The organism is Vibrio sp. 1S139 (genome assembly GCF_041439475.1).
GTDB lineage: Bacteria > Pseudomonadota > Gammaproteobacteria > Enterobacterales > Vibrionaceae > Vibrio > Vibrio crassostreae_C.
Genome location: NZ_JBGOOD010000002.1, coordinates 57,672 through 115,342 on the forward strand (window position 1 = coordinate 57,672; position 57,671 = coordinate 115,342).

At 45.1% G+C, this 57,671-nt stretch carries 48 protein-coding genes and 2 pseudogenes (2 of these 50 cut by a window edge); 19 read left to right on the forward strand and 31 right to left on the reverse strand.

Annotated elements, in window-relative coordinates:
* From ACED46_RS01105 to ACED46_RS01120, 4 genes and pseudogenes are all read right to left on the reverse strand, one after another.
* Nucleotides 1-829, reverse strand: partial view of an NAD(P)-dependent oxidoreductase gene (locus ACED46_RS01105; RefSeq protein ID WP_371720755.1) — the 5' portion only. The gene continues 47 nt to the left of window position 1, outside the view; 829 of the gene's 876 nt are visible here — the first part of the coding sequence; the start codon lies at nt 827-829; the stop codon falls past the left edge of the window.
* 12 nt (nt 830-841) lie between these two features.
* Nucleotides 842-1,006, reverse strand: a pseudogene (locus ACED46_RS01110) (LysR family transcriptional regulator); the annotation flags it as partial.
* Between the two features lie 187 nt (nt 1,007-1,193).
* A complete protein-coding gene (locus ACED46_RS01115; protein WP_017057670.1) occupies nt 1,194-1,910 on the reverse strand; it encodes a YebC/PmpR family DNA-binding transcriptional regulator in 717 nt (238 codons plus the stop codon).
* A gap of 96 nt (nt 1,911-2,006) precedes the next feature.
* Nucleotides 2,007-2,216, reverse strand: coding sequence for a DUF3283 family protein (locus tag ACED46_RS01120; protein WP_004732615.1), 210 nt, complete (start codon nt 2,214-2,216; stop codon nt 2,007-2,009).
* Nucleotides 2,217-2,663: 447 nt separating this feature from the next.
* Between ACED46_RS01120 and ACED46_RS01125 the strand changes: the two genes are divergently transcribed.
* The 3 genes from ACED46_RS01125 to ACED46_RS01135 are packed head-to-tail and all read left to right on the forward strand — an operon-like array spanning nt 2,664 to nt 4,877.
* Nucleotides 2,664-3,131, forward strand: coding sequence for an AAA family ATPase (locus tag ACED46_RS01125; protein ID WP_371720756.1), 468 nt, complete (start codon nt 2,664-2,666; stop codon nt 3,129-3,131).
* A gap of 38 nt (nt 3,132-3,169) precedes the next feature.
* Nucleotides 3,170-4,009: an AAA family ATPase gene (locus tag ACED46_RS01130; RefSeq protein ID WP_371720757.1), complete on the forward strand. Its 840-nt coding sequence runs from the start codon at nt 3,170-3,172 to the stop codon at nt 4,007-4,009.
* Nucleotides 4,010-4,013: 4 nt separating this feature from the next.
* Nucleotides 4,014-4,877 carry a DUF4435 domain-containing protein gene (locus ACED46_RS01135; RefSeq protein WP_371720758.1) on the forward strand — a complete coding sequence of 288 codons (864 nt, stop codon included), beginning with the start codon at nt 4,014-4,016 and terminating at the stop codon, nt 4,875-4,877.
* Between the two features lie 164 nt (nt 4,878-5,041).
* Here ACED46_RS01135 and ACED46_RS01140 read toward each other — a convergent pair whose 3' ends face one another.
* Nucleotides 5,042-5,380, reverse strand: a complete 339-nt coding sequence (locus ACED46_RS01140) for a 4a-hydroxytetrahydrobiopterin dehydratase (RefSeq protein ID WP_048610196.1) — start codon at nt 5,378-5,380, stop codon at nt 5,042-5,044.
* Nucleotides 5,370-6,164, reverse strand: a complete 795-nt coding sequence (gene phhA, locus ACED46_RS01145; protein ID WP_086969075.1) for a phenylalanine 4-monooxygenase — start codon at nt 6,162-6,164, stop codon at nt 5,370-5,372. Before phhA ends, ACED46_RS01140 begins: the two co-directional genes overlap by 11 nt.
* Before the next feature lie 199 nt (nt 6,165-6,363).
* Here phhA and ACED46_RS01150 point away from each other — a divergent pair, with 199 nt between their 5' ends.
* Complete coding sequence (locus ACED46_RS01150) at nt 6,364-8,403, forward strand: acetoacetate--CoA ligase (protein WP_371720759.1); 2,040 nt, start codon at nt 6,364-6,366, stop codon at nt 8,401-8,403.
* A gap of 47 nt (nt 8,404-8,450) precedes the next feature.
* Here ACED46_RS01150 and ACED46_RS01155 read toward each other — a convergent pair whose 3' ends face one another.
* The gene (locus ACED46_RS01155) at nt 8,451-9,305 is read right to left on the reverse strand and encodes an SIS domain-containing protein (protein ID WP_017065115.1); all 855 of its coding nucleotides are present in this window, start codon (nt 9,303-9,305) and stop codon (nt 8,451-8,453) included.
* Nucleotides 9,306-9,532: 227 nt separating this feature from the next.
* Between ACED46_RS01155 and murQ the strand changes: the two genes are divergently transcribed.
* The 4 genes from murQ to ACED46_RS01175 are packed head-to-tail and all read left to right on the forward strand — an operon-like array spanning nt 9,533 to nt 14,837.
* Complete coding sequence (gene murQ / locus ACED46_RS01160) at nt 9,533-10,435, forward strand: N-acetylmuramic acid 6-phosphate etherase (RefSeq protein WP_371720760.1); 903 nt, start codon at nt 9,533-9,535, stop codon at nt 10,433-10,435.
* Between the two features lie 28 nt (nt 10,436-10,463).
* Nucleotides 10,464-11,915 carry a PTS N-acetylmuramic acid transporter subunit IIBC gene (murP, locus tag ACED46_RS01165; RefSeq protein WP_017065117.1) on the forward strand — a complete coding sequence of 484 codons (1,452 nt, stop codon included), beginning with the start codon at nt 10,464-10,466 and terminating at the stop codon, nt 11,913-11,915.
* Between the two features lie 12 nt (nt 11,916-11,927).
* A complete protein-coding gene (locus tag ACED46_RS01170) occupies nt 11,928-13,823 on the forward strand; it encodes a glycoside hydrolase family 3 protein (RefSeq protein WP_108192344.1) in 1,896 nt (631 codons plus the stop codon).
* Between the two features lie 21 nt (nt 13,824-13,844).
* The gene (locus ACED46_RS01175; RefSeq protein WP_017065119.1) at nt 13,845-14,837 is read left to right on the forward strand and encodes an OmpG family monomeric porin; all 993 of its coding nucleotides are present in this window, start codon (nt 13,845-13,847) and stop codon (nt 14,835-14,837) included.
* A 253-nt stretch (nt 14,838-15,090) separates the two neighbouring features.
* Here ACED46_RS01175 and maiA read toward each other — a convergent pair whose 3' ends face one another.
* From maiA to ACED46_RS01225, 10 genes are all read right to left on the reverse strand, one after another.
* Nucleotides 15,091-15,780, reverse strand: a complete 690-nt coding sequence (maiA, locus tag ACED46_RS01180) for a maleylacetoacetate isomerase (protein WP_371720761.1) — start codon at nt 15,778-15,780, stop codon at nt 15,091-15,093.
* A 38-nt stretch (nt 15,781-15,818) separates the two neighbouring features.
* The gene (locus ACED46_RS01185; RefSeq protein WP_371720762.1) at nt 15,819-16,856 is read right to left on the reverse strand and encodes a fumarylacetoacetate hydrolase family protein; all 1,038 of its coding nucleotides are present in this window, start codon (nt 16,854-16,856) and stop codon (nt 15,819-15,821) included.
* 9 nt (nt 16,857-16,865) lie between these two features.
* The gene (locus ACED46_RS01190; protein ID WP_102454002.1) at nt 16,866-18,041 is read right to left on the reverse strand and encodes a homogentisate 1,2-dioxygenase; all 1,176 of its coding nucleotides are present in this window, start codon (nt 18,039-18,041) and stop codon (nt 16,866-16,868) included.
* Entirely contained in the window at nt 18,034-19,107 is a 1,074-nt protein-coding gene (gene hppD, locus ACED46_RS01195; protein WP_102393374.1) for a 4-hydroxyphenylpyruvate dioxygenase, read from the reverse strand. Before hppD ends, ACED46_RS01190 begins: the two co-directional genes overlap by 8 nt.
* A gap of 391 nt (nt 19,108-19,498) precedes the next feature.
* On the reverse strand, nt 19,499-20,158 hold the full coding sequence (locus ACED46_RS01200) for an HAD family hydrolase (RefSeq protein WP_371720763.1): 660 nt from the start codon (nt 20,156-20,158) through the stop codon (nt 19,499-19,501).
* A 1-nt stretch (nt 20,159) separates the two neighbouring features.
* Nucleotides 20,160-21,179, reverse strand: a complete 1,020-nt coding sequence (locus ACED46_RS01205; protein WP_017071260.1) for an ABC transporter ATP-binding protein — start codon at nt 21,177-21,179, stop codon at nt 20,160-20,162.
* Nucleotides 21,179-21,964: an ABC transporter permease gene (locus tag ACED46_RS01210; RefSeq protein ID WP_102332327.1), complete on the reverse strand. Its 786-nt coding sequence runs from the start codon at nt 21,962-21,964 to the stop codon at nt 21,179-21,181. The genes ACED46_RS01205 and ACED46_RS01210 overlap by 1 nt, the downstream gene beginning before the upstream one ends.
* The gene (locus ACED46_RS01215; RefSeq protein ID WP_017061233.1) at nt 21,964-22,857 is read right to left on the reverse strand and encodes an ABC transporter permease subunit; all 894 of its coding nucleotides are present in this window, start codon (nt 22,855-22,857) and stop codon (nt 21,964-21,966) included. The genes ACED46_RS01210 and ACED46_RS01215 overlap by 1 nt, the downstream gene beginning before the upstream one ends.
* Complete coding sequence (locus ACED46_RS01220; protein ID WP_136974562.1) at nt 22,854-23,753, reverse strand: alkaline phosphatase family protein; 900 nt, start codon at nt 23,751-23,753, stop codon at nt 22,854-22,856. The genes ACED46_RS01215 and ACED46_RS01220 overlap by 4 nt, the downstream gene beginning before the upstream one ends.
* 61 nt (nt 23,754-23,814) lie before the next feature.
* A complete protein-coding gene (locus ACED46_RS01225) occupies nt 23,815-24,918 on the reverse strand; it encodes an ABC transporter substrate-binding protein (RefSeq protein ID WP_371720764.1) in 1,104 nt (367 codons plus the stop codon).
* A 211-nt stretch (nt 24,919-25,129) separates the two neighbouring features.
* Between ACED46_RS01225 and ACED46_RS01230 the strand changes: the two genes are divergently transcribed.
* Nucleotides 25,130-25,858 (forward strand): UTRA domain-containing protein, encoded by a 729-nt coding sequence (locus ACED46_RS01230; RefSeq protein WP_371720765.1) that lies wholly within the window; start codon nt 25,130-25,132, stop codon nt 25,856-25,858.
* Between the two features lie 103 nt (nt 25,859-25,961).
* On the opposite strand, the gene ACED46_RS01235 is transcribed toward ACED46_RS01230, so the two are convergent.
* From ACED46_RS01235 to ACED46_RS01250, 4 genes are all read right to left on the reverse strand, one after another.
* The gene (locus ACED46_RS01235) at nt 25,962-26,816 is read right to left on the reverse strand and encodes an amino acid ABC transporter ATP-binding protein (protein ID WP_371720766.1); all 855 of its coding nucleotides are present in this window, start codon (nt 26,814-26,816) and stop codon (nt 25,962-25,964) included.
* Nucleotides 26,809-27,474, reverse strand: coding sequence for an amino acid ABC transporter permease (locus ACED46_RS01240; RefSeq protein WP_371720767.1), 666 nt, complete (start codon nt 27,472-27,474; stop codon nt 26,809-26,811). The genes ACED46_RS01235 and ACED46_RS01240 overlap by 8 nt, the downstream gene beginning before the upstream one ends.
* 137 nt (nt 27,475-27,611) lie before the next feature.
* Nucleotides 27,612-28,250 (reverse strand): amino acid ABC transporter permease, encoded by a 639-nt coding sequence (locus ACED46_RS01245; RefSeq protein ID WP_017061227.1) that lies wholly within the window; start codon nt 28,248-28,250, stop codon nt 27,612-27,614.
* A 131-nt stretch (nt 28,251-28,381) separates the two neighbouring features.
* Nucleotides 28,382-29,248 carry a transporter substrate-binding domain-containing protein gene (locus ACED46_RS01250; RefSeq protein WP_065584482.1) on the reverse strand — a complete coding sequence of 289 codons (867 nt, stop codon included), beginning with the start codon at nt 29,246-29,248 and terminating at the stop codon, nt 28,382-28,384.
* Nucleotides 29,249-29,487: 239 nt separating this feature from the next.
* Between ACED46_RS01250 and ACED46_RS01255 the strand changes: the two genes are divergently transcribed.
* Entirely contained in the window at nt 29,488-31,002 is a 1,515-nt protein-coding gene (locus ACED46_RS01255) for a PLP-dependent aminotransferase family protein (protein ID WP_017061225.1), read from the forward strand.
* A gap of 205 nt (nt 31,003-31,207) precedes the next feature.
* Here ACED46_RS01255 and ACED46_RS01260 read toward each other — a convergent pair whose 3' ends face one another.
* On the reverse strand, nt 31,208-32,524 hold the full coding sequence (locus tag ACED46_RS01260) for an aspartate aminotransferase family protein (RefSeq protein ID WP_017065135.1): 1,317 nt from the start codon (nt 32,522-32,524) through the stop codon (nt 31,208-31,210).
* Nucleotides 32,525-32,886: 362 nt separating this feature from the next.
* Between ACED46_RS01260 and ACED46_RS01265 the strand changes: the two genes are divergently transcribed.
* Nucleotides 32,887-33,582: a sulfite exporter TauE/SafE family protein gene (locus tag ACED46_RS01265; protein WP_371720790.1), complete on the forward strand. Its 696-nt coding sequence runs from the start codon at nt 32,887-32,889 to the stop codon at nt 33,580-33,582.
* Between the two features lie 12 nt (nt 33,583-33,594).
* A complete protein-coding gene (locus ACED46_RS01270) occupies nt 33,595-34,347 on the forward strand; it encodes an SDR family NAD(P)-dependent oxidoreductase (protein WP_017071252.1) in 753 nt (250 codons plus the stop codon).
* Between the two features lie 151 nt (nt 34,348-34,498).
* Here the strand turns inward: ACED46_RS01270 and ACED46_RS01275 are convergent, their stop codons facing one another.
* A complete protein-coding gene (locus ACED46_RS01275) occupies nt 34,499-36,931 on the reverse strand; it encodes a response regulator (RefSeq protein WP_371720768.1) in 2,433 nt (810 codons plus the stop codon).
* A gap of 88 nt (nt 36,932-37,019) precedes the next feature.
* Between ACED46_RS01275 and ACED46_RS01280 the strand changes: the two genes are divergently transcribed.
* Complete coding sequence (locus tag ACED46_RS01280; RefSeq protein ID WP_017071250.1) at nt 37,020-37,778, forward strand: ABC transporter substrate-binding protein; 759 nt, start codon at nt 37,020-37,022, stop codon at nt 37,776-37,778.
* A 143-nt stretch (nt 37,779-37,921) separates the two neighbouring features.
* On the opposite strand, the gene ACED46_RS01285 is transcribed toward ACED46_RS01280, so the two are convergent.
* Nucleotides 37,922-38,410, reverse strand: a complete 489-nt coding sequence (locus ACED46_RS01285) for an NADAR family protein (protein ID WP_371720769.1) — start codon at nt 38,408-38,410, stop codon at nt 37,922-37,924.
* A 264-nt stretch (nt 38,411-38,674) separates the two neighbouring features.
* Nucleotides 38,675-38,869: a hypothetical protein gene (locus tag ACED46_RS01290; protein WP_017061218.1), complete on the reverse strand. Its 195-nt coding sequence runs from the start codon at nt 38,867-38,869 to the stop codon at nt 38,675-38,677.
* Nucleotides 38,870-39,054: 185 nt separating this feature from the next.
* Between ACED46_RS01290 and ACED46_RS01295 the strand changes: the two are divergent.
* Nucleotides 39,055-39,942: pseudogene (locus tag ACED46_RS01295) on the forward strand (ABC transporter ATP-binding protein).
* A complete protein-coding gene (locus ACED46_RS01300; protein ID WP_371720770.1) occupies nt 39,939-40,457 on the forward strand; it encodes a transcriptional regulator in 519 nt (172 codons plus the stop codon). The pseudogene ACED46_RS01295 and the gene ACED46_RS01300 overlap by 4 nt, the downstream one beginning before the upstream one ends.
* Before the next feature lie 380 nt (nt 40,458-40,837).
* Here the strand turns inward: ACED46_RS01300 and ACED46_RS01305 are convergent, their stop codons facing one another.
* Nucleotides 40,838-42,817 (reverse strand): replication initiator protein RctB domain-containing protein, encoded by a 1,980-nt coding sequence (locus tag ACED46_RS01305; protein WP_017071247.1) that lies wholly within the window; start codon nt 42,815-42,817, stop codon nt 40,838-40,840.
* 1,261 nt (nt 42,818-44,078) lie between these two features.
* On the opposite strand from ACED46_RS01305, the gene ACED46_RS01310 reads away from it, so the two are divergent.
* From ACED46_RS01310 to ACED46_RS01325, 4 genes are all read left to right on the forward strand, one after another.
* Nucleotides 44,079-45,296 (forward strand): ParA family protein, encoded by a 1,218-nt coding sequence (locus tag ACED46_RS01310; protein ID WP_017061213.1) that lies wholly within the window; start codon nt 44,079-44,081, stop codon nt 45,294-45,296.
* 5 nt (nt 45,297-45,301) lie between these two features.
* Nucleotides 45,302-46,276, forward strand: coding sequence for a ParB/RepB/Spo0J family partition protein (locus ACED46_RS01315; RefSeq protein WP_371720771.1), 975 nt, complete (start codon nt 45,302-45,304; stop codon nt 46,274-46,276).
* A 93-nt stretch (nt 46,277-46,369) separates the two neighbouring features.
* Complete coding sequence (locus ACED46_RS01320) at nt 46,370-48,463, forward strand: GNAT family N-acetyltransferase (RefSeq protein WP_371720772.1); 2,094 nt, start codon at nt 46,370-46,372, stop codon at nt 48,461-48,463.
* Nucleotides 48,464-48,882: 419 nt separating this feature from the next.
* On the forward strand, nt 48,883-50,553 hold the full coding sequence (locus ACED46_RS01325; protein WP_371720773.1) for a DUF342 domain-containing protein: 1,671 nt from the start codon (nt 48,883-48,885) through the stop codon (nt 50,551-50,553).
* Between the two features lie 124 nt (nt 50,554-50,677).
* On the opposite strand, the gene ACED46_RS01330 is transcribed toward ACED46_RS01325, so the two are convergent.
* The 5 genes from ACED46_RS01330 to ACED46_RS01350 form a co-directional block, all read right to left on the reverse strand.
* On the reverse strand, nt 50,678-52,792 hold the full coding sequence (locus ACED46_RS01330) for a type I secretion system permease/ATPase (RefSeq protein WP_017061209.1): 2,115 nt from the start codon (nt 52,790-52,792) through the stop codon (nt 50,678-50,680).
* An 18-nt stretch (nt 52,793-52,810) separates the two neighbouring features.
* Nucleotides 52,811-54,721 (reverse strand): LapD/MoxY N-terminal periplasmic domain-containing protein, encoded by a 1,911-nt coding sequence (locus tag ACED46_RS01335; protein WP_017061208.1) that lies wholly within the window; start codon nt 54,719-54,721, stop codon nt 52,811-52,813.
* Between the two features lie 5 nt (nt 54,722-54,726).
* Nucleotides 54,727-55,395 (reverse strand): transglutaminase-like cysteine peptidase, encoded by a 669-nt coding sequence (locus ACED46_RS01340; protein ID WP_019823329.1) that lies wholly within the window; start codon nt 55,393-55,395, stop codon nt 54,727-54,729.
* 59 nt (nt 55,396-55,454) lie between these two features.
* Nucleotides 55,455-56,846, reverse strand: coding sequence for an HlyD family type I secretion periplasmic adaptor subunit (locus tag ACED46_RS01345; protein WP_017061206.1), 1,392 nt, complete (start codon nt 56,844-56,846; stop codon nt 55,455-55,457).
* Between the two features lie 112 nt (nt 56,847-56,958).
* Nucleotides 56,959-57,671, reverse strand: partial view of a sigma-54-dependent transcriptional regulator gene (locus ACED46_RS01350; RefSeq protein WP_371720791.1) — the 3' portion only. Its footprint extends 574 nt past the window's final position; the window shows 713 of its 1,287 coding nt (coding positions 575-1,287); the start codon falls outside the window, past its right edge; its stop codon occupies nt 56,959-56,961.

Below are 57,671 nucleotides of genomic sequence, written 5' to 3' on the forward strand. Positions count from 1 at the left end.
CCATGCGGCCTTGTCCTTCGGCAGACAGTGCCTTGTAGGCGTTGTTGGTCTTTTCAGTCAGTGGAAGCTGGATGCCTTGGCGCTCAGCTTCATCTAGACAGAAACCTAAGTCTTTGATCATCCAATCAATGGCAAAGCCAAAATCGAACTTATCTTGCGCCATTGTGGTCGCGCGGTTTTCCATCTGCCATGAACCTGCTGCGCCGTTTTTAAGGCAATCAACTAGCGTTTGGATATCCAAACCTGATTTTTCAGCAAGCACTAAGCCTTCAGATAAGCCGTTCAATACACCTGCAATGCAGATCTGGTTAACCATTTTCGCACGTTGGCCTTGGCCGACGTTACCCATAAGAACTGACGACTTACCGTAAGCTTCGAACACAGGTTGAAGGTCATTAAATAACGCTTGTTCACCACCACACATGATGGTTAGCACGCCATTTTCTGCGCCCGCTTGACCACCAGACACAGGTGCATCCATAAAGCGAATACCTGCTTGCTTCGCAGCCACTTCAAGCTCTTCAGACAGGACTGCAGATGTTGTAGTGTGATCGACAAGAATCGCGTTTGGCTTCATCGCTGCCAATGCGCCTGTTTCGCTGGTTGTCATGCTGCGTACGTCGTCATCGTTACCCACACAAACCAATACCACGTCAGCTTCCGCTACACATTCAGCCACAGATTCTGCCGCTTTACCTTGGTGTTTATCAGCCCAGTCTAGCGCTTTACTGTGAGTGCGGTTAAATACCGTTACTTCAAAACCGGCTTTGACTAGATGGCCTGCCATTGGGAAACCCATAACGCCTAGCCCGATAAAACTTACTTTCATTTCTTTCTCCTTTTATTTGACCAAACCATCGCTATGAAAAGATCGAACACTCTCAATCAGTGCATCAATAAGCAGGGTCAAAGCCTTTGGCTGATATTTTCTTTCTTTGTACACTAAATACGCTTGGCGATCACCCCGATGATACTCAGGGAGTACTTAAATCAGATTCATGTCGGGATAAGACGAACAATATAATGAAGTTCAGCGATAAATCGCGACCAGAGAACGCTTTGTCAGCCGTACATTATGGAACGATGATCAAGGAAAATCAGGTATAACGTTCATAAAAAAACCGAGCACTAGGCTCGGTTTTTTGTATTCTACATTTACTCACAAGAGCAAAGCTATCAATTATAGATTGATATTACAGCTCAGCGTTGTGGTAAACCTGCTGAACGTCATCACAGTCGTCAAGCATGTCTAAGAACTTCTGGAATTTCTCAGAATCTTCTTCAGCTACTGGCGTAGTTGTTTGAGGAACGAAAGTGATTTCCTCAACGTCTAGCGTTAGCTCTGGGAACGCAGTGTTTAGTGCAGTCTTCGTTTTGAAGAACTCAGTCGTTGGAGCGAATACAGTGATTACACCGTCTTCTAGCTCAACGTCAGTCACGTCTACGTCTTCCATCATAAGCGTTTCTAGGATGATCTCGTCATCTTCGCCTTTGAACTGGAATACAGCTTGGTGAGCGAACATGTGAGAAACAGTACCTTCAACACCGATTTTCGCGCCAGTTTTAACGAAACATTGGCGAACGTCTTGGAAAGTACGGTTGCCGTTGTCAGTTAGACAGTCAACGATTACGCTTGTGCCACCTGGGCCAAAACCTTCGTAACGAGCTGGTTGGAAGTCTTCACCGCCGCCGCCGTTCGCTTTATCGATCGCTTTGTCGATAACGTGAGCTGGTACTTGGTCTTTCTTCGCTTTAGCAATCAGGTGCTTAAGAGGTAGGTTCATGTCTGGGTCAGAGCTGCCGTTCTTAGCCAGTACGTAAATCTCTTTACCGTATTTAGAATAAACTTTAATTTTTGCGCCTGCAGTTTTCGCCATTGAGGCCTTGCGCACTTCAAAACTTCTTCCCATCGGGATCTTCTCTCTGATTCAATTAACGGTGCAAATTCTAGCAAATTACTGTGTCATTTCAATTCTACAGCACTGCTGGGCAAGGTTTGTCTGCGTTTATGCGACACCCATTACCCGTTTGTATTTTTCTACAGACTGATCAAACCAAGCCTTTTCTTCTGGGTCACCTAGCTTCATTGCTTCTTCAACAATGGCTTCAGGGCCACATTTCGCTTGCTTCAGTTTCCATACAAGAAACGATGCTTGCTTATCCAGTTCGATTTTATTTTTCTCACTGGGTGGAAGGAGTGAAAGGTTGATAGACATTATTAGCCTTCGTCTGTAATACGCTTGGCCGAGAAATATATCATAGAGCAGCCTCATAAAACCAATACTATGAGCAATAGTGGGGGTTGTCGGACGAGAAAGCAGCAAGTCGCTGATGCAGGTCAAGCTAGTTTGGGAAAGTGTGTTTGGCTGAAGTAGTTAAACAACAAAAGATATGGCTGATATTTCAATATGGAAGTTAAGGCTTAATACTACTTTGATGGGCCGTACGCTTGCCACTTTGAAACACAACCAACATTACAGCTAGTAAATTTGTTTAAAAGTAAAACAGATTCCTCAATTCCGAGGTACGTAAAAATCTAACTCATCGCTTCAGTTCTCTTTTTAAAGACGGAATGAGTGACTATTTACATTGATGTATATAAATTAGTGGCATAACATAATCGCAATACGGGCAACCATACCTTAAATTAGGAGTTTGATTTAATGTTAGTAAAGGGCTTTAGAGGTAGTAAGATTTTTGGCTACTTGGATTTTGAAATCGATTTTTATAAAGATGTCAGTTTTCTAGTCGGGATGAATGGCTCTGGTAAAACGACAGCGCTAAAGTTAATGAACGCACTTGTTACACCAAACTTTAAAGAATTGCTAAAAGTACAATTTGAAAGTATTAGCTTAATTCTAGAAGACAAAGGCAGAGAAGTTAAAATCTATTGTAATGACATGGGAAATGAAAAGTGTTTAGGAATCAGCTGTGAGAAAGATCTAGCTATTTTCTCCTCACTGTCAGGGATTGAATCAAATTACTATTCACACCAAGAAGGAAAGATTGATGAATTAGTTGATGATTTGAACCGCCAATTCATGAATCACCCTGTCATCAACACGATATCCAAAATCAAGTCACCTATATTCTTAGGTCTTGATCGCAGAAGTAATGAAGTAATGAAGTAAACAATCACTCTGATTACTATTACGAACGACAACTTTGGATGAAAAAAAAGCACGCAGTTTCAAATCCAAAAAGGCTAATCACCGGCTCTTTAGGTACTAGTTTAATGGAAACTGAACTTCTTGTTCAAAGTACATATCGAAGAGTTCGTGAGTTAGAACAAAACCAGTCAAATCGTTTGAGAGACAGTATTCTATTGTCTGTATTCCAATTTCATGATTTCGAATCTTTCACTAATGATGGAACAACTCAAATAAATAACTGGAGAGAAAAGCAAGGTCTAATAAAGAGGCAAAATGAAATAAGAGATGCTCTTTCCAATATCGGTCTTGAAAACTCAAGCCTAAGTCAGGAAGTTGACAAATTTTTTAACAAGGTAACTGACTTGTTTGAACAACTGTCCACAATGGATAAAGGGCTCTCAGTTGATTGGCTGTTAAACAAAGCTCAAATAGAAAGAATGTCGAGAATAGTAGAGATTATTGACGAGCATAACACCAAAATTGAAAAGCTTTTCAACCCAATTAATAACTTTATAGATACTATTAACTCGTTTTATACAGACTCAAATAAACGACTGGTAGTCAATGCAGTTGGTCAACTAAATGTGATAAGGCCAGATGGTCAAGAATGTACTATCGAAAGCCTATCCTCTGGCGAACGACAATTATTAATTATATTTGCTCACGCGTATTTTAATAGAAGAAGCGGGAAGTCTGTATTCATAGTTGATGAGCCAGAACTATCATTACATCTTGGCTGGCAAGACAAGTTTACAGAGACAATATTTAATATAAATCAAAAATCTCAGTTTATACTTGCTACTCACTCCCCAGAGATTGTAGCGTCTCATAAAAATAAAGTGGTAACGTGTAGATAAATTTATGGCATTAGAAAGAAGTATTGCAGCACGTTCTGCTCGGAGTAAGTTTTTCGAAGAAGTGAATGATATTGATATATTTGTTGAAGACACAGCTTTGGGTTACGAGAAACTCCTATCCACTATATTCTCACGTAAATTTACGGGGCAATTCAGAGTCGATAAAGTTTTTCCTTTGGGATCTCGAAAGGAAGTTATTAAAAATTTTCAAGAAAATATTGAATCGATAACGAGACCTACACTTTATGTAGTTGATGGTGATTTATTTATCTTAACGGGTGACACCATAGAAAATAAAAATGGTTTCTATAAGTTCCCTTTTTATTGCTTTGAGAACTTGCTCTGTGAGAAAAATGCAATTATTGACATTCTTGATGAAGAGGAAATTATTCTATTTAAAGATGAGTTAATAGAAAAATTTGATTTTGACAACTGGGAACGCAACAACTTAAATCTACTCTTTGACTTATTCATTGTTTATGCTGTCTCAATGAAACTAAAACCAACCGTTCAAACAGTTGCTTATGAAGTCAAGAATTTGGTTCAAGATGGGTTTGGAAACCTTTCGAAAGAAAAAGTTGAAGCTAGAATAGAGAGTATAAACCACGATTTGAAGACTGAATTTGGAACGGAAGTATTTAACTCTACTCGAGATATTATACTGACTCGTTTTGCTGAATCTGGCTGCTCTAAGTTAGATGTTGTGTCAGGAAAAGACTATATTTTCCCTTTGTTAAAAGTTAAATCAAGATCTACGGTCAAAACATCGATGAGTGACCTTAATTTCAAAATGAGACTAGCGATGAAAACGCCACTCGATAGAATAGCCGAATGTCGAAATTCAGTTGCAATCCCAAGCAATGTATAAAACAAACCCGCTATAAGCGGGTTTTTAATATTTAAAATGGAAAATATCGAAGTCGTCACACTCATACTATGAGCCGTTCAAGCCATTATTCAACTCACCTAATGAGCCGAATAATGAGTTAATCGCATCACAGAGGTTGCAAGAGTAACTTCTAACCTACAAAACTATTCACTCACCGCGAACACATCGCAGCGTGAGGCGCAGATGAAATCATTCTTATGCAAGCCTTTGATTGAGTGGCTCCACCAAGTGACGGTGACTTTGCCCCACTCCAATAAGATCGAAGGATGATGGAACTCTTCTTCTGCCAATTCTGACACTTTATTGCTGAATGCCCATGCTTGTTTGTAGTTCTTAAACTTGAACACCTTCTCAAGCTGCGGGATGCCGTCTCTTTCGATGATCTGCCAATCAGACAACTCCAACAGTAAAGATTGTTGTTCATCTTTATTGAGAGCAATCGCGTCGATACTGCAGGCTTCGCATTTTTGTTCATTCAACATGTGTTGGTTCCTTGGGTTCAAAAAGTGGTGGTAGTAACCCCGCGTCGATGGCGAGATCAGCTTGCTGTAATAGGTTTTTCTGACTGATTTTAAAGAGCTCAGATAGCTCGTCGATCACGTAATATTTCGGCTGCATGATGTCGATACGATAAGGCGTTCTTAAAACCGTTTGCAGATCGAACCGCTCGCGAACGGCCAAATCCCCTCCCAACGCATACATAGTTTCCGCTGGAGACGAAAGAATGCCACCGCCATAGATTTTCAGTTGTTGGCCTTCTTTTACTAAACCGAACTCAACCGTAAACCAATACAAACGGGCAAGATAAGCGCGCTGTTTAGATGTGGCGGCTTGGCCTAGTTTTCCATAATGCTCAGTGAAAGCCGCGAAATCGGCATTAGTGAGCATGGCACAATGGCCGAAAATTTCATGAAAGAAATCAGGTTCTTGTAAGTAATCGAACTCGTCTCGCGTTCTCAGAAATGTCGCAACTGGGAATTTCTTATTGGCGAGCAAATCAAAGAATCGGTCGAAATCGATCAATGCAGGCACAGGCTGAACTTGCCAACCGGTTGTTTCCATTAGCACTTTATTTATCTCTGGCAGCTGGGGAACTCTGTCTAATGGTAGATCCAGCAAGGTCAAACCGTGCAAATAAGCATCGCATGCGCGGTCATTAATCACGTCCAGTTGCCTTTTCACTAAGTCGTGCCAAATAGCGTCTTCTTCGAGGCTCCACTCAACCCATCCCTCTTGGCTCACGGGCTTAGAATGATATTGAGTCATTACACTCCTCCTTTCGAATGTCTCACTTTAAGCCTATCTCCACTCCTTATAAGCGCCAATTTGCGCGATTTTTCGAAACAAGCGATCGTGTAACATTTTATTTACACAATTCCACCAAGCGCTTATTTTGCTGAACTTTTGACTTTGTAAAACCTAAATACCAGACTGAAAACGTTAACTTTTTGTTAAAGGTAAAGGAATGCACGAAAGCAATAAGCCCATTTGGCAGCCAAGCGAGCAGCGTATCGCCAATGCCAACTTAACCCGATTCATCGATAGCCTTGAACAGTCTTGGTTAAACCTAGATAGGGACGTAAAAAACTATGCCGAACTCCACCAATGGTCTGTAGTTCAGCCGGAATCGTTTTGGCAAAACGTGTGGCAGTTTTGTGGAGTAGTCGGCTCACAAGACTCTATTAACAAGGCAGAAAGCGAGACCATCAAAGCTCAAGGTGGGAGCCGCTGGCAGCAGCCTAAATCGAACCGTGATGCGGTTTGGTTTCCCAATGCACAAGTAAACTACGCCGAGAACTTGCTGCGTTTGGCACACACCATGCCTGATGAGCTTGCGATTTGGTTTGAGAATGAACGTGGCGAACAACAGAGTTATACATGGGAAACCCTGTGTGAAGCTGTCTCTAGTGTTCAGCAATGGCTTGTCGATAGCGGAGTGAAACAAGGTGATATAGTTGCTGCGTATACTCCCTATCTGCCACAAACCGTGATAGCCATGCTAGCCGCCACCAGCTTAGGCGCGATTTGGACATCGACCTCGCCTGATTTTGGAGTAGAGAGTGTGATTGAGCGATTCGGACAGGTGAAACCTAAGGTGCTGTTCACCTGTGACGGTTACACCTTCAATGGCAAAACGTTCGATATGGCGGGCAAGAACCGTGAAATCATCGAACACTTAAACGAATTAAAACAGGTGTGTGAGATCGGTTATTTGAAACCGAGTAATGACTTAGAGAAGAGCGATTTAGAGAAGAAAAAAGTTGAACATGATGTGTCGATTCTAAGCTGGCACAGCATCATTAATCACTATCAGACAAAACCTCTTCGATTTACTCGTGTCGGCTTCAATGAACCGTTGTTTGTACTCTACTCTTCCGGCACCACAGGCAAACCCAAATGTATAGTGCATTCTGTCGGTGGCACTACCATCAACCACCTAAAAGAGCATCAGCTTCATTGCGATATTAAACCAAGAGATCGCGTGTTCTACTACACCACTTGTGGTTGGATGATGTGGAACTGGCACGTATCTGCGCTCGCCAGCGGTGCTTGTTTGGTTATCTTTGATGGTAGCCCGGTTTACCCGCAACCTAACGTTCTATGGGATTTAGCGCAGCGTGCTGACGTATCGACATTTGGCACCTCAGCCAAGTACATAGAAGCGATTGAGAAAGCCGAACTCTCGCCAATAGACAGTCACTCGCTTCCTCATTTGAGAACACTGTGCTCGACGGGTTCTGTGCTTTACCCAGAGCAGTTCGATTACGTTTACAAGCACATCAAGCAAGACCTGCATTTAGCGTCGATTTCTGGCGGCACGGATATTTGTGGCTGCTTTGTTTTGGGTAACCCAATCTCGCCTGTGTATCGCGGTGAGTGCCAACAGGCCGGGCTCGGCGTCGACATCAAGGTGTTCAATTCGTCTGGTCAAAAGGTCGATCACGAACGTGGCGAATTAGTATGCACCAACTCCCTACCCAACTTCCCCGCTGGCTTTTGGAATGACACCGGAGAGCGCTATCACAGCACCTATTGGGATAGGTTCGACAATGTGTGGCATCACGGTGATGAAGTCGCACAGAGCGAACATGGCGGCTACCTGTTCTACGGGCGAGGCGACACCACACTCAACCCCGGTGGCGTGCGAATTGGTACGGCCGAAATCTATCAGCAAGTGAACACCATTGACGGCATCATCGATTCGATAGCAGTCGGTAAAAACATCGACCGCAATGAACAGGTATGGCTGTTTGTTCAGCTGCAGCAAGGTGTGAGTTTAGATGAAAAGTTACTGACAGCCATCAAAAGCAAACTCAAATCCTCTTGTTCGCCAAGACACGTGCCAAGCCAGATATTTGCGATCAGCGACGTGCCAAAAACACGCTCTGGCAAACTGGTGGAGTTGGCTGTGAAACAGGTGATCAATGGCAAAAATGTAGAAAACCTCGGGGCTATCGCTAACGCCGAGGTTTTGGAAGAGATAAAGAGTGTTGTTTCGCTTTAGTGTTCCTATCTCAAAAAATCCAAGCTAGAAGAAAGTAAAGTAACCAGTTATCTATGCGAAACCTGACGAATATCTGAGTTGATGTCATCAATAAGCTGTCTTGCTGATTCATCTCTTTGCTTCACTAATGCAATGAACAGCAAATCAGTAATAATGTTTTGAGCTGTTCGGGATGCTATCGATGAACTTCGGTATTGGCTTTCATCAGCAATCGTATCAAAGGATAAATCCGCGATGCTTCGAAGTTTACTTTTACGAGCGGAGGTAAGAGCGATGACCTTAACACCTTGCTCCTTTGCTGTTTCTGCGGCGATTAACACATCTTTTCTTTCCCCTGAAAACGAAATAACAACTTGGACATCTTGCGGGGTAAGCGTACGGGCTATCGCTATCTGAACGTGACTGTCTTGTTCTGCTAAAGCGGTAATGCCTAATTTCAGCAATTTAAAGCTAAACTCTTTTGCCGTGAGTGCTGAGCCTCCAATACCCACGACTTGCACTCTATTGGCACCATCTAACAGTCGAATAGCTTCCGTGCAGGTATCAAGTGACAGCGCATTGGTTGTCTGGATCATCGCATCGGTTTTTTCTTGCACAAGCTTTTGAGAAATAACGCTGAATGGGTCATCGGCCAGAATATTACTGTGCAGTGGGGTGGTTTGAATGGCGTGCTTTCGACCTATATCCTCCGTCAGCGCTAACTTGAATTCACTGTAGCCTTTAAAACCAATTCGCTGCGTAAATTTCACGATACTTGATTGACTCACGTTGGTCGCTTGCGCCAGTTCTTGGCTTGTCAATGAGGCTGCCTGTTCCACATTTGATGTTATCCAATCCGCAATTTTTCTCGCATTGGCAGAGAGCTGAGTACGACGGCTGACAATTTTATTCACGACTGACACATTTCACCTCGATTATTTTAGAATAAAATATTCCTAATGAAGAATAATGAATATTCAGTTCAAACCGCCACTTAAGTCGGAATACCTGGGATTTAGTATAAATTTATCACAATTATTCCACCTAAATCACCACTTCAGAATAACTCTAACTGTGATATTTATCACTCAAACGGAATATTTTATTCTTTAGTATCGCCCTCAGTTTGTATTGGGTAAGAGAACAAGTAATGAAGATCGATTTGAACCATTTGGTTACAGAGAGCCGCAATCCTGCAAGCGCAGACATTGATAAGCTATCAACAATTGACATGCTAGCCGTCATCAACAAAGAAGACCAACGTGTTGCGTTAGCCGTAGAAGAAGTCCTTCCTCACATTGCAAAAGCTGTTGACGCGATCACAAGTGCTTTTGCAAAAGGTGGCCGATTAATCTACATCGGCGCTGGCACTTCTGGGCGCTTAGGCATTTTAGATGCAAGCGAATGCCCACCGACTTATGGCACGAGCCCTGAACAAGTCATTGGCGTTATTGCTGGCGGGCACCAAGCCATCTTAAAAGCTGTAGAGAACGCGGAAGATGATCCTGCGCTCGCACAAGCAGATTTAAAATCGTTGGCGCTAACAGAGTCAGACGTAGTCGTCGGAATAGCCGCGAGCGGTCGAACTCCATATGTGTTGGGTGGCCTCACCTATGCTCGATTCATCGGAGCGACCACTGTGTCAATTTCATGTAACCCCGGATCTCCAATGGCAAATTCCGAAGACATTGCGATTACTCCAGTTGTCGGCCCTGAAGTGGTGACTGGGTCATCAAGAATGAAGGCCGGTACCGCTCAGAAATTGGTTCTCAATATGTTGACCAGCGGCGCCATGATCCGCAGTGGGAAAGTGTTTGGAAATTTGATGGTTGATGTAGAGGCGACCAACGCCAAACTCGTCCAACGTCAAATCAACATTGTTATTGAAGCAACCGGAGTTGACAGCAAACACGCTGAATATGCGCTTAACGCTTGTAATAACAACTGCAAAACCGCAATTCTCATGATTTTGGCTGGCATCAGCGCCGAAGAAGCCTGTGCACGACTCAATAAAAGCGGTGGTTTCATCCGAACTGCACTCGCCGACGAATAATTAAATTCAGTTATAAAAGGTAATTCAAATGGCAAAAATAACGCCTACCATGATTGAAGCTTTACTGTTGGCCGTTGGCGGCAGTGGCAACATTCGTAAATGTGGGAACTGCATGACCCGCTTACGTTTAGCCCTCGTAGACATCAATCAAGCGTCTCTGGATACCATCAAGAAAACCCCAGGCGTTCTGGGTGTGGTAGAGAGTGACGAACAACTTCAGATCATTCTTGGGCCAGGTAAAGCGCAACAAGCTTCTGAGCTGATGAACAGCTTGATGCTTGAGCAGCCTGAAGCGACCGTAAAACAAACTAATGCAGAGGAAGATTTGTCTACGGTTGCGGCTGAACAAAAAAAGCAAATGAAGAGCAAGCAAACCAGTGGAGTACAGCGATTTCTTAGTAAGTTCGCTACCATCTTTACCCCCTTAATCCCTGGCTTTATCGCGGCGGGTCTGTTGCTTGGTTTTGCAACCTTACTTGAGCAGACCTACATTATCGATCAAGAACCAAGCAAGTCGCTGTTAGACCTTGTTGCCTACATGAAAGTATTTGGTACCGGCCTTTTTGCCTTTTTGAGCATTCTGATTGGCTATAACGCCCAGCAAGCCTTTGGCGGCTCTGGCGTTAACGGGGCGATTCTGGCTTCACTGTTCGTCTTGGGATATGACCCAACCGCCACGTCCGGCGTCTACTCAGGGATGAATGAGTTTTTCGGATTCTCTATCGACCCGCGTGGCAACATCATTGGGGTATTACTCGCGGCAATCACCGGTGCTTACGTAGAGAAACTGGTTCGAAAATACATGCCCGATGACCTCGATATGATCCTAACGTCTGTCGTCACGCTTCTCATTATGGGCGCGGTCACCTACTTGTTGATCATGCCGATTGGTGGCGAGTTGTTCAAAGGCATGTCTTGGTTATTCCTTAACTTAAACGACAACCCATTTGGTGCCGCTTTACTGGCTGGCCTATTTCTTATCTCTGTCGTGTTTGGTATTCACCAAGGGTTTGTTCCTGTCTATTTTGCACTTATGGAAGCGCAAGGCTTTAACTCTCTGTTCCCAATCTTGGCGATGGCGGGTGGCGGTCAGGTCGGCGCGTCAATGGCGTTGTACTTCAAAGCCCAAAAAGACTCTCTTCTTCGCACTCAAGTCAAAGGGGCTATTGTGCCTGGTTTGTTGGGTATAGGTGAGCCGCTGATTTACGGCGTCACACTTCCACGAGTAAAACCGTTTGTTACCGCTTGTATTGGCGGTGCAGCAGGCGGGTTCTTTATTGGATTGGTCTCTTACTTAGGGATGCCAGTCGGTTTAAATACAGTGTTTGGCCCATCGGGTATCGTCGCTGTGCCATTAATGACTTCTAACAGCGGTATTTTTGCAGGGATGGCGGTGTTTGTTATTGGTCTTCTTATTTCGTATGTCGTGGGTTTCTTTGCTACGTACATGTTTGGTTCCAAAAACGTTGATTTAACTTAGGTAAAAGCAGTGATGAAATTGAATAAGATCATTTTGAGTACAGCAGTATTGTCTGTTGTGGGTTGTTCGAGTGGCATGAATAAATTCAGTAATCAAGACCTAGAGCAGTACCAGCAACAACCAGAAAAATACGCTGAAAGCGTCGTAAGTACGATGAATAACAGAGAGTTAATCGGTCAAACATTGATGATGGATTTTCGCTCGTGGGGCAAAGACCCATACACCGATGAAGAGATCCCTGTAACTCGAATTAACCATGACATAAGCTCGATGATCACCGACTACCATATCGGCGGTGTAATTCTATTTCGCCAAAATCTAGTGAATTCGAATCAAATCGTCGAGTTCACTGATGCCTTGCAAGAGGCGAGCAGTAACCTACCTCTTCTCATCGCGACTGACCAAGAAGGCGGTTACGTCACTCGATTGCAGAATGGCACAGAGATGCCAGGAAACATGGCGCTAGCTGCCTCTGGTGACGCGAACAATGCTTACGTTGCTGGCAAGATTCACGGCTCAGAGCTGTCCGCTTTAGGCATTAACTACAACTTCGGCCCTGTGGTTGATGTCAATGTGAACCAGAACAACCCGATCATTGGTGTGCGCTCGTACAGCAGCAATGTTGATGTGATCAATGAAATGTCTACCGCCTACATGGATGGTATTCATGAAGCTGGCGTGATCAGTGCACTGAAGCACTTTCCTGGGCATGGCAACGTGAGCGTCGATTCACACTACGATTTACCAGAAGTCAGCTACTCACGAGAAGAGTGGGAAGCGATCGACCTCGCTCCATTTAAGTACGCGATTGAGCACGGTACCGATTCCATAATGTCAGCGCACGTGACGCTACCAAGCGTGGATGACACTATGATCCAAGCGACCTTAAGTGACAAAGAAATGCTAATCCCTGCAACGTTCTCCAAACCTATTTTGACTGGGGTTTTACGTGACAAAATTGGCTTTGATGGGCTAATTGTGACCGATGCGCTCGATATGGGGGCCATCGCTGACAACTTTGATCGCAACTACGCAGTTCACGCTTCACTTTACGCCGGTGCTGATATTGCTTTGATGCCGCTTCAAATTACCAACCGAGATGAAATCAAACAGTTGGAAAGCCTATTTGTCTACCTAGAAGACAAAATGGAAACCAATCCAGAGTTCCTTGAGCGTATGAAAGAAGCCGCAACTCGCGTTATAAAGAAAAAGCTTCAAATGGGTCTGGTTTACCAAACCACAGACAAACAGTTTGCCATCGACTCAGTAGGCTCTGAAGCGAACAAACTTGAAGAGAAAAAGGTCGCTGATGCATCAATCACGCTTATTGAAAACCAAAATAATGTATTGCCTGTCGATCCAAGTGAAGCCAGCAATATCCTAGTTATTTCTGATGAAGATAGCCGCAATGCACTTGTAACCAAGTACCTGAACGTTGTGAAACAAGAGACAGGTAATCACCCAATGTTCATTAGCGAGCAGAAAGCGGCATTAATGGAAGATAACTTAAATGAAAATGAGCTTCGTAGCACCATTGTAAAATCCGATCTGATTATCATGTCGACATACAACCTAATGGGCCACGCGGCAAATGCTCAGAAAATCGTAGATATCGCGAACGCTGAAGGCAAAAAACTGGTGATGATTTCAACGCGTAATCCTTACGACATTGCCCATGTAGACGGTGTACAAGCGAACATCGCTATTTACGGTATCACAGGGTTCGACGTGACCAACAATGACCGCAATTCACTTGAAGCAAACATTAGCTCTGGTATTCGCACCTTGTTTTTAAACCCTCAAACGGGACTGCCTCTGAACGCACCAACAGGAACTCTTCCAGTAGATGTAAAAAATGACAACGGTGACGTTATTTACCCATTCGGCCATTCAGTGAACTACCAATAATTCGTCCTAGGAATAATAAAAATGATAAATAAAAAGTCTGGAGCTACCCTACTAGCACTGCTTCTACCTAGTCTCGCGCTTGCGACTGAAGACAACGCCGTAAAAGTTGAAACGGAAGAGCTAACCCAAAACTTTACCTCTGAGTGGAACGTTGCGTCGAACATTTACATGGAAATGGAAAAGTTTGAAGGGCACAGAGACCCTGATGGCAATGCAGTGATAGACAAACTCACCCCAGTCGCACAGCTATTCATTAATAGCCCTAACTCCAAATGGAGCTATTTTCTTGAACATAAAGTGGCGCGCCGTTCGATCACTGAGGATCTAAATAACACAGATAACTCGTTTCAACGAAACCGTACTCAGATTGGTGCGACTCGTAACTTAGTTCGCAACGATGATGTGGTCTTTAATCTGAACGCTACATACCGAAAAGAATCTAACGACTCTGCACCGGGAACAGATGCTCGTGGCAGCAACAACCTGTACTGGATAATGCCTAGTGGTGAGTTTAAGATCACCGATAAACTCTCATTCTCTTACTGGGATGCGTTTTACTACTATGATCGCTTCGTAGGAGAGAACGATTACGAGTGGGAAGCGGAGCATGGTTTTGCGTATAAACACAGTGATAGTTTCACAGCAAAAGTCTACCTATACACCGATTGGACTTGGGATAACGACCAAAACAAGAACTGGGAACAAAACCAGATTCGTGGGTACTTCCCAACTAAAATTAATGACAAATGGAGCGTGATGCCTTATTTCCGCTACTTCATCAACGAGAAAATCTATGATGCGTCAAACAACTACAACGTCGTCAATGAGACAGACGACGGGCTGCGTTTAGGTTTGAATATCGACTATAAACTGAGCCCTAAATCAACGTTGTGGGTAGGTATGGCTTACGAAGAAACCAAGTGGGATGAGTCTAAGTCTGCGGGCCTAACCAGTGGTTCAGACAACAGCCAGAAATTCTATCTAGCTCAAGCGGGTTGGAAGTATAAGTGGTAACAGCTTGATTATATTTTCGATGTAACAACATACCAACCGGAGGCGCGTTCTCCGGTTGGTATACTAATGATCATGACTTCTCCCGTTTCATTGATACTAATCTGCACCAATAAAACTGCACACTCAATCAAGCGACTTTCCAATACGTGAAGATATTCGTATATTGCTAAATGAGCAATCAGGCTAGAACAGAATAGTCCAAAAACGGTTTTGGTAGCGTAAGGGAAAAGTATTTGCGTTTACATCAGTGAATCTACATGGAATCATTCGCATCCGCTTGATTCTCTGGCATCGCCTCAATAAAAGCAGGTAACTGATTGCACGCTTCGACAATTGAGTTAATCAGCGGATAAGGTGACATATCAACGCCAAAACGCAGCGCGTTATACACCTGTGGCACCAAGCAAATATCGACAATGCATGGTGAATCGGTGAGGCTATACACCGAATCACCGTGTGCTTTTCTGTGCTTTGCCAGTTTCTCTTCTAGAGCACGGAAACCTTGGTTCATCCAATGATGAAGCCAGTCCATTCTCGCCTCTTGCTCGCAAGACAATTCTCGCTCCAAATACTGCAACACGCGCAGGTTGTTCAGAGGGTGAATTTCTATCGCAATATCCTGAGCCATAGCCAACGCTTGATAACGCAGCGGTGTTTGCTCTGGAATGAGCGAGGAGTCAGGGCTGCTCTCACACAAATAGTGTTCATCGAGATATTGAAGAATAGCCAGTGACTGATTGAGTTGAACTTCACCATCCACCAGCACGGGCACTAATTCACTGGCGTTGAGCTCACGATATTGTGGGTCATGCTGCTCGCCGCCATTACGCACCAAATGCACCGATTTAGACTCATAGTCGAGTTGCTTTAGGTTCAATCCAATACGCACCCGATAGGCGGCCGAAGAGCGCCAATAACCGTAAAGTGTCATGTTCTGATTCATACAATGATCTCGCTCGAGCTGAATCTTTATAATATGGGTTATAACGCTCGATATTGGCTAACTTTTTGGTCAATCGCACCAAAAATGGAATCACCCGCCGTATCAAACATCTCTAGGCGAATCGAGTCGCCAAACGACATGAATTGAGTCGAAGGTTTGCCATCGCGAATCGTCTCAATCATGCGCACCTCGGCAATGCATGAATAGCCCACGCCGCCCTCGGCAATTGAGGTGCCGTGGTCAGTGCCTTGCTTATTCGATACCGTGCCTGAACCTATGATCGCGCCTGCCGATAATGGTCGAGTTTTAGCTGCATGCACAACCAACTCTGCAAAATTGAAGGTCATATCTACACCGGCATTCGGACAACCAAAAGGCTGGTCGTTGTAGGTCGATGTCAACGGTAAATGTACCTTACTGCCTTTCCATTGCTCGCCAAGCTCATCAGGTGTTACCGCAACCGGAGAGAACGCAGAAGACGGTTTAGACTGGAAGAAGCCAAAACCCTTAGCAAGCTCCGCCGGAATCAAACCGCGCAGCGACACATCGTTCACCAACATCAGCAGACGAATCGAATCATGCGCCTGCTTAGCACTAGCGCCCATCGGTACATCACCGGTCACAATCGCAACCTCACCTTCGAAATCGATGCCCCACTCGTCGCTGGCAAATTCGATATTGTCACAAGGGCCGATAAACGCATCTGAGCCGCCTTGATACATTAATGGATCAACCCAGAAGCTTTCTGGCATTTCAGCACCACGCGCCTTACGCACCAGTTCAACATGGTTTACATAAGCACTGCCATCCGCCCATTGATATGCGCGTGGCAGAGGTGATTCACAATACTGAGATGCAAACACTTCACTGCCAGTCACATGCCCGTTGTTTAACGAGGTGTATAACTCTTCTAACTGAGAAGCCACGCTGTCCCAGTTATCCAATGCTACCTGCATGGTTGGCGCTAGATGCATCGCATGGAAAATTTCGGTGGCAGCTACACATTGTTTAAGATCTTTACTTACGACCATCAATAGACCGTCGCGAGTGCCATTTTTCTTGGTTGCTAATTTCATCCTTGCCCCTTACTTCTTATCGTCAGCCATGGTTTGAGAACCTGTCTCTTGCAAACCCGTGTCTTGCCAACTGTAGACATATTCTTTGTTCTCAACGTTATCGAGTTCGTCAGAGAACTGCAGCGCGTGGCGAGTATCGATCATCACCGCGACTTCATCGGTGAACTTTTTCTTATGCGCTTGCCCAGCCTTAAAGGCTTTAGGATGAGGCCCATGAGTGAAGCCCGCCGGGTGGAAAGTCACCATACCCGCTTCAATATTATCGCGGCTAAAGAAGTCACCTGCGTGATAGAACAGCACTTCGTCGTAGTCATCATTGTTGTGGTAGAACGGCACTTTCAATGCACCTGGATCGCTCTCAATCGGGCGTGGTACAAAGGTGCACACCACAAAGCCTGCGCCAACAAAAGTGGTGTGTGCTGACGGTGGCAAGTGGTAACGATGTGACATCAGCGGTCTGATATCGCGCCAATTCACTTTCACCACCGCTAAGTCGCCATGCCAACCAATTGCATCCAATGGATTGAACGGATAGGTGATCACACTGACTTTGTCGTGGCGTTTCACCTGAACCTGAGTTTGATTTTCTGAATACTGAGCGCGGAATTGCTCATTGATAGAAGGTATGTCGAGCACCGCCGGATCAAACACCGCGTGATTACCGACCATGCCTTTCTCTGGCAGGGAGTAAGCCGCGTCTGTGTTCTCAATCATCAAGATGAACATCGGCTCACTTGGCTCTAAACGCCAGTTGGTTGAGCGCGGGATCATCACGTAATCCCCTTCACTCACGGCTAGATGACCATAGTCACAATAGAGATCGGCGCTACCTTGGTGAATGAACAGCAGCTCATCACCATCAGAATTACGCACCAAGAAATCCATCTTCTCGTCCATGCGCCACACTCGGATTTTGCAGTCAGCGTTGTGCAAAAGATGAGGCACCGCCCAAGGGGTTATCTGGCTGGCTTTTTCCACCAGCGTAAAATCAAAAGCGCGAGGGCGTAAATCACCTTCCCACTCCGACCAACCTGTTGGGGCATGTTGGTGATGAAAGTGAGCGGCAGGGCCAAAGAATCCACTTCGGCCCGCTTCTCGCTCATAAATTGCCTCTTCGGGGAAGTCGGCATGCGCTTGTTTAGAGCACACCCCCTCCCGATGAGGAAACGAGATCCATTTATGCATCGTCTAATACTCCTCGACGAATCTGGTCCTCTTCAATCGATTCAAACAGCGCCTTGAAGTTGCCTTCGCCAAAGCCTTCGTTGCCTTTACGCTGAATGATTTCAAAGAACACAGGCCCGATTACTGTCTGCGTGAAAATTTGCAGCAAGATGCCGTCTTTGGTCGGCGCACCATCAATCAGAACGCGTAGGTCACGCAACAGATCGGTATCTTCCCGGTGGCCTTTTACACGATCGTCAACTTTCTCATAGTAGGTATCTGGGGTTGGCATAAAGTCCATGCCGCGATCACGCAGGGTTTTCACCGTTTTGTAGATGTCATCCGTAGCAAGCGCGATGTGTTGGATACCTTCGCCGTTGTATTCACGAATGAACTCTTCAATTTGTGATTTGTCATCTGAAGACTCATTGATTGGAATACGGATCTTGCCACATGGTGAGGTCATGGCACGGCTCACAAGGCCTGTCAGCTTACCTTCAATGTCGAAGTAGCGAATCTCACGAAAGTTACCGATACGCTCATAAAAACCAGACCACAGATCCATATTGCCTTGTTTCACGTTGTGCGTGAGGTGATCGATCTCATAAAGGCCTACGTCGGCTTTCGCCATGCGCTCTTGCGCGTCATCATAGAATCGGAAATCAACGTCGTAGATGCTCTGCTTGCCGTAGCGATCCACAAAATAGAGCAGGCTTTCACCGATGCCGTAAATGGCAGGAATGCTAAGCTCCATCGGCCCTATTTCTGTCTTGTACTCTTCACCGCCACCCTTAAACGCTTGCTCCATTGCAGCTGTTGCTTCGTTGACACGAAACGCCATGCCACACACCGATGGGCCGTGAACTTTAGCGAACGCTTCCGCTTGGCTGTGAGGCTGTTCATTGACGATAAAATTGATATCACCTTGTCGATACAGCCAAGCTTCTTTTGAGCGGTGCTTGGCTATCTCAGCAAAACCAAGTGACACAAACAGCGCTTTAAGTTGCTCTATTCCCTTGTGGTCAACGGCCGTGTATTCAACAAACTCGAATCCATCCGTGCCAAGCGGGTTGTATGTATCCACCATGAACTTTCTCCTTGTACCTATTGGTTTTGTGTTACGTTTTTTATGAAATGGTTGTGTGTTTTTTGTCCTTAACTAAATTTGGCTCACAAGCTGACAGATTGGAATGGATGGAGAGAAATGGGCAATCACGCTAAAAACCCATCAAATTGTAAAATATTTGTTACACGCAATCTCTAGTAACAAGAAAGTGAGCGCTATCAAGGGATTGAAAGATGGTGGTTTGATTTACAATCAAGCAAGAGATGTTATTAAGTTGTTACATGTGAGATTTTAAATGGAAAGTACAGATTAGAGAATTCCACCAAATCTCATTCACTGGCAAACAAAAAGCCGCTGTAGTCAGCGGCTTGATAAGTTCTAAAACGAAGCTAATTCGAATATAGGATTCACGTTAATCCCAGTTTAAAATCGACCAATTCGGTTGATCGGCCAGTGCTTTCAAACGCGGGCATGGATTCACTAGGTACGCAAAATCAGCGTGTTCACACAAAGGTAAGTCGTTGATTGAATCCGTATAAAAGTGTATATCTGAATAGTTGGTTTCTTGATTGTCTAACCATTCTTTTAAACGCGTCACTTTGCCTTCACGGTAGCTTGGCACACCAGAGATCTGAGACGTGAAACGACCTTGGTTTTCAATCAAATCAATACCAAGTGCATTCTCGATACCAATCTTACGACCCACCACTTCCACTAAGAAAGTCACGCTGGCAGAGATGATCAGCATATCAATATCATCATTCTCAAGCTGCTCAATCAAAGGTTTCGACTGCTTGAACTGTTTAGGCAAAATATGCTGTTCAACACACTCTTCCACCAACGCAGTCACTTGCTCTGTTGGCATATCGGCCAATGGCTGCATGGAAAACGTGAGGTAATCTTCCATATTCAATTTACCTTCCGAATACAGGCCCATTAAGCGCTTATCTTCTTCAATAAAGTTGGGCGCAGTGGCAATGCCCTTTTCAACCAAGAACTCATTCCAAAGCATTGCTGCATCAGCATTGATCAGCGTTTCGTCCATATCAAATACATACAAAGGTTTGAACATCTTAGGCTCTCACAGGTTGAATTTCGTTTAGGTTAAACAGGAGTTCAAGTTGGCTGCCATTTGCCAATAGTCGTTCAGAAGAACGGTTAAGCAAGTCGACGGTTAATTCACACTCATCAACGTCCACTTGGTAGCGAATCACGTTACCCAAGAGCTGGTGGTTGCGAATGGTACCGGTTTTTGGCACAGAGATATGTTCGCCATATTGTCGACCTTGCTCTTTCACGTAGATAGATTCCGGTCGAATCGCCACTTTCCATTCCGTTTCAATGTTGAAAAGTTGCTTGGCTTGGTTTGCTTGCACCAAATTATAGTGCCCCATGAACCCAGCAACGAACTCATTGGCAGGTTGAGTGTATATCTCTTCGGGTGTACCCGCTTGTACGATCTCACCTTTATTCATCAAGAAGATACGGTCAGACATGATCATCGCTTCTTCCTGATCATGAGTCACGAAGATCGTGGTCAGATTCATCTCTTTTTGAATATCTCGGATCTGTTGGCGCAAGTGCTTTCGGATCTTCGCATCCAACGCCGAAAGCGGCTCATCCAACAACAAAATACGCGGTTTCACCACCAAGGCTCTTGCCAAAGCCACACGCTGACGCTGACCGCCTGATAGCTGATGCGGGTAGAATTTCTCTTTGCCCGTTAAATCCACCAGCCCAATCACTTTCGCGACTTCGTGCTTAATCTCGTCAGCAGCAAGCTTTTTCATCTTGAGGCCAAACGCAATGTTGCCTTCAACCGTCATGTTCGGGAACAGGGCATAAGATTGAAACACCATGCCGATGCCACGTTGTTGCGGTACTTGGTGAGTAATCTCTTCACCATTAACCCAGATTTCGCCACCATCGACAGGGTTTAGGCCAGCCAAGCTGCGCAGCAGAGTCGATTTACCACAGCCACTTGGGCCAAGCAGAGTAATGAATTCGCCCTTCTCGATTGAAAATTCAATATCTTCAAACACCGTGTTGTCACCAAAGCGCTTGGTGAAGTTTTTCGCATTTACATAGCTCATTATTTTGTTCCCTGGCTGAAACGACTTGCCAACCAAGTCAGTAAGAAAATAAACAGGAAGTACGTCATCACTAGGGCTGACGTGAAGTGGCCGCTGGTTTGACGCATGTTGTATAGGTAGATTTGCAGTGTCTCGTAACGTGTACCCACCAAGATGTTGGCGAACACGAACTCACCTAATAGGAACGAGAACGACAAGAACAGGGACGCCATTAAGCCTTTCTTAAGGTTTGGCAGAATAATCAACAAGAACGCCTTGGTGGTACTTGCACCGAGCAAGTGTGCTGCATCCATCAAGTCATGCAAGTTAATCGCTTCAAAGCTGTTGGCAATCGCGCGGTACATGAATGGCAGCGCGATGGTGAAGTAAGTACCAATCAAGATCCACGGTGTGCCTATCAGTGAGATTTCGCTGTCTGCATACAGCTGAAGCAAGCCGACTGACGACACTACTGGCGGCACCGCGAACGGCAATAAGATCAGGATGTTCATCACCTTGTCGAGCTTCGGGAAATAGTAAAACACCACGAAAATCGCAGGCAAGACCAATACCACACTCAATGACAGTGCCGCCACGCAGATAAACAGTGAACGACCAAAGGCTTGCAAGAAGCGAGGATCCGTCAGCAGGTTGATGTACCAATCTAACGTGAAGCCATCCGGCAGGATAGTGGCGCCCCAACGCGAGGAGATCGAGTAGATAAAGGTCGCTAAGATCGGAATCATCATGGTGCCGACAATCGAATAGACAACCGTTTTATGAAAGCGAGTATTTACGGTGTTCATTACTTTCTCTTCCCTGCGTAGCTTTTGCTGATCAGCCATTGGTTAATCACGGTGATGAAGGCCAGCATCGCCATCAGAATCACGGAAATTGCGGCAGCTAGGTTGGGTTCTAGGAACAGGTCGCCCGATACCAAGCTCGCAATTCGAATCGTAATCACGTTGTAGTTGCCCGAGGTCAACGCATACACGCTCGCATACGCACCAATCGCATTGGCAATCAAGATGATGAAGGTGCCGAACAAAGCCGGAGATAGCACAGGCAGCGCGATTTTGGTCCAGTACTGCCAAGTTTTCGCGCCAAGCAGTGCCGAAGCGGCTTGCCAGTCGTCACTCAGAGCATCAAACGCTGGATAGAGCAACAACACCGCCAATGGGATCTGGAAGTAGATGTAAATCGCCAGCAAACCCCACTTGCCGTACAAGTCAAAATCGCCCAGTAATCCATACTGCTTGAGCAATAAGGTGATCGCACCGTTGGTGCCCAAGATGATGATGAATGCGAACGACAGAGGCACGCCTGAGAAGTTGCTGCTCATATTGGTGAAGGCAATCACCGCATCGCGGATTTTAGAATCAACGCGGCGCAATGATGAGACGAGCAGAGTCGCGATCGCTAAACCAACAATGCTCGACCAAATCGACAGCCATAAACTGTTACCGAAGGCCTGCATCATGAAGGCAGAATCGAATATTTCAGAATAGTTTTCGAGAGAGAGCTCATCGTCGTAGAAGAAGCTGTTGATCAGCACCCAAACCATAGGTGCCAGTTGGAACAGATAGAAAAACAGCGCGAAAGGCGCAAGCCACAAAGCGGGCTTGAAGCGTTGAAACAAAGATTTGGTTTTGGGTTGAAGCGCAGAGCCATCGCTCTGCGTAATTACAGAACTGCTCATAAGGCCAACAATTCCTGAGTGTAAGATTTATCGTGTTCAAGGTTGAGTAACTGACAGACGCTGCCGCAGATATCGGTCTGTTTCACTGAACAGGCTTGGTGTGTGAACTTATCGCCAATCACAAAGAATGGCACTTCACGCTCTTCAGGCAGAATGCCACCGTGAGACAAGTCATTGTTCATGCCGTGGTCACTGGTGATGATCACTTGATAACCATCGTCTACCCATTTCTCAAGATAGTTTGATAGGTAAATATCCGCGCCACGAGCACTATTACGGTACTGGCGAGAATCCAGCCCATGCTTGTGTCCCATGTCGTCAATGTTCATTGGGTGAATCAGTAAAAAATCAGGCTGATGAGTCACGCGCAAGTGCTCTGCATCCAAGAACAAGGCTTCATCTGGGTAGTGGTCCCAATGGTAGAAACAGCCGTGTTGAATGTTCATGCTTTCATCGTTGGTAAAACGGTCACGCACAGCGTCAAACGGCGCTCGGTTATACAGCTCACTCACCCAATGATATGCCGCAGCAGCCGTCACTTTGCCCTGCGATTTAGCCAAGCTAAAGATCGACTCGTGATTCGATAAACGCACGATTTGGTTGTTAACGATGCCACTTTCGACAGGGCGAACCCCAGTTAAAATGCACTCATACAGCGGGCGTGACATAGATGGCAGCTCACATTGCACAGGGTAAAGCGTGGCGCGCAGCTTGTTTTTTTGCGTGCTCTGCGAAGTGCTCTGTTTATTGTACGAATCGCTCTGTTCATTGTGCGAATCGCCCTGTTTTATCTGCATATCACTTAGTTCTAGAAGACCGTTCAGGTAGCCCATGCAATCACGGGCTACCTGATAGTTCAGTCCATCTAGAACAACAAGGATAACCTTATTGCTCATGGTCTAATCTCTATTGCTTGTTTCTATAAGCCACCCGTTACAGGTGGTGTGTTAAGCGGGGTTATTGCTGGTGAATCAATACGCTTTCTTGCCATTGACGTGGCAGGCGACGTGCTGATTTTTCCCATGCTGAGAAGTCAGTCACTGGGTGAACATTGCTGTATTCATCGTTTGAGATCAGCTTGTCTTGTACTGATTGAGGTAGCGTAATGTTGCTGCGGATTGGGCGTGCGTAACCTTCTGCTAGGTTGATTTGGCCTTGGTCGCTGAAGATGTATTCACGAGCCAACTTCGCCGCGTTCGGGTTTTGTGCGTATTTGTTAATGATGGTGGTGTAACCAGAAATCACTGAGCCATCTTGTGGAATGCTTACCGTAAAGCGCTCACGGTCGATCTTGTCGCGGTAGTTCAATGCGTTGAAGTCCCACATGATCGCGACTTCCACTTCGCCTTTTTCAAGGTTCGCAATGCTTGGATCTGTGTAAGATAGACGGCCTTGCTTCGCTAGTTCACCAAAGAATTTAATCGCTGGTTTTAGGTTCGACTCATCACCACCGTTAGCAAATGCAGCCGCTAGAATCGCGTTGTTTGCTTGTGCTGCTACGCCTACGTCACCAACAGTGACTTTGTAGTCGCCTTCTAGTAGGTTACTCCAAGATTTTGGGGCATCTTCAACAAGATTATTGTTTGAAATGAACGAGATAGTACCTGTGTAAGCCAGAGCCCAGTGACCATCTTTGTCTTTCGCCCAATCTGGAATGTCATCCCAAGTCGTTGGCTTGTATGGCTGCGTTACGTCTTTCTGCACAGCGACACGTGCAAAGGCGAAACCAACATCACCGATATCTGCAGTTGCGTTTCTTTTCTCTGCTTCAAATTTCGAGATCTCTTGAGCCGAGCTCATGTCTGTATCCTGATGCTTCAAACCGTAGTTTGCTTTCAGATCAGTCCATGTGCCTTTCCAGTTTGCCCAACTGTCTGGCATACCTACACTGTAAACCGCACCCTCTTTTTGAGCGGCTTCAATCAGTGACTCAAGATCAGCATCCTTCGCCATCGCTGGCATTGAAAGTGTTGCCGTTATTAGCGTTGCGCCGATTAATTTTGCAGGTGAACCAATCAGTTTGGCTGGCGATACAGTTGAACGGCTAAGCAAAGTTTTCATTGTCTCTATCCCTCTGGACTAGGTCAGTAAGTTCGTTTTGTATGCTATAGCCGGAATGTGACGGTTTGCCGTAAGTTATTTGACAGTTCGAGTGCATTTACGTGGCAGTTATATTTCACTCATATGACAATAAGCCATTGTTTACTGTCACATTCCTGTTAACTCCATGGTTTACCTTATTAAGCACACGAACTTATGGACTAGATCAGTAATGAGAACATTGGGCACCGGGCAATCAGGGACACAGTTAGGAAGAATTAAGGCGAGTATTCGAGAGCAGCTTCAATCAGGTATCTTCACCGAAGGGCAAAAACTGCCATCAGAAAGAAACCTTAGCGAACTGTTTTCCACCACACGAATCACGCTCAAAGATGCGTTGGTGTCTCTGGAAACCGAAGGTTTGATATACCGAGAAGAGCGCCGTGGCTGGTATGTGTCACCCGAACGTGTTCGCTATAACCCATTGTCACGTTCTCACTTTCATCAAATGATTCGCGAACAACATCGTATTGCAGCAACCAAGTTGCTCAGCACCCGCACAGAAATGGCCGCAGGCGATTACGCCAAAGCATTAGAAATAGAACAGATAACCCCGATACACGTGATTGAGCGATTACGCTTTATTGATGGCAGAGCGGTGCTGTTTGTTGAAAACGTCTTAAAAGCGCCGTTGTTTGAGAAGGTGTTGTCAGAAAACCTCACCATGTCGCTGACAGGCATCTACCGAGAAAAATACGGCTACGAGACCAAACGATCGCGCTTTGATGTGATACCCACCTCTGCCCCTGCGCATGTCGCCAAGGCATTAAATTTGGCTGAGGGTCAACCGGTGCTGAAGATCTGCCGTGTGAACTACAAGCAAGATGGCGAGTTGATGGACTGCGAACTGGAATACTGGCGACCAGACTCAGTAGTGATCCACATTGATAGCATTGGCTAGTACCACATCCTCTTAATGCGGTAGCAACACAAATACAAAAACTCCGACTGATTCAGTCGGAGTTTTTTAACAATCAAACATTAAGGTGCGCGAATCATCTAGCTCATGAATCAAGCTTGAGGAACTTCCTTACCCTTGTTGAATCTGGGTTAGTGAAGAACTTCTCAGGGTTGGATTTCTCAATCAAGATGCCCTTCTCAAGGAATACCACCTGATCCGACACCTGACGCGCGAATTCCATCTCATGAGTCACCACCACCATGGTGTAACCCTCTTGCGATAGCTTCTTCATTACCAGTAACACCTCTTCGACCAATTCAGGGTCGAGCGCGGAGGTTGGCTCATCAAACAGCAATACATCCGGTTCCATCGCGAGAGCTCTGGCAATCGCGACACGTTGCTTTTGCCCACCCGATAACATGCTTGGGTAACTCTCTAGTTTGTGTGACATCCCAACCTTGTCGAGTTGCTTACGAGCCATCTCCTCGGCGTCTGATTTCGCTATCTTCTTAACATGAACCAGCGCTTCCATGACGTTTTGCAACACGGTGAGATGCGGCCATAAGTTGAAGCTTTGGAAAACCATTCCAAGACGCTCTCGAAGTTTCGCCAACTCTTTGTATTTGAGTGGCTTACCCGTTTCAGAGTTGATACCAATACGCTCATCACCCATAAAAATCGTGCCGCGCTCTGGCTGCTCTAACCAGTTCATGCAACGCAGTAGCGTCGATTTCCCCGAACCTGACGAGCCGAGAATACTCACCACATCGCCTTTGTTGATGTTGAGGTTGATGTCTCGCAGTACTTCGATGCCATCAAACTGTTTCGACAGGTTTTCAACCTTGATGATCGTCTCTCGTTCTTCCAATAGTGACTCGCACTCAATCACTTCCAAATTCACGCCCAAAGAAGGGTTAATCGGTGCTTCCGTTTCAATAATCTCTGATTGTTTAAGCATGGCTAAGTCCTCTAAGTTCAACTTTGGTTTGGATTCGTTTGGTGATGCTTTCAAGTGCAATACTCACAACCCAGTAGAGCGCGATAGCAATGATGAACGCATTCAATGGGATGAAGTAGGTCGATTGAATGCTGTTGGCGGCCGCGGTAATTTCTGCGACGGTGATGATGCTAAGAAACGCAGTGTCTTTTAAGCAGATGATGAGTTGGTTCGTGATCAGTGGAACCGACTTAAACAACACATTTGGGGTAATAACTCGGGTAAATGTTTTGAATTTAGAGAAGCCATAAGCGTGCGCCGCTTCGATGTAACCTGGCTCTAATCCTTTACGAACACCTCGGAAAATCTCACAAAAATAGGTACCGTGATAGAGACTTAGCGCGATGATTCCCGCTGTAATCGCATCGAGTCGAATACCAACCTGCGGCAACCCGTAATAGAGCAGGTACGCTAAGATAAGAAACGGCAAGGTGCGCATCATGCCTATCAAACTATTGATGGTGTACTTCACACCAAGTTTTGAGTTTTCGAGGCAATACAACAAACCGATGCCAATGATGAAACTCAAGATTGAAGACGAAACAAAAAGATAAAATGTGGTCACAAACCCTGAAGCAAACAGCTCTTTTTGTTGCCAGATAATATTCCATTCTTCCATATTTACTCCTTAAACTTACCCGCTCAATAACGCATCACAAGCAGGTAAATGGTGTTTCTGACCAAGTAGCCATGACGGCTAAACTGTGGTTGTTGTTGATAGCTGTGACTGAGGTAGATTACTGATAGCCACACTTACTACTGCAGATAAGTAGCTCGGTTTTCAGCCACCGCTTGCAACTTCACCAACACGCCAATAATCAACATGTAAATGGCACCGGCACATAGAATCGGCCCAAGTGGTTCATAGGTAACCGCAGAGATTCGATTGGTGACACGAGTTAGGTCGACGATGCCGATCACCGCAATCGCTGGGCTGCCTTTGATTAAGAACGACATCTCATTGACTAGCGCTGGTAGGCTCATGATCACCATTTGCGGGAACATGATGCGGCGAAAATAAGTGATACGTCTCATACCAATGGCTTCTGCCGCTTCCATTTGTCCTTTTGAAAAGTTAAGAAAGGCATTGCGCCAAATCTCTGCATTGAATGCCGATGTATTGAGTGTGAGAGCTAAAATAGCAGAAACGTGTTTATCTAAATTGATGCCAAATGACGGAAAAGAAAGGAAAATAAACAGAGCCAACGTAACCAAAGGCGTTGCTCGTGCCCAACTAACATAAATGCCCAACATTTGATCCACAAACGGGATTTTCATCATTCTAACCAAGGCAATCATTAAGCCGATGACGACACCTAATACAATCGATACTGCCGATATCCATGCCGTTGCCCACGCGCCCTGTAGTAACTGTTCCCAAGCGTAATAATCCATAAACGACCTCTTTGATCAGCGACTTCTTTCGATAGATTGTGCGCCAAAGACTCATGGGTTAAACCGCTTTGAACCCATTGGCATGGACACAAACAGCCGCTAACTGTTTGTGTCGGCGCATGCTTATTCATCTATTGAACGGCTGTTAGCTTGTGATACTGCTCAACCGAAGTGATGGCTTCTGAAGGGAGTTGGTCGAACGATTCACCGAACCACTTCTTCTGCAACTCTGCCATTTTTCCTGTTTGCTCAAGGTGTAGGAAGAATTCCGTTAGGTAAGCCAAAAGCTCAGGATTATCTTTAGGAACTGGCCAGCTAACGAAACCTGGGCCAGAGACTGCTTCGCCTTTTTTGAATACCTTTGACTTCGACTTCACTACCTCGTTAACTGAAACCACACTGTTGATCACATAGTCTATTCGGCCGATTGCCAAGTCGGAATACGCTTCTGGGTAGGATTGATACTGCACCACTTTACCCAAAGATTTGCCTTGTGCTTCGAGCATCACTTCGAGCTCTGGAAGCCTTTCTAGCAAAGCACTGCCCGCTTGTAAGCCCACTGTTTTTCCATCTAAATCGGCTACCGTATTAATATCTTCCGCGTCAGCTCTGGTTAAGAAGTAATGCTGCGCTGAAGCGATAGGTGGAGTGAAATCAAAGGCCTTCAAGCGAGCATCGGTAATGATCGCGCCAGTTAACGCCACATCATATTGACCCGCAGATACCGAAGCGAGTAGTCCTGTCCAAGGTAAGATCTCTTGTTCGATATCGAACTTCGAATATTCACGTAACTCATCAAGCAAATCTTTGTTAATCCCCGCAGGCTTACCGCGGTCGATATAGTTGAATGGAGAGTAGTTGTCTTCTGTCGCCACTTTCATGAAGCCTTGCTTTTCGATGGCTGCAAGCTCCGATGCTTGTGCGACTCCAAAACAACCGAGTACAACTGTCGCTGCCGCTGTTGAAACCCATGCCTTCATCGTCATTCCCTGTTTCATACGCTTTCCTTATCGAGATTATTTGCCTGCCTTTACTTTATGAACGGAATGCATCGGAGACGTAGAGCCAATTTAATTTTCAGGTTGGGACAGAACGATTTTCTAGTTTGGGACAACGTAATTTTCGGGGTTGAGAGAGAGCAAAACACACTCTTAAAACATCAATATGAACTCTGGCGCATTTCTTGCTCTTTTATACAAATTGGACTGAGGTTCACTGAGAATAAGGACTGTATCTCATGGCGATAAATCACAATTGTTTCATCGAGTTTGATTCCAAAAGAAGCCTGCAAGAACAAGTACGTAGCTATTTGGTGACGGCGATATTGAATGGTATTTTTCCGGCTGAACAAGCGCTTCCGTCTTGTCGTAAGCTGTCTAGCCAATTGGGTGTTTCACGCAATACTGTCTCGTTGGTGTACGACAGTTTGCTCGACGATGGCTACCTCATCAGTAAGCCTCGCAGTGGTTATTACCTTTCAGAAAAGTATGAAAACCCGAGTGATACTATCGACGCGAGTTTGGATCATTTTGAATCAGCCGACAGCGACAATGCACCGGATTGGAGCAAACGCGTTAAGCTGCAATTGGGCCAATACCCACGCATCGTCAAACCCTCGCATTGGAGTTGTTACCAATACCCATTTATTTTTGGCCAACCCTCTATCAATGACTTCCCATTAGCTCAATGGCGAGAAGCGACAAGAAAGGTCACCTCAGACCCACATGATCACCGCTGGCTTTGCGACAAGGTCGATAAAGACGTCGACATGCTGGTCGAACAGATACGCACAAGGGTGCTCCCACAGCGCGGTATTCATGCCCAAAGTGATGAGATCCTCATAACCTTAGGTTCGCAGAATGCGCTGTATTTGATTTCGACTTTGCTCATGAACCATCAGAGTCGAGTCGGAGTCGAGAACCCCGGCTACAAAGAAGCGAATCACATCTTCAATCTCTCTGGCGCGCAGTTACACCCGCATCAAGTGGATGAACAAGGATTGAGATTCAATGAGCACTCTTCACTGTGTGATCACTTCTATGTCACGCCTAGCCATCAAGCTCCAACCGGCGTCACCATGAGTGATGAGCGTCGAACTCAGTTACTTGAAATGGCCAAAGCCAATGACGCGGTAATTATCGAAGATGACTATGACGCCGAGTGCAACGTGGAGTGGAATCCTAAACCCGCGCTAAAAGCCAATGACAAGGAAGGGAGAGTCATCTACGTCAGCAGCTTCTCTAAGCTACTGGCACCCGGCTTGAGGTTGGGCTACATCGTGGCACCTGAAGAGTTAATCTACGACCTTAGAATACTGCGTCGCTTGATGTACCGACATGCGCCAAGCCGTGTTCAGATGGAAGTAGCGCACTTTATTGAACAAGGCTACTACGACAGCTTTGTGAGGCGCTTTAGAGAAAACACTCGCCAGCGCTGGAAGCTGATCAACGATGCTGTCTTGAAGTACTTACCTGACTGCAAGCGACTGGCTCAAAGCGAGCAGGCCAACTCTCTGTGGCTACAAACGCCCAGCCACATCAATAGCCAGCGTTTAGCTTCACGAGCCGCACAAAAAGGGATTTTGATTGAGACAGGGTATTCTCACTTCATGACCGATCCTGAAACGAAGTTGAGCAATGAAACTTCATCCGAATTTGATCCTAATTCTTATTTCAGGTTGGGCTTTCACGCCATCGACAAAGACTTGATCGCCCCCGGCATCAAAGAGCTGTCAGAGGTAATGAAGAGCTAGCATCACAAAGGGTTATGTAGACGTTGTTATTCAAGACAATGACGTAAAAAAGAGCATCAATCGATGCTCTTTTTCGACTATACCTAACCAATTGGAAGCTAGACACTCAAAAGCCAAGCACTCAGGAAAAATAAGCACTTTGAAAAGAACGGGGAATCCTTTGCCAAAGTGCCTTGGTTGCTGTGCTAGCTATCTTATTGAAGAATTAAGAAGCAAGTTCAAACAACACTTCATCAATGATCTTAACGCCTTTCTTTATCTCGCTTGGCTGAATAACCAAAGGTGGCGCAACGTGAATGCGGTTATTCACAATGAAGGTCAACAGGCCTCGCTTGGTCAATTGCGCTTTCAATTGCCCCATTTTTTCATTGCTCAAAGGTGTTTTACTTTCACGATCTTCCACCAGCTCTACAGCCCAGAACATCCCTTTGCCGCGCACATCACCAATCATAGGGTGCAACTCTTGAAGGCTCAGTAGAAGCGGCCCTAAAACGCTGTTACCGACGTTATCAGCGTGTGTGACAATGCCCTCTTGCTCCATCACATCGAGCGTTGCAACGATAGAAGCCATCGCCAAAGGGTGACCAGAGTACGTTAAGCCGCCCATAAAGAAGTTTGACTTAAAGTACTCAACGATCGGTTCGCTGACCACCACGCCACCAGCCGGCACATAACCCGAGTTCACCCCTTTCGCGAAAGTAATCAGATCCGGCACTACATTAAAGTGCTCAAACGCAAACCACTTACCCGTGCGGCCAAAGCCGACCATGACTTCATCGAATATCAACTGAATGCCATGTTTGGTTGCCAGCTCACGCACGCCGATAAGGTAATCTTTGGGCGGAATGAGAAAACCAGCCGTTCCCGGAATCGTCTCTAGGATAATCGCCGCAATCGCCGTTGGTCCTTCGCATTCAATCACTCGCTCTAAATGCTGCAGGGCACGCTCACTCTCTTCTGCCTCAGTCGCCGCGTTGAATTCGCTTCGATAGAGAAATGGATTGAAGAAGTGAACGTGCCCACGGCTATACTCGTTTGGAATTCGACGAAAATCCCCCGTCGCAGCAATAGCAGTACCTGTATTGCCATGGTAAGAACGGTAAGCAGATAGCACCTTGTCGCGCCCTGTGAATTGTCGCGCCATGCGAATCGCATTTTCGTTGGCATCTGCCCCTGCATTGGTAAAGAACACCTTCTTAAACGAGCTTGGCGCTTTCGACAAGATACGCTTAGCCGCCAAACCACGAGTGAGGTTGGCGGTCGCAGGGGCAACGGTCACTAATGAATCAGCCTGATCTTTAATCGCTTTGATCACTTGTGGATGCTGATGACCAATGTTGGTGTTAACCAGTTGGCTACTAAAATCAAGGTATTCTTTACCTTCGTAGTCCCACATTTTGCATCCTTGCCCACCCGCAATGGCGATAGGCTCCGCTGCTTCTTGAATCGACCAAGAATGAAATACGCTCTTGTCGAGGTCGATAATATCTTGGTTCACAAGCTGTTCTGTTGATACTTCCATTTCATCGTCTCCATTAACAACACTAGATTCACAGCCGCTCGTGCTTGGCTCGTCTTCGAGAATGAAAGACACAAAACACGACATTGAAAAGGCTGCGCTATCGGATGGAATAATCTTCATCCCAAACAGGGCGGAGGTCATAGTGTCAGTTTCAACAAAACATTGGGCCAGTACATCAGCCCAAGTCTCATCCCCGATCCAACAAACTGCCTGACCCAATCCAATCGTCGATCTGGCTCTATTCAAAACTCTTAGGTGTGAATAGATTGAAAGGCAGACGAGACAGGTCTCATCGAACGCTAATTAACGCAGCAGCAATATCAAAAGCAAAGAGGTGAGCAAGAGTGGAATTAGGATTAGCGATGACATTGATTCTGTTTGCAGGAGTAGTTCGAGGCTATTCAGGATTTGGGTTTGCGATTATCGTAGCGCTTTCCCTCAGCTTTATTGTTCCACCATTGCAAGCGGTAACCATCGCTATCTTGTTGGACTTTTTAAGTGCCTTTCCTCTGCTCAAGCGAAGTAAAACCACCATCAATATCCGGCTTATTGCGCCGCTGTGTATTGGCATGTTGGTTGCGGTGCCTTTCTCGCTGTATTTCATTAGCACGATATCGGAATCAGGCTTGAAGGCCTTTATCGCGATGATGTCTTTGGTCGCTGGCACGCTGATTATTTTGGACTTACGCCTCACTTGGTTGCACCAACGACACGCGTTTTGGGCGGGAGCCATTTCGGGGTTTAGCATGACCACCGCTTCTTCAGGAGGTCCGCCATTAGTGACGTATTTGATTAACCTGACCATTAAAACCAGTGAACAGAGAGCCACCGCGATTGTGTTTTTTCTGCTGAGTTCAGCGATTTCACTGATCGGCTTCATATGGATTGGCGCATTTAACCAAGAATCGTTCATCACAGGTTTATGGCTATTACCGGCAGCTTTGATTGGCAATGTACTGGGGCAAAAACTGTATCTATCAGTACCGAACTTGTCTGCAAAAACAACGACCGCGCCGATTTTGATCGGCATGGCACTACTTATGTTAATTTCAAATTAGAAGGATGTATTTATGGATAAGATAGCGTTCATTACAGGGGCAACCTCTGGTTTCGGCAAAGCGGCAGCAAAACGTTTCGCAGAAGATAACTGGTCGTTAGTGCTGTCTGGTCGTCGAATCGAAAGGCTACTCGACCTAAAGGAAGAATTAACGGTGCCTGTGCATGTAATTCAACTCGACGTTCGAGACGCAGACGCCGTAAAACAAGCCATTGATTCACTACCTGCTGAATTCTCATCGATCACCGCATTGGTCAATAATGCAGGATTAGCCTTGGCACCAGAAGGCTCGCCTGATGTGGACTTGAAAGACTGGCACACAATGATCGACACCAATGTCACTGGCTTGGTTAATGTTACTCACGCGCTGCTGCCGACGTTAATTAAAAAAGGCGCAGGAAGCTCGATCATCAATGTTGGATCAATCGCCGGGCAATGGCCTTACCCAGGAAGCCATGTGTATGGTGCCAGCAAAGCATTCGTAAAACAGTTCAGTTACAACCTACGTTGTGACTTACAAGGCACAGGGGTACGAGTGACTGACCTCTCCCCTGGTATTGCAGAAACGGAATTTACTCTTGTAAGAACTAAAGGTAACCAGACGGCTTCAGACAACCTTTACCAAGGCACTACACCGTTGTCAGCAGAGGATATTGCCGAGCAGATGTTTTATATCGCAACCTTGCCAGATCACATCAACATTAACCGAGTCGAAGTGATGCCGACACGTCAAGCATGGTCTGCGTTCGCAATCGATAGAGATTAAGTTCAAACCGACACATACAAAAAAGGTGGTCTTTTCAGGCCACCTTTATCATTTCTTTCACACGATACTTCAAATATAACCAACGGCATAAAAGACTATGTCTAATTCGCCTCATTACTCTTTTAATGAAAGTAAGATTAGAGATACTCAACTAAACAATTTGCTGCTCATGTTCTTTGTTTGATTCCGTCTCTTTCGACAAGAAACTCGCTACGATCTCTCTCAGTTTGCCTTGGTTAACCGGTTTAGGTAAAAACTCATCCATGCCTACATCGAAGCACAAATGCTTGTCTCGCTGCACGACGTTGGCCGTCAGCGCAATGATTGGAATATGCTTTGCAGCCCCTTCTTCGAGCGCTCGGATCTGCTTGGTCGCTTCGAAGCCATCGAGAACCGGCATCTGACAATCCATAAAAATCATCTCGTATTCGTTGGCTTTGAATTTCTCGACACCAATTTCACCGTTGTCGGCAATATCAACCTCAAAGCCAAGCTTCTTGAGCATCATCTTGGCGACTTGTTGGTTTACTCGCGAGTCTTCAACAACTAAAACTGTACCACTAAATTCTCCGGCAACTGCGACAGGTTTTGACTCTGCTTGAATTGGAGCTTGTTTATCGGCTGGTGTGGCGTTTACAGAGACAATGGGAGCATCTTTAACAACCGCTGCAGGTTTACTTAACGGCACAGGTTCATTGTCTTTAAACGCAACCTCTCCTCTGTTCGGATAGGTAAAGACTGAAGTATCAGCCGCTCTCGCGAGTACCTCACTGATGGTCCATTTAAGCTGATTATCTTGGTAAGGACGCGCAATGTAGGCAACAAAACCGACTTGTTTAGCACGAGCTTCATCTTGCTTTCTAGGGTCAGCAGAGATCATCACTAACTTGGGACACTCGCTACCAAAGCGTTCAACTAAGCTTCTCGCCAGTTGAAAGCCATCAACGGACGGCATTACTTTGTCTATCAGAACGAGATCATAAGGTGATGACTGAGCCACAGACTCTGAAACCAACTCTAACGCTTGGTTTGCCGTTTCACAGCACTCAGACTTAACGCCAAAGGATTGAAGCTGTGTAGACGTTATACGCATGTTCAGCTGGCTATCATCCACAAGCAGAACCGAAACCTTATTGAAATCGATATTGCTTTCATCGGCTTCTAAACACGGGTCAAAGTCAGCCGTAAAATAGAAGGTACTGCCTTTACCTTCAACACTGGTGAGTTCAAGCTTGCTGCCCATCAATGTCACTATCTTCTCGCATATTGTTAGACCAAGCCCTGTGCCTCCATAAATACGTGTGGTACTGCCGTCGGCTTGTTGAAACTTATCGAACACCGATTTCTGTTTGTCTTCTGCAATACCGATACCGCTGTCGACAACCTCGAACCTCACTCTGAGTTTTTGCTCAGGCTCAACCACCTCTTCCAAACGAAGCGAGAGCGTGACGTGGCCATGCTCGGTAAATTTAATCGCGTTGCCTACTAAGTTATTTAGGACTTGTCTTAGTTGAGTACCGTCGCCAATCACCATGGTTGGGATCTTAGGGTCGATCGCTAATTGGAATCGAAGCCCTTTCTGTTCGGCTTTCACTCGAAAGGTTGATTCAACGTCGGCCGCAATGCCCATCATTTTCATCGGCTCTTGCTGAAGCTCTAGTCGCCCCGCTTCGATCTTCGAGTAATCGAGAATGTCGTTGATTAAGTCGAGCAACGTAAGCGAAGAGGTGTTGAGCATGTTGATGTACTCTTTTTGCTCTTTCGGCATATCCATTTCAGAGAGCAAAGACGACAACCCGATAATCCCATTCATTGGTGTACGGATTTCGTGACTCATATTGGCAAGGAATTCACTTTTATTACGGTTGGCCACCTCAGCAACATCTTTAGCTTTTTCCAGCTCTTGATATTGTTGACGAATACGTTCTACCGATCGGTTATAGCTACTCTCTAGAGTCGATATCTCATCTTTGTAAGTAGAGTGAGTTGGCGTTATAAAGCGCGGTTTGTTGTCTTCGACCTGTTGTTGGTTGATTTGGGAAGACATAGTCATCAAACGTTTTACGACAAGACGATAGACGATGGTTAAACATACGAGAGACAACAAGAAGATTTTAACGGCTTCGAAGGCGAGCAACAATAACACTCGTTCTTCAAAGTCATCTAGGATCATGCTCAAGTCTGATTGCACCGTGAGCGTCGCCAACGGGAAGTCTGTGCCGCCCATCTGGTGCACCATTTCCCAAGACTGAGAATAAGATTGGCCTTCGGTCTTTTGACCTAACTCTAGAATTTTTTCATCGGGACTTTCGATAAGAAGGTAACTGACCGAAGGGAGGCGAGAGATGCCTTCGGCTTGCACAAACAATTGCTCTCGATCTTCAACCCACAAACTTGCCGTTAAACCAGAAAGGTAGCCAGCCTTGACCTGCTCGATCTGAGAGCTGATAAAAGAAACTCGACTTTGGTACTCTACATACAACCCGAGACCTGTCACTATAACTGTGAATAAGGTACTGATCGCTATTATCATCCCGATCAACTGTCGGGAGAGTCCAACGTAGCGTTTTCCTTTTGTCAACATACACAAATTACCATTATTGTTATCCTAGCAAACTACAATTACTCAACTAGTATAATAGTAGTCATTCATCAAATAACTAGGGAAGGTTATGAAAAAACATCTTATCGTTGCATCCATAGTCAGTTTGTTTTCAAGCAGTTATGCTTCTGCAAACGAACCTCTTCACTACTACATTATTGCGAGCCAAGCGCAACCTTTTCAAATCGAAACTGACGGGGCATCTCACAGAGGAATTGTTTCAGATATTGTGGAAGCCGTGTTTGATGACAGCCGATATGAGATCAACTACCACACCTACCCTTTTAATCGAATGATCGACAAGCTCGATGCGAGAGAGAATCCAAACTGGGTTACCTATGGCAGCCCTAGTTGGGGGAATATTCAATCTGCGAACCTATCTGAAGACCCGATTTACAATGTAAAACACGTATTACTCAGCAGCGGTAAAAAGCCATTTGAGTTCAATACAATCGATGATCTCGATGGGAAAGCCGTAGTATTGCTGAAAGGATTTGAGTATCCGAACTTGGAACCTTATATCCAACAGGGCAAGCTCAACGAGATTCGAGTAAAAGATTACACTGCTGCGTTTCGTGTCCTGAACCGAGCACCTGGCGACACCGTGTTTGTGGAAATGGAATCACGAATCAAATACAACCTAAACGAACAAAAACTGAGTATTGATGATTACCAGATGCAAGAGTTTGGTTCTGTCATCAATAACTACCCTATCCATTTGGCGTTTGACCCTGAGATGGATCCTAAACTGCAAAGCTTCATCAACCAACGCCTAGACCAAATGAAAGACGATGGACAGCTTGACGACATCGTACAGAGTTACTTATAGCACCAGCGTAACTTAGAACTTAGCAACGGATAGCTTAGTCACGTACGTTAACTCTCGTTGATGCCTGACTCTCTAAAACCGAAAAGGCCGCCCTGCTTCATACTAGATTGCAGGGCGGCCTTTTAAATGCGTCTAAGGGGTAATCATAAGCATGCCGCTATCTGAATCGACGAATCAGTGCGAAGCTGGTGACGCACTGCCATCAGAATCTTACCCAAATGGTTCTCGCCGGTTCCATCGCCGCCATCGCCCCAGAAGTGGTCTTTGTGCGAATGTTCTTTGATCACCGAATCTCCGGTCTTGGTAAGAAACAGCGCAAACTGTGGATTCTGTCTGAACTTCTCCGTCACAATAAACTGCATCACTTCAACACGAATGTCATACCAATCTTCGCGAACTTGGTCTTCGTAGTCACGACTTAAAGAGAACGCTTCAGCAGGTGTACTGGCTTCCAAAATGGTATTACGTAGCGCTTCGGAGGCAAACTTCATCGCTTGATAATAATGTTCGCTGGTTGCCCAAACTTGATCACCTACCTTGATAGGACAAGCGGCAAAATTTGACAGGTATCCGTTCGGATCTTCGGGTTCGTAAAACAGCACTTCTTTAGCTTGAGCCACAGAATTAGACATAGCCTTCTCCTTACCAACGACATCGCATATTTTTGCTTTAACTTTAAAATTAGTGGCGTTGAATATGACTGTCAAACAACTTAGCTCAAGAGTATGCCATGTGCGTGTTTTTCATCTGAAAAGCGTAATATCAAAAGGGTTAGGCTAAACAGAACAGTGAGCCAAAGAATCAAGGAGTTGATTAAATCTGGATAGGAAACATGAAAAAACAATTATCAATCAAAGGGTGGCGTTGTGCCACCCTTCTAAATGCAATGGGGATTATTAGTGAATAAGACCTAGCTCCCTCGCTTCTTCCAGACTCAAACCGCTTTCTCTAATTTCTCTTAGAGTCTCGATACGACGACGAGCTTCAGCAGACTTCATTTTCTTTTCTGGTTTGAAAGATACTTCTTCTTCAGCATCCCACTTGTTTGCAATATTTGTCATTTCATCATGGTTGATAGAATTAATGGACATGTTTTCCTCCGAAAAGCACCATGTAATGGACAGGTAATCTGTAGCAAATGCTTTTTCGCTTGTTAAGAAATTCTGTACTGAAGTGTGATGATTCCGACGCTTCACAAAGCTAATTAATAAATGCCTCATTTAAACTTTGCCAAAGCCATTTTCTGCAATTATATTTAAAAGATTCCCCATAAGAAATGTGGTTTGATCCAACTCTCATTTTCCCCTCTTTCAATGCAATCAAATCCGTTAGCTTTCACATAGGCTAAGGCGAGATTTTCGGCTTAGCCGGAGAATCAGGCTGCGGGAAAAGCACCTGCGCACGATTGATGACCAAGGTTTACCCTGCGACAGAGGGAGAGATACTGTTCAAAGGCAGAGACATCTCTACGCTGAAAAGCCGTAAAGATATCTTGGATTATCGCAGCCGTGTGCAAATGGTGTTTCAAGACCCCTTTGGTTCACTTAATCCCACTCACACCATTGAGCACCATTTAACGCGCCCACTTAAGATCCATAAACAGGTAGTCACTAAACAGGCTCTCACAGAACGCCTCAAAGAGTTATTAACGCTGGTGGAGTTACCCATCGAAACGCTCGCCAAATACCCGCACGAGCTCAGTGGAGGCCAAAGACAGAGGGTTAACCTAGCGAGAGCACTGGCCGTTGGCGCTGAGGTTATTCTTGCTGACGAACCCACCTCGATGTTGGACGTTTCGATTCGACTTGGCGTGTTGAACCTGATGCAAAAAATGAAGCAAGAGTTGGGGATTGGCTTTTTGTACATAACCCACGATCTTGCCACAGCACATTACATCGCAGAAGAGACAGCGGTTATGTACAAAGGACAGATCGTCGAATGGGGATCAACCCAGTCGATCTTAACCAATCCACGACACCCGTACACTAAGTTGTTGATCTCTGCCGTACCAGATCCCGATCTGCCATTTGGCGAACTCGTCAAAAATGAGCCAAACTATTCAATAGACGCTGATCGTATTCGAGAGCAGAGCAGTGAAATACAGCATGAAATCAAACAAGTTTCTGATAATCACTTTGTAAAACAGTGGGATAACGTTGCATGAATGAACTAGACACTTGGTTAGAGCGGATCGGAGATTGGTACAAAGACCGAAAGCATGATCAAGTGGACCGGTTAGAACCTTTGATCTTAACGCCTCCAGATGCGCTCTGGGGGCCATTGATCATAGATGAGCAGAGCAAAGGTATCGCATGTTGGCTAGACGGATGCCTGAGAATCTTTACTTTCTATCGCCACCTCGCGGATTCATCGAATCCGGAGTTGGCTTCGCAGGAGGCCAGCAGCTCAAGCCATCAAGATAAAGCCTACCAATACCTAATGTTTGCCTACAGTAAGCTGCAAGCGGTGTCATGTGACCCAAAATCAGAAGCAGGATTGCAAGAGTGGTGTACACAGCGGCTACAACACTTGTGTGTATTGGCTTTGGAGTTTACGAACCAACAGCAAGAACCGCGTTGGAAAGCAGAGTCTGAAAAATTGATCGAGTCGCATGTACGCTTTATGGCAACCCATCCCCAAAACGATGATCAAGGCATTATTCAACGCCATCTCCACTGATCAAGCTCTTCTCGATCAAACATCAAATCAGAATCTCATCAGAGTTAGATCCGTAGAAAGCATGATCTGGCCTTGATCATGCTTCGGCATTTAACTCTGTAAGCTATTGAATTTTAATGATTTACTGAATTTTAGGCAAAAAAAAGCGAGTCCCTTAGGAACTCGCAAAAATCTATTCAGTATGATGTAACAAAATATGAGCCAATCTATTAATCATAAGAAAGGACAAAGGTTGTCTATTCGGGATAAATAATAATCAACTAGATGCGTTACTTTGTCATCACTTTGTCAGCGTTAGGTGCGATTTTAATCAGCACCTAATGTGTTCAAAACTATCCATTCAGCCACGGTAAAACAGGCTTATTGCGATAGGATAATCACTAGTGGCCAATCGCCATTTCATCGAGCGCAAGGAACACGTTTTCATCTAAATGGCCTTCATGAACTTGTTTACACACTTTACGACGCACCGCTAAGCCAGAGATCAAACGTTCAATGGACAGATGTCGATTGCTGGTGCTGTCACGGTCGTTGTAAAGCTCAATTAAGCGACTCAGTGTTTCGTATGGGATAACGTCCTCCCCTACTCTCAACCAATCAAGCTTCTCAATGAGCTCTGAGCACTCTTCTTTGATTGAGGCATGTGAGTGCCCTGTCATAGCAGATAAAGCCGTTATGCTGCGTTCTAGAGCCTCTGCAGAGGTATATTTAGAGAGAGTAATCATGATCTCGTCAGCGTTGATCTCAACAGAGTGTTTACGCTGCTTAACTCGACGTCCCAATTTGCCTCTTGGCGACGGTGCTTTACGCTGAATGGGTTCAAACTCACCATCGATAATCTCAGACAGCTCTTCCAGTTTCTGCTTAGACACCATTTCGTTACGAAGTGGGTTCGGCAGCGTTGGTGCCATATTACGCTTACCTGCGTTAGTGGTACGCGCTCTTGAGTAACGTAATACTTCTTCCACATTACATTTGATATCTACCTGATAATCGGTCGTTTTCCCTTTTTCGATCAACGCGGTGATCGTCAAGTGATAACCCCAAAGATTAACCAGGAAGGTATCTTCTTGATCCCCGACTTCACCCAGCTTTCTGAGCTCGCGGATCAGATCCATCGAGAAACGACGCCAATCGATGTTACGCGCCAATTTCTGGTTGAGCTCACTGAGCAACATGCTATCTGAATGGCGACGTGCCATGCGGCTTCTAAAGTACGAATACATTTGGAAGACCAAGGTATGTTGCTTCAGGATTTCTGGCGGAAATAGGAAGAAATAGTCACGCGTCAGCAGCTCTTCGTAGAACGAAGGCTCCCAAACCAGGATGTATAGGTTCGGTTTAATGCGAATTTCGCCGTCAGAGCCTTCTGTAGGCGCTTCTTCCGATGCGGTAATGGTTCTAGCTAAGAATCGGAAACGATCACTCTTAAAGCCTTCTGGCATGTTCTCACTAAGCCAACGGCCTGTAAGCTCGTGCAGTTGGAAATCCGTGAATTCGATACGATCAATACTGTCGCGGATAGAATCACGTGCAGGGCCGCTGTCTTTCTTGCCACGTAAAGACAAAATATCAGTGATGTAGAGTGGTGTTTTGTTTGGCGTGTGTTTCGCGTCTAGATGGTAATCATCTTGGTGATGATCATGATATTGAACGGTGAGCGTGAATAACGCGAATAGCGTCATCAGATCGTCAACGGTCATGATATTTTTAGAAGATCGTGTCTCGATCACAGCGCGAGTGCCAGAGATCGAAACCATGGATTTCTGGTAGCTCTTACGAGTTCTAGGTGGCGCTAACGCTTGATCAATAATCCCCGCCCAATTGGTTGGCGAAACAATGAATTGATCCGCTTCATCTTTCATCGTTGGTGGGGTATTCAACCCATGTTCATTCAGTAAGCGCTTGTTTACTTTGGTTTGAGCTAGGGCTTTAGAGCGCTTTTGCTTTTCATTTTGCTTCACGCTTTCTGTCACTAAGCTGGTGGCACCCAGCACCGATATCAATTGGTTTGGGTTCACAAAGCGATGCAACATGGTTTTACCAGCAAGGCCTTCTTCAAAGCGAACGGGGATTTGTTTGAACAATCCGATATTAACTGCAGCTCTCAGCCTTTGCTGTAAGGCTGCGCGAGTGACTTGACCATCGGTTGATTCAATAATCTCAGTGGTGGAAACGTACCCGTCTTTACTGCTAAACCCACGAAGTGAAATTAGGTTAAGAAGCTCAACTATGCTTTTGGTGACACCTTTGAAGTGTTGATATTGTTCTATCCATTCAACGGCTGTTTCAGATACCTCAAATAAATGACCATCTTTGTGGCTTCGTGCCTTAATTAACAATTTCTCTTCTGGTTTCATTTTTGATCCGTATCACACTAACCGTAATTTCACTATAGTTCCTGAATAATAAAGAAAGAATGATCATAAATAAAGAGAATTTATTGGCTTTTAAATAACTGATCTTTTTGATTAATATGATCTTAAATGATTAAGTGATCTAATGATCTGGACGTAACTTTGCTTATAAGTGGCTGAATTTAAAGCATTAAAATAAATCGCCTTGGAAAGCATGATCATAAAGGTTCCGAAACTATGATCATTAAACTTAAGAAAGCATGATCACAGAACATCAGAACGATGATCATTAAGTCATTGTAAGCATGATCATTATCGGTTCGAAAGCATGATCATTATACTTATACAGCTTATCCACAGATCGGAATTCAACATCGGTTTCTAAGTCGCTTTTGACTTGTCTAAGTGGACACTTGTGGTGGCCAATCTATCGGAACAATGATCAAGAGAGCATACTTTTTTATCGTTCCTACCCTATTGAGTGCAAAATTTAGTCTGTATCCGGCGGAAATGGATTGCTTTGATGTATTTAGAGCGGGTGGGTCTTAACTAGGAAGCATGATCATGAAATTGTCATGTTTGTGTATTCTTGGTCTGTGTCGATTGAATTTTCAATCATTGAGCCCTTATAGGCGTTGAATCCCCATTCCAAAAGCATTTGTCCGTAACTTAGTTCATAAATTACATGCTTCCGGAACTATGTTTACTTGATCATTTTTCCGGAGGTTGATCATTTTCAATGTGCAGTTGCTCGGATCAATATTGCTCAGTTTACGCCTTGATCATGCTTCATAATTTGGCGTTATCAATTATCTTACACTGGATGTGCTCCATGATCATTCTTCCGGTTAGGTTCCAATCCTCTGTTGTTTTTTGACACCCAATCTTCTCTTCTGTTTTGAATTTTTTGGTCATTGAGTGTTTTTTAATTTTTATTGGATTGAAAATCTATAAATTCGAATGCAAATCACACCAACCGTAATCTACGGTTGTATTTCAATCGTTCCGAAGGTTTTTCGTTGAAATTCCATTTACATTGTAAATAAGTGATGCTGTAACATTTAAAATGTAGACTAGAAATAGCATGGGTTATACATGATAGAAACAGTCATTTTTGTGTTTGTCTAAGGCGATGTTTCATCAAATTGTAAAAACGCGGTCTATTTTATGTGATTTTACTCATAAATGTATGTTCATGTTTTTGTTGTGTTTGTTGTTAATCGCTGTACAATTTGTACTTAGTTAATCATTACGGAAACTGGCAATGAAAAGAGAACAAACGATTGATAAGCTCTATCAGCTAGCCGAACAAACTCAACAAGTTCAGGCTGACCGAATTGAGATTATTTTGGAAGAGCGAAGTGATGAACATTTCCCTCCAATGTCTAAAGCTATGATGGAGACTCGTTCTGGTTTAACGCGTCGTAAGCTCGATGAAGCGATCACTAAACTTGAAGCTGATGGCCATCAGTTCACAAAGAACAACGCTAATCATTACTCGATTTCATTGACAGAAGCTCACATGTTGATGGACGCGGCAGAAGTGCCGAAGTTCCATGAACGTAAGCAGCACGCTGACAATAAGCCATGGATTATCAACGTACAAAACCAGAAGGGTGGTACGGGTAAATCAATGACAGCAGTTCACTTAGCCGCTTGTTTGTCTCTGAATTTGGATAAGCGCTACCGTATCTGTCTGATTGACTTGGACCCACAGGGCTCTTTGCGTCTGTTCCTAAATCCACAAATTAGTGGGGCAGAGCACGACAGCATCTATTCTGCCGTCGATATCATGTTGGACAACGTGCCTGAAGGCCAAGATGTCGATCTAGAGTTTCTTCGTAAGAACGTACTATTGCCAACTCAGTATCCAAACCTGAAGACAATTTCTGCTTTCCCAGAAGATGCGATGTTTAACGCTGAAGCGTGGCAAAGCCTTTCACAAGATCAGTCACTTGATATTGTTCGTCTGTTAAAAGAGAAGCTTATCGACAAAATCGCCGATGACTTCGATGTGATTATGATTGATACCGGCCCGCACGTTGACCCTCTAGTATGGAATGCAATGTACGCGTCGAACGCACTTCTGATTCCATGTGCAGCTAAGCGTTTGGATTGGGCTTCAACGGTTAACTTCTTCCAGCACTTACCAACGGTTTACGAAATGTTCCCGGATGATTGGAAAGGGCTCGAATTTGTTCGTCTAATGCCAACCATGTTTGAAGACGACAACAAGAAACAAGTGTCAGTTCTGACCGAAATGAACTACCTGTTGAATGACCAAGTAATGATGGCAACCATTCCAAGAAGCCGTGCTTTTGAAACCTGTGCTGACACTTACAGCACGGTTTTCGATCTAACGGTGAGCGACTTTGAGGGCGGTAAGAAAACTCTAGCTGTTGCTCAAGACGCAGTACAAAAAAGTGCTCTAGAATTAGAGCGCGTATTACATAGCAACTGGCCTTCACTTAATCAGGGATAACAACAATGGCAATTAAAACATCTGACTTAAATGCAAAGCTATTTGGTAAAGCAAACAAACGTCGCGTAGCAACACCACAAGAAGCGCAAACAGCGGCAAAAGAACAGGCTCAAGTGATCGAGCTTTCTGTTGCTGGCGAAGATCTGGTTTCATTTGAATTGGTTCGAATTCCTGCGGCTGAAGTGGCAACTCGAACGGTTGTTTTTGAAGAGAACGCTCGTGAGCAATCTTTCTTAAATGAGCACGCGCTTTCTGATGTTCTTACAACATTGAAAGAACGTGGTCAGCAATACCCTGCGGTCGGTCGTAAGAACAAAGACGGTAAGATTGAAGTTCTTGATGGTAGCCGTCGTCGTATGTCATGTATTTTGGCTGACAAAGAGTTCCTAATCTATGTTGCTGAAAACATTAACGGCGAACACGCTAAGTTCCTATCAGACGTAGCTAACGCTCATAAACCGCTTTCTCTTTACGAGAAGGGCAAAGAGATGCAAGCGAAGCTAGATAAAGGCGAAGCTGAAGACCAGAAAGCACTGGCAAAAATGTTCCAGTGCAGTGAAGCTTTGGTGAGTGGTGCATTGAAAGCAGCCGCTTTGCCACTTGAATTGCTACAAGCTTACCCAAATGTGAGCGACCTTGGTCGTCCAACAATTGTTAAACTACACAAGCAGTTTGGTGGATTGACGAGTGAACAGCAGCAAACACTACTGACTAAGTGTGATGCTTCTGAAGGTTTTGTATGGCAGCGTAGCGAAACTCAAGGCGTAACTCGTCTAACCAAAGACGTGACAGAAACTCTGGAAGGTTGGATTCTTGAATTGGCGCCAGCGCCAGCGAAGAAAGCTTCTCCAAAAGTTGAGCTTATTAAGGGCCGCGCATCATACAGCCGCAAGGGTTCAAACTTGGCGTTGAACCTTAAGAAAGTTGATGATGCAACAATGGAAGAAATCCTCGCCTTCGTTCAATCGAAGCTCGACTAAGTCGACGACTTTTCATTACTCCTCTAAAGCCGCTTAATGCGGCTTTTTATTTGGCTGTGATAAACTGTGTTTAGATGAATCTGGACGCTAACTATGACAAACCCAACCAACACTTTTCTGCATACACTTTCTAATATCGCTCAACATAACGATCACCGTTACGGCGTGGTCTTTGATGGCGATTTTGATTGGCAAAACTCAGCTGTTTTTACCTTCCTTCAAGACTCACTCACTCCGAGCATCTTCCAGATTGGCGGTACGCCATTTGAAGGTGTGATTCATGCTCCAGTAAAAAAAGGCCAACAACTGCTTGGTCGTGAGTGCCAAGTTCTTGTTTGTGACTTTAGAGAGCAGTTTGATGCGAATGGTTTTAGTGCTGCGCTGGGTTCGTTAGTCGGTGGTGGGCTGCTGTTGGTGTTGCCGCCAAAAGTTGATGCCTCTGAAGATAGCGAGAGCTTTGGTCAACGTTGGTTAAAACGTCATTTCGATAAACTGACTTCTGTTTCACAACACAATGAAGCCGGCGATGTAGTTCAAGCAACTCACGTTCTTCCTCAGATGCAAAGCGCCCAAAACGGATTGGATAAATTTGAACAGCAAAACACGGCTGTTGAATTAGTCAAAAAAGTGGTGTCTGGACACCGTAAACGTCCTTTGATTCTCACTGCGGATAGAGGGCGTGGTAAAAGTTCGACATTGGGTATTGCCGCTGCGCAGCTGTTAGTTGAGCGTCACGGGTTTAATATTGTTGTTACCGCACCTTCAGTGAAAGCGGTAGAGCCGGTATTTTCCCATGCTAGCCAAGGGTTGGAATCTTGCGAAGTGGTAAACGCTACTCACATTCGTCATCAAGGTGGCAGTTTAAGATTCGTCGCAACAGATGAATTACTTAAATCTAAGCCTGATTGCGATCTGTTATTGGTTGACGAAGCAGCTGCAATTCCAATTCCGATGCTTAAATCCATGGTCGACATCTATCACCGTATGGTCTTTTCAACCACGGTACATGGTTACGAAGGCAGTGGACGAGGGTTCGGTATTAAGTTTGAGTCTTGGCTTTCTGAGCATCGTCCGGGGTGGAAAGGCTTTAAGCTCGAACAACCGATTCGTTGGAATAGCAACGATCCGCTAGAAGCTTGGTTGTTTGATTGCTTCCTACTTGGTAATGACGCATCAGTCACTGAATCGGCGGTTGATGAAATCGAAGGCTTTTCTGCTGACGCAATCAACCAATTAAACTTGGGCGAGTTATCAAAATCAGAATGCTTGGCTAATCCTGAGCAGCTACAACAATGTTTTTCTCTTCTCGTGGATGCGCACTATCAGACCTCGCCAAATGACTTAATGCAATTTCTCAACAATCCAGCAATCCGTTTATACGCCGCTTGGCAGCAAGATAAATGTTTAGGTTGTATGTTAGTGACGGAAGAGGGTGGTTTGGACAGCGAGTTGATTGCTCAAGTTCAACTTGGAAAACGCAGGCCTCAAGGTCACCTTGCCCCTGTATTACTGGCAAACCAATTTGGCTGTACTCAGGCGGCGACCAGTCGGTGCCTTCGAGTTATGCGCATTGCTGTTTCAGCTCGTCATCAAGGTTTGGGTATTGGCCGTTGGATGTTGGCTCAGTTATCACAGCAAACCAGCCAAGCAGATTATCTGGCGACAAGCTTTGGCGCGACCAGCGAATTGATTTCTTTTTGGCGTGGTAGTGAATTTGAAGCTGTGCACATCGGGCACCAGCGAGATCAGGCCAGTGGCTGTCACTCGGTTCTGATGGTTAAGGCGCTTAACTCAAACTCTCAAGGCTGGATAAACCAAGTTCAAAATCACTTCGAGCGTAGCTACTGTTTTCTTGTTTCAGGTTCTTTGGTTTCACTTGAAACCGATATGGTGCGAGCACTGCTGCCAAGGAGTGTTCACACCGTTAGTGAGTTTGAAACTCAGTTAGTTAGAAATTACGTGAACGGTGGCAACAGTTATGATGCGATCAGCTTCAGCGTACTGAACTTGATTCTACTCAGTAACGATCGAAACATAGGTATTTCTGACTTACTCATCGCAAAGGTTGTTCAGCAGAAAGAGTGGGGGACTTGTGTTGAACAGTTTAATCTTGTTGGTCGTAAACAAGCAGAGATTCAGTTTCGTAAAGATGTCGATGCTCTGTTAGCAAATTTACAGTGTAAATAGGCTAGCCATCATTTAAATAGACTGACCGCAACAAATTAGATTTACAGTGTAAATTAGAATATTGGATTTACACTGTAAACTGAAGCTCCATATTGAAACCCGTTTTTACCCTGATTATCTGTTACATCATTTCTGTTTTATCTCTCCAGTACAGCCTTTAATCTTCTAAAGCTATTCGCCTTTACTATCTAGCCCTACATCGAATCAACATTCAATCGCACGAAATATTCTGAAAAAATTTTCCTATGTATTTGTAAAGGCGAAGCAGATCATAAAATGTGTAAGTCTTATTTATGAGTCATGTTTGCAGAATCGAAAGTAAGTGATGTGACGCTGATTATTCTAATAATGTGATACTCAGCGCAGAATGAATTATATAGACTGAATAACAACTGAGTCATTAGGGATACTCAATTCGAATGTGGGATAACATCGTTACATTGTCGGAAGACAAGCAACAAGTAATGGCATGTCTGCCAACCGGGACTGTGGTTGACGCAAGCTTTGATAACAAGACGCTGCCACCAACCTTGGAAGCTTTGAATGCATCAAACTATTTTCTTTTCGAAGAAGAGGTGTTGCGTTTCGTTACTCTTGCTAAAGAAGGTAAGGGTGAAGCTTATGAAGGAATCTTGATTGCCGAAGTTCGAAATGCCACTGTTGCGGTCGAACTGTCTGATGATGAGATGTTGGCGAGCCTCGTGGTCACTGGTCCCTACAATGGACACCCACTGCGTGGTAGCGACATCATTCAGTGCTTATCTCAAGCTCAAATAACAAAAGGAATAAATAAGTTAGCGCTCAGAAAAGTTTTGATGATGAGTAGCAAACTTAAGCCCGGCGAAAAGTTTACTCAGCCAGCCGCTAAAGGGACACAACCAGTAAAAGGTAAAGACGCTAAGTTTGCCGCTTTGGTTGAAGATATTACTCGTCAAGTATTGAAGCCTCGCAGTAAAGACGAAGGCAAGATTGATATGCGAGACTTGGGACAAACCATTACCGTTGGTCAAAATGATCACTTAATGAAACGAACCCCCGCTACCAAAGGCATCGCTGGCTTTACCGTTCAAGGCCGAATTATCCCACCGCTTCCTGGACAAGACAGTTTAATCAAGCCTGGAAAGGGCACTTACATCTCCCCTGAAGATCCCAATTTACTACTCGCCTCACACCCTGGATTGCCCATCATTAAAGACCGAACCATCGAAGTGGATGACGCCTTATGTGTCAGCAACGTCGATGTCTCAACTGGGCACGTTAAATTTAAAGGTAATGTGTTTGTCTCTGGCAACATCGAGCCGGGGATGATCGTCAAGGCGACCGGAAGTGTTACGGTTGGTGGCTTTATCGAATCGGCCGAAGTGCAAGCTCAGGGGGATATCAAAGTCGCCAAAGGTATTATCGGCCACACGACCAAAGAGGGTGAGCCAAAAAGTTGTAAGGTATTCAGTAAAGGCTCTATCACAGCAAGCTACGCACAGAATGCCGAGCTACAAACGGCCAACGACCTTAGACTTGGTGTGCACAGTATGAGTAATGACATTCGCTGTGGTAACAACCTTATCGTGATGGACAGTTTGAAAAAACACGGCACGCTAAGCGGTGGTGAAGCCAAAGTTGGCGGAAAAGTAGAATGTGTCTTCTTAGGTGTTGAGGGAGACACCGCAACTAAGGTACATGGTTTTGCGCGCTACGATGGTTACCGCCAAAAGATAGCTGAGCTGAAGGAAACTTATAAATACACTCAAGAGCAAACCATGGGTGTGATTCGCCAAGAGTTAGAATTTAAGAAGCGCCCGAAAGCAGAGAGAAGCGAAGAGCAAGCCCTAGAAATAGAGCAGCAACGTGAGAAGAATAACCTCGCAATAGAAAACACAAAGTCGCAGCTAGATACACTCGAAGCGGAGTTTGCAACCAACCTTGCTGAATGCACTGTAGAGGTACACGAAAAAGTGTATACCCGAGTGACGATTCAATTTGGTGATGAGACAGTCACAACCAAGCGAACCCACGGCGGAAGTGTTTTCTCATTCAACCAATACGAGATCCAATGTTCATTCAAGATGGAGCAAGAGGATATTGCTTTGTAGACTTTTGTGCTGAACACAAAGTTACGTATGCTTAAGGTGCCGATACTGACAAATAAAAAAGGGGAGCTGATGCTCCCCCTTTTGGTTTCTACTGATAATTATTTATTTAGGTGGCTTGAGCGCTCTAACTAACGGCTCTCACTCGGCCTTGTTTAAGGTCTGAAAGAACCTGTGCTTTAGGACCATCTGCAATGATGCAGCCTTTCTCCATTACGATCACTCGATCGACAATGTCCAACATCGACGTTTTGTGTGTAATCAGAATTAACGTCTCGCTTGGTAGCAATTGGTTAAGTTGGTGTTTGATGTGCATCTCTGAACGGTTATCCATAGCACTGGTCGGCTCATCCATCAACAACACTGGCGGACGGCCAAGGAAGGCTCTAGCAATGGCAATTGACTGACGTTGTCCACCAGACAGCAAGGCACCACCTTCACCCACTTGGCGTTCCAAACCTGCAGGATCTTGTTGAGTAAATGCGGTTACCCCTGCACGGTTTGCTGCATCCATCACGTCACGGTCATCCACCAAAGGACGACCTAAAGTAATGTTGTCTCTTACTGAACCGTAGAACAGGTTACTGTCTTGCGGAACACAACCTATATTGCGTCGTACGTCGACATGATGCAGTTGCTCCATATCCGTGTCATCAATACGTACATGGCCTTCTGTGGGCTTGTACAGGCCCATAATCAGACGTTCTAGTGTGGTTTTACCTGAACCAATACGACCAATGATTGCTACTTTCTCACCAGGACTAATATTGAGGGTTAAGTCTCTAATTGAAGCCACTGGTGAATCTGGGTAGTGGAACGTCACTTTATCTAGCGCGATATGGCCCTGAATAATCGGACGGTGAATGTAGCGTTTACCTTCTTCTTGTTCATCAGGCATCGACATCACTTGCTCAATCAGAGTCATTGATGACTTTGCTTGGTTGTAACGAGTCGAAAGCAAAGACAGCTGAACAAGCGGGCCAATCGCTCGGCCGCTCAACATGGTTGCAGCGATCAAGCCACCCATCGTAAGTTCACCTTCTGCAATTAGATACACGCCAAAGATGATCATACCAACGTTAGTACTTTGCTGAACAAAGCCGGCGGTGTTTTGGATGCTGTCAGTGATGCGTCGACTTTTGATATTCCAATTCGCCATGTGAGCAACGGCTTCTTCCCAACGGAATTGGAATTGGCTTTGCGCACTGAACAGCTTAACCGTCTCTAACCCTGCCAAACTCTCGATTAAGTTCGCGTACTTCTGCGAAGCAAGACGAGAGCCTTCCTCAATGGTACGGCGCAGTGGACCTTGGATTAGCAATGCATAGACGATCAAAATGACCACGCCAGCAACGGGAACAAACACAAGGTTTCCAGCCATTAACCAAATTAGCGCTAAGAACATCAGTGCGAAGGGGAGGTCGATTAACGAGCCAATGGTTGCAGAGGTAAAGAATTCACGAATGGATTCGAACTCTTGCAAGTTTTTAGCGAAAGCACCGACAGAAGCAGGCTTCGCTTCCATACGAATCCCCAGTACTTTACTGAACAGTTTGGAGGAAATGAGAATATCGGATTTCTTACCGGCAACGTCAATGAAGTAGCTGCGCATCAATTTGAGCAGCAAATCGAATAGGAACACGACAAAGATACCACTTGCCAGCACCCACAAAGTTTCAAAGGCGAGGTTGGGAACTACCTTGTCGTACACCAAGCGTGTAAACATCGGCGCGGCAATCGCGAAGATGTTGATAAGAATGGAGGCAATCAACACATCTCGGTAGATGTTTTTAGATTCCCAAATCGTGCTCCAAAACCAATGCCCTTTACGTGTTTTTAGAACTTCTGGTGAACGTTCATCATAACGGAACTGTTTCTTTACCAAGAAGTAGCGGCCGATGAATTGTTCTTTCAGCTCTTCGACAGGAATGATGATTGGCACCATTCCGCTTTCCGCAGTAATGATTTCCGCTTCTTGCTTCTCTAAATCGATACTGTTGAGAACGCACGCCTCACCTTGTTTAAGTAGTAAGACCGCAGGCAGTATCAGGTGAGGAATCTTTTCTAAGTCGGAACGGTTTTCTTTTGCCACTAATCCTGCTCGTTCAGCAGAGCGTGGGAATAGGAAAGGGGTTAGCTTTCCATCGGATAGTGGTAGCCCATTGATCAACGCTTCGGGCGAGTTAGCTAACCCGTAATACCGGCTAACGTAGATCAGTGAGTTCAATAGTGGATCTTGCATGTGATATAACCCTTACAACTATTTATCAACAATGAAGCCTTGGAACACTTCTACGTAGTTATCAGACAGAATATCTAGCTGAGTCTGAGTTTCTATTCGAGACGCGATGGTGGTGACGCCTAGGTTGTGAGCGGTTCTAGAGATCGACGTTAAGGTAAACTTCTGTTTTTCGTCATCAAGGTTATGTGTGAACAGGTAATCTAGCTTCACATAGCTTGGACGGTATTCGTTGATGTAATCCAGTGATTGGAAGTTACGTCCGTAGTTATCGACACCAAACACCGCTTCAGCGTTGCGAATGGTGTTACACAAAAGTGCCGTGTAGTGCGGAACGTTGATGAAGCAGTTTTCTGGAATCTCAAAGTGCAACAGGTGAGCGATTGAAGCATTCTGTTCAAGCGTCTTACCGATCCAACGGATGAAGCTTGGTTGAGATATACTGCTTGGCGAGAGATTAATAGCGACTGGGCTGGTTACTTCTTTTGCATTGAGCTTTTCAACCATCTTCTCAATAACGTATTGGTCGAGAATGTGGCTCATTTCAAGCTGTTCTAGCGCGTATAGATACTGGTTAGCACCGTAACGCACGCCATCTTTTTCAATCGCAGAGAACACCTCTTGGTGATAGGTTTTACCAAAGGCATTGTTTGCAGCCTGCAAACGGAAGGTAATGAGGTCGTTGATGATCGCTTCTTCAACCAACATACGCCATTGTTGTTTGCCCATCACTGCGCCGTGATCGTCTGCGGTTACGTAGCCGTAAGCAAGTTCTCGATTCGCCTTGGCACTTGAGAGTGCGTTATCCACCAGCGACATGATTTCAGTACTGGTTTTACGCTTGTTGCTGTAGGTCACACCAAGAGCAATATGTGGATTCGCAGTGCCTGTTGGGTCTGAACCTAGGCTCTGGATACAGTTTACGATGCTGCTCGCGACAAGTTTCAGTTCGCTCTCATCAATGTTTGGCATGATGAAACCGAACTCGTCACTAGAAATACGAGCGATGGTGATATCTGGAGATGAAATTGAAGCTTGCAGCTGTTCAGCCAGTTGATGAACCAAGGCATCACCTTCTTGATAGCCCTTTTCATCGTACTCTTCACTGATAAACTCCGCTTTAAGTACCGCTAAACCACCTAAGCTCGACTCCTCTAACCATTGAGTTAACTGAGACATGTAGTAAGCACGGTTACCTAGCTGAGATACAGGGTCGATATATGCTCTTTCACGTAACTTCTGAGCTTCTTTCGCTTGGTTTTTAAATGCCAGTTCAACTTGAGTCGACATGTGGTTGATACCATCGACAACCAAGGTGAGATCTTTTGTCTTTGGACGAGCCAGAGGTTCGCCAAACTGATTCTTGGCGATCTGATCCATCTTGGTAATGATCAACGAGAGCGGGCGTAAAGCGCGCTTAAGGATCCAAGAGATAGACACCAAACCGAGCAAGAAGATCGTGCCAAATATGCTCAGTAAGCGGATGAATGCTTGCCAAAGTTGATCGTAGGCAGGGCCTGGGTGACTTACGATCTCGACCTCGGCCAATTGCATCCAGCCACTGGTGATCACGCGGCGGTCATGAACAGGCTCGAACAGGTTTAGGTTGGTAAACCACTCTGGTACGCCAGTTGGCTTTACAGGGTATGAGCGGAGAATGTCTTCACCGCTATCGAGAAAGATCAATCGAACGACTGAGTAAGAACTGCCATCAAACAGGGCGTTGATAACAGACTCCACTGCCACCTTGTCCTTTTCTTCTAGGTAAGGGGCGAGAGCCAGTCCAACAGTATTAATGGTATTACTTACCTCAGAGCGTTGCTGCTCCTCTAAGTATCCACGGGTGGTATTGAATTCGATCATAAAAACTGACGTCATCAGCAGTATGAACACTGCAACCATCCCGACCACAAGCTGTTTATATAAAGTCATTGTACCTACTCATCGTAATTGATAATGGGTTTGTTTAATTTTAGAGAGCGCTCACGTGAACGTAAGTCGTTCCATAAGCTCAATCTTGAAGATTTCCCTGCCAACTTGCCGCTGCCTGCTGCCGACTTGATCAACCAAAGGTTTTTACCGTTAAAACTGTAAATTGGTCTTAGATCTGGGCGTTTGGAACCGCGTTTAATTTCAGGGTTTAAGTTGTCCAAAATTAATGGCTCTGCACTCGGTGTTGAGTAGTAAGCTAACACCATGTGGAACTGGTTTAGTTCCAGTGCTTTTACGTACACTAATCGTAATTTCTTATCTGGGACGCCCAGTTCAAGCAAAGAGAAGTATTTTGCGATTGTGAAGTCTTCACAATCACCGGCGTTGCTGCCTAAAAATTCCAGTGGTGTTGCCCAGTAATCATTCTTTCCCCACAGTATGTTGTCATCGACAAAGTACATCTGGTTGAAGAACTGGTTCACCGACCTGAGCTTCTCTTTTTCACTTAATCCGTCGTATGACGTCATATTTGAGCGCCATGTTGCCACTCGCTTTCCGGCTCTATCGCCGTAGGTTTTGGTCACTGCATCTATCCACCGTTGGTCGCTCTTGTTGAGCGCCACAGAGGTGAAAGAGGTGAGGACCAGCAGCAATAGCGAAATCCGAGACTTCATAGCCTCTGCTCTTGTCTATTTGCTGTGTATTGAAAGGCGTTATCAAACATCAAACGTCATTACTCTTTTAGTGCATTGTTTTGAGCGCTTAATAGTGGCTTCAACATGTACTCAAGCACGGTTCTTTTACCCGTGATGATATCGACAGAGGCGGTCATACCTGGAATGATTGGCAACTCTTCGTTCTGTCCAAAATTGTGTTTTTCGGTGCGCACGCGCACGATATAGAAGCTATTGCCTTCTTCATCTTGAGTGGTATCGGCACTGATGTGCTCTAACACGCCTTCTAGACCACCGTACTTAGTGAAGTCATAAGCACTGAATTTAACGATGGCAGTCAATTCTGGGCGTAGGAACGCGATATCTTGCGGGGCGATTTTCGCTTCAACCAATAGAGAGTCTTCTGTTGGTACAATCTCAACGATGTCCATACCCGGTTGGATAACCCCGCCGACAGTATTAATACCCAATGTTTTAACGGTGCCTGTTACAGGAGAAACCACCACGGTACGGTTTACTCTGTCTTCTAGGCCAACGGCAGATTCGGTCATTGCAGAGAGCTTGTCTTGGGCTTGATTGAGTTTTTCTTGTTGTTCGGAGCGGAAGTTCAGTGCGGCGTCAATACGGCTGAGCATGGATTCTTTGATTGCTGAGCGTAAAAGAGGAATTTTTAGCTCGCTCGAAGTCATTTCTCGGCGAGTGTCGTTCACTTGTCTTTGCAGTTTAAGTAATTCAATTCGTGGTACCACCCCTTCATCGGCGAGAGGTTTGGTGATATCCAGTTCTTGGCGAGCAAACTGGTAGCTCTGTTTTAGGTTTCGAACACGCGCTTTAATCTCAACTAGGTCTTGCTGTTTCTGTTCAACTTGTTGATCAAAAACGGAAAGCTGGTTTCTCAGATTATTGAGATCTTGACGGTATTCTGCTTTTTGACGATTAACCAGTTGAGGTTGAAGTTCATAGAATTTAGGTGGGAACGCAAGCTTGCCATAATCGAGAGTGACACTTTTCTTCCATTCTTTTTCAGAGAATTCTTCATTGATGACAACACTGGTCAGGGAAGCGGAAAGCATTAACACGTTGGCGGTCAAGTTCGCGACTTGTTGTTCACGTTCGCGGAAGTCAGAACGGAATCGTGTGTCATCGATTAACAGCAGTTGTTGACCTTTTTGAACGCGTTGGCCTTCTTTAACTAAGATTTCTTTAACCAAGCCACCTTCAAGGTTTTGTACCACTTGGATCTGAGAGGAGGGGATCACTTTGCCTTGGCCAACGGTAACTTTGTCGATCTCTGCCCATGCAGACCACCCAATAGCAGCAATAAAAAACAGAACGATCACCCACAACATAATTCGCGCACTGGTGGGCGTATTGAGGAGTAGTGCCGCTGTTTTATCATCGACATACTCAAGCTCGGTCTCGTTCAATTTGCTGAAATTTTTCTGACTCATAACAGTCCTTGTTCGCTAAATAAAAGTGCAAGCCTATTGAGTGTATTCTTACTTTTGATAAATGTTAAGATTTTGCTCATTTAAATCTTTGAATTTATATATTTTTTAAGACTTATCGGTTCTTGAAATCTGTTTTATCGAGTTGGTGCTTTCTTAGTTTGTCATACAGTGTTTTTCGCGATACCTGCAGCTCTTGTTGTACTTCTTTTAAACGACCTTGATGGCGATGTAGTGCCTCAATCAAGATAATTTGTTCAAAGCTATCGGTGCGTTGGTTTAACGACTGTTGTTGCTCTTCAATGCTCATATCGAGTTCATTTTGCTCATTAGTATCGTTGTCGAGCGACGGCTGCTTAATTTGAGTCAGCACTCTGAGTTCAGCATGTTGGCGAAGCTGACGAATGTTCTCCGTCCAATGCGTTGCAATGAGTCGCTGAATCTCTTTTTCTGTAATGACGGGTGGCGGCAGTTGATAGCGACTGGCTGCACCACGAGCAAAGTGTTTGAACAAAGAGCCAATATCTTCCGTTCTTTGCGCCAAGGGTAGTAAATTAAATCGGCGCAGTTCACCTGTAATTGTAGTAGGAACTACTGTAGTTGCGATAATGATACAAGTTGCATTGGTCTTGCATGAGTTTTCACGAAGTAGAGTGGGTTTTAGGTTCGCTAACCACAGCCATTGATCCTGAGTTAGTGCTTCTGTCTCATGGATATAGAGTGTTCCACCTTGATGCTTCAAGAACAGTTGCAAAATAAACTGATGGAATGTCGCTTCGTCACTGCGTGGCAAATTAAACGCAGCGACAGGGCAAAGCTCCGCGGTTT

Excerpts from the sequence above, each read along its gene's own strand:
- ACED46_RS01115 (WP_017057670.1), bottom strand. The coding sequence starts at position 1,910 with ATGGGAAGAAGTTTTGAAGTGCGCAAGGCCTCAATGGCGAAAACTGCA.
- ACED46_RS01120 (WP_004732615.1), bottom strand. The coding sequence starts at position 2,216 with ATGTCTATCAACCTTTCACTCCTTCCACCCAGTGAGAAAAATAAAATC.
- ACED46_RS01125 (WP_371720756.1), top strand. The coding sequence starts at position 2,664 with ATGTTAGTAAAGGGCTTTAGAGGTAGTAAGATTTTTGGCTACTTGGAT.
- ACED46_RS01130 (WP_371720757.1), top strand. The coding sequence starts at position 3,170 with ATGAAAAAAAAGCACGCAGTTTCAAATCCAAAAAGGCTAATCACCGGC.
- ACED46_RS01135 (WP_371720758.1), top strand. The coding sequence starts at position 4,014 with ATGGCATTAGAAAGAAGTATTGCAGCACGTTCTGCTCGGAGTAAGTTT.
- ACED46_RS01140 (WP_048610196.1), bottom strand. The coding sequence starts at position 5,380 with ATGTTGAATGAACAAAAATGCGAAGCCTGCAGTATCGACGCGATTGCT.
- phhA (WP_086969075.1), bottom strand. The coding sequence starts at position 6,164 with ATGACTCAATATCATTCTAAGCCCGTGAGCCAAGAGGGATGGGTTGAG.
- ACED46_RS01150 (WP_371720759.1), top strand. The coding sequence starts at position 6,364 with ATGCACGAAAGCAATAAGCCCATTTGGCAGCCAAGCGAGCAGCGTATC.
- murQ (WP_371720760.1), top strand. The coding sequence starts at position 9,533 with ATGAAGATCGATTTGAACCATTTGGTTACAGAGAGCCGCAATCCTGCA.
- murP (WP_017065117.1), top strand. The coding sequence starts at position 10,464 with ATGGCAAAAATAACGCCTACCATGATTGAAGCTTTACTGTTGGCCGTT.
- ACED46_RS01170 (WP_108192344.1), top strand. The coding sequence starts at position 11,928 with ATGAAATTGAATAAGATCATTTTGAGTACAGCAGTATTGTCTGTTGTG.
- ACED46_RS01175 (WP_017065119.1), top strand. The coding sequence starts at position 13,845 with ATGATAAATAAAAAGTCTGGAGCTACCCTACTAGCACTGCTTCTACCT.
- maiA (WP_371720761.1), bottom strand. The coding sequence starts at position 15,780 with ATGAATCAGAACATGACACTTTACGGTTATTGGCGCTCTTCGGCCGCC.
- ACED46_RS01185 (WP_371720762.1), bottom strand. The coding sequence starts at position 16,856 with ATGAAATTAGCAACCAAGAAAAATGGCACTCGCGACGGTCTATTGATG.
- ACED46_RS01190 (WP_102454002.1), bottom strand. The coding sequence starts at position 18,041 with ATGCATAAATGGATCTCGTTTCCTCATCGGGAGGGGGTGTGCTCTAAA.
- hppD (WP_102393374.1), bottom strand. The coding sequence starts at position 19,107 with ATGGTGGATACATACAACCCGCTTGGCACGGATGGATTCGAGTTTGTT.
- ACED46_RS01200 (WP_371720763.1), bottom strand. The coding sequence starts at position 20,158 with ATGTTCAAACCTTTGTATGTATTTGATATGGACGAAACGCTGATCAAT.
- ACED46_RS01205 (WP_017071260.1), bottom strand. The coding sequence starts at position 21,179 with ATGAGCTATGTAAATGCGAAAAACTTCACCAAGCGCTTTGGTGACAAC.
- ACED46_RS01210 (WP_102332327.1), bottom strand. The coding sequence starts at position 21,964 with ATGAACACCGTAAATACTCGCTTTCATAAAACGGTTGTCTATTCGATT.
- ACED46_RS01215 (WP_017061233.1), bottom strand. The coding sequence starts at position 22,857 with ATGAGCAGTTCTGTAATTACGCAGAGCGATGGCTCTGCGCTTCAACCC.
- ACED46_RS01220 (WP_136974562.1), bottom strand. The coding sequence starts at position 23,753 with ATGAGCAATAAGGTTATCCTTGTTGTTCTAGATGGACTGAACTATCAG.
- ACED46_RS01225 (WP_371720764.1), bottom strand. The coding sequence starts at position 24,918 with ATGAAAACTTTGCTTAGCCGTTCAACTGTATCGCCAGCCAAACTGATT.
- ACED46_RS01230 (WP_371720765.1), top strand. The coding sequence starts at position 25,130 with ATGAGAACATTGGGCACCGGGCAATCAGGGACACAGTTAGGAAGAATT.
- ACED46_RS01235 (WP_371720766.1), bottom strand. The coding sequence starts at position 26,816 with ATGCTTAAACAATCAGAGATTATTGAAACGGAAGCACCGATTAACCCT.
- ACED46_RS01240 (WP_371720767.1), bottom strand. The coding sequence starts at position 27,474 with ATGGAAGAATGGAATATTATCTGGCAACAAAAAGAGCTGTTTGCTTCA.
- ACED46_RS01245 (WP_017061227.1), bottom strand. The coding sequence starts at position 28,250 with ATGGATTATTACGCTTGGGAACAGTTACTACAGGGCGCGTGGGCAACG.
- ACED46_RS01250 (WP_065584482.1), bottom strand. The coding sequence starts at position 29,248 with ATGAAACAGGGAATGACGATGAAGGCATGGGTTTCAACAGCGGCAGCG.
- ACED46_RS01255 (WP_017061225.1), top strand. The coding sequence starts at position 29,488 with ATGGCGATAAATCACAATTGTTTCATCGAGTTTGATTCCAAAAGAAGC.
- ACED46_RS01260 (WP_017065135.1), bottom strand. The coding sequence starts at position 32,524 with ATGGAAGTATCAACAGAACAGCTTGTGAACCAAGATATTATCGACCTC.
- ACED46_RS01265 (WP_371720790.1), top strand. The coding sequence starts at position 32,887 with ATGACATTGATTCTGTTTGCAGGAGTAGTTCGAGGCTATTCAGGATTT.
- ACED46_RS01270 (WP_017071252.1), top strand. The coding sequence starts at position 33,595 with ATGGATAAGATAGCGTTCATTACAGGGGCAACCTCTGGTTTCGGCAAA.
- ACED46_RS01275 (WP_371720768.1), bottom strand. The coding sequence starts at position 36,931 with ATGTTGACAAAAGGAAAACGCTACGTTGGACTCTCCCGACAGTTGATC.
- ACED46_RS01280 (WP_017071250.1), top strand. The coding sequence starts at position 37,020 with ATGAAAAAACATCTTATCGTTGCATCCATAGTCAGTTTGTTTTCAAGC.
- ACED46_RS01285 (WP_371720769.1), bottom strand. The coding sequence starts at position 38,410 with ATGTCTAATTCTGTGGCTCAAGCTAAAGAAGTGCTGTTTTACGAACCC.
- ACED46_RS01290 (WP_017061218.1), bottom strand. The coding sequence starts at position 38,869 with ATGTCCATTAATTCTATCAACCATGATGAAATGACAAATATTGCAAAC.
- ACED46_RS01300 (WP_371720770.1), top strand. The coding sequence starts at position 39,939 with ATGAATGAACTAGACACTTGGTTAGAGCGGATCGGAGATTGGTACAAA.
- ACED46_RS01305 (WP_017071247.1), bottom strand. The coding sequence starts at position 42,817 with ATGAAACCAGAAGAGAAATTGTTAATTAAGGCACGAAGCCACAAAGAT.
- ACED46_RS01310 (WP_017061213.1), top strand. The coding sequence starts at position 44,079 with ATGAAAAGAGAACAAACGATTGATAAGCTCTATCAGCTAGCCGAACAA.
- ACED46_RS01315 (WP_371720771.1), top strand. The coding sequence starts at position 45,302 with ATGGCAATTAAAACATCTGACTTAAATGCAAAGCTATTTGGTAAAGCA.
- ACED46_RS01320 (WP_371720772.1), top strand. The coding sequence starts at position 46,370 with ATGACAAACCCAACCAACACTTTTCTGCATACACTTTCTAATATCGCT.
- ACED46_RS01325 (WP_371720773.1), top strand. The coding sequence starts at position 48,883 with ATGTGGGATAACATCGTTACATTGTCGGAAGACAAGCAACAAGTAATG.
- ACED46_RS01330 (WP_017061209.1), bottom strand. The coding sequence starts at position 52,792 with ATGCAAGATCCACTATTGAACTCACTGATCTACGTTAGCCGGTATTAC.
- ACED46_RS01335 (WP_017061208.1), bottom strand. The coding sequence starts at position 54,721 with ATGACTTTATATAAACAGCTTGTGGTCGGGATGGTTGCAGTGTTCATA.
- ACED46_RS01340 (WP_019823329.1), bottom strand. The coding sequence starts at position 55,395 with ATGAAGTCTCGGATTTCGCTATTGCTGCTGGTCCTCACCTCTTTCACC.
- ACED46_RS01345 (WP_017061206.1), bottom strand. The coding sequence starts at position 56,846 with ATGAGTCAGAAAAATTTCAGCAAATTGAACGAGACCGAGCTTGAGTAT.